Genomic DNA, 57,671 nt, shown 5'->3' with positions numbered 1-57,671 from the left:
TAAAACTAAGATCTTAAAAAGTAACCAAAAATTTAGATAACCCTTTTAACTTTATTGTTTAAAATTTTAAACGTTGAATCCAAGTCAATATTTAAAATCCCCGGCTTTTTACCCACTTCAAAACTTCCATATTGTTGCTCAATACCTAAAAACTCTGCACCATTTAAAGTTGCCCATTTTAATAAATCTGCAAAATGAACATTTTTATGGTCTTGCAGAGTTTTCATTTCAGACAAAATACTGAGTTGATGATTGCTCGCCAAACTATCTGTCCCTAAAGTAATTTTCACATTTTCTGATTTCAGCACATCCACATCTGGCAAATTATTTTCGATGTATAAATTGGCATTCGGACATAAACACCAAAATAGTTTCTGATGCTGATTTTCAGCGAAATCTACATCAGCTTTGCTACTAAAAGTATTATGCACCAACAGTGTATTCACATTTTTGGGAAGTTTTGGCAAGTGATAATTCAAAGAATTTTTACCGTTGCCATGCACTTCGGATTTTGGAATATTTAAGCGCTGATACATTAAATCGAAATCGCCAGTGCCTACTTCAAAAAACTCATTTTCAGCTGCTGTTTCCTGATTATGAATGCTCAATAAATCAATTTCCCTTGTGTGGATTGCTATACTTTTTAATAAATCAGCAGATACAGAATAAGGTGCATGAGGAACTATACTTGATTTTAGCGGCAAAAAATCATTCCTTAAATCTATTGCATCATTTATAATTGGTTCTGATGGGCGATTGAAGCCAAAAACTTCCACAAATGTGTGGTAATATAATTTACTTTTCTGTTTGATATATTTAGATATCAACTGATTAGAAATATCGCCCACGGCAACAATTCCATTTGTATACATTTGTTCATCTGCAAGTTCCATTGCTTTTAACACCACTTCATCACTTGCAGTACGCTGTGCAACAATTTCTTTTACAAATGCGGGCAAGCCTGTTCGCTCCGGAATTTTGCCATACAAATGGGATAACTCTAAATGGCAATGGGTATTTACAAAACCTGGAACTAGTGCTCCTTCAAAGAATTCAATGTTAGTTACTCCTTTACTCCTAGCTTCAATTTGAGTTAATACCTGAAGAATTTTTCCTTCGCCATCAATTTCTAATACACCATTAGGCATTGCAGGTTCAGTAACAGGAAATATCCAATTGGCAGAAATGAATTTTTGCATATACAAATTAACTGCATTCTTTTACCAAACCCAAAAGCTTAAAGTAAACTATGTTGCGTGTTGCAACAAAGTGTTGCACATCTCTACAACTATCATACTCAACAATTAAACGCAATATATTAAATATCAGTGATTTAAATGTTTTGGCATGCCTTGGCATCATTATGTACTATAGGCTAGTATAGTTTCACAAATAAAATTTAAAAATTATACATTATGAAAAAATTAATTTTATCAGCTGCGTTTTTAGCATTCGCAGGTTTCACAACAGCACAGGCTTCAGATTCTAAAATTAAAAATATCGAAATCACATCAGTTCAAGATAGCGTGGTTAAAACGCCAATCAAATTGGAAGAATTACCAAAACCAATTGCAGATATTTTAAAAGTTGGACCTTATGCTACATGGACACCAACTGCTGCATTTAGTGTTAAAGATGGAGAAAAAATGTATTATCAAGTTGACGTTAAAAAAGAAGAACAAGTAGGTTCTTTAAAATTTGACGCAGAAGGTAAACCAGTAGAATAATTAGTACACATTTCTAAAAGCTCAATCAATTAAATTTTAAAGTTGCTTTTAATGCAACACTAAAAAAATCATATTATGAAAAAGTTAATTTTATCAGCTGCATTTTTAGCATTCGCAGGATTTGCAACAGCGCAAGCTTCAGAAGTAAAAAACGTTAACCAAGTTGTTACAGTACAAGACAGTGTAGTTAAAACACCTATTAAATTAGAAGAACTACCTAAACCTATTACCGACATTTTAAAGGTTGAGCCTTATGCTACTTGGACACCAACTGCAGCGTTTAGCGTTAAAGATGGAGACAAAATGTATTACCAAGTTGATGTTAAAAAAGAAGAACAAGTAGGTTCTTTAAAATTTGACGCAGAAGGTAAACCAGTAGAATAATTTCCCAAAAATTAATTCTTATATCATAACAAAAGCCAGATTCTCTCTGGCTTTTGTTATTTTTGTATATGTCTCAAATACTAATTATTGAAGATGATGCCACTTTTGCTCAAATAATTGAAGGATTTTTAAGCAAAAACAACTATGTGGTAGAAATTGCTGCAGATTTAAATCAGGCATTTAAATTAGTTGAAAAGCAAGAATATAAATTGCTATTAATTGATTACAGATTACCAGACGGCACCGGTTTAGATTTATTGAAATACGTACGCAATAAAGGGCAACAAGTTCCAATCATTATCATGACTAGCTTTAATGATGTTCGAACAGCTGTTAAATCTATACAATTAGGCGCTTTCGATTACATTACCAAACCCATTAACCCTGATGAACTTTTAATGGTAATTAAAGGTTTACTTGAAAAAAAAGAGCCACAAAAAACCGAAAATAAAGATTTAATTAAAGGTAAAAGCGATGTCTCTGATCGCTTATATGCGCATATTGATTTAGTTGCCCAAACAGACATGTCTGTAATTATACAAGGCGAAAGCGGAACTGGAAAAGAATTTGCAGCCAGAACTTTACACAATGAGAGCAAAAGAAAGAACAAACCATTTGTGGCAATAGACTGTGGCGCTTTATCTAAAGATTTAGCAGCTAGTGAACTTTTCGGCCATGTAAAAGGCGCATTTACTGGTGCAGTAAATGATAAAAAAGGTCAGTTTGAAATGGCTAATGGGGGTACTCTTTTTTTAGATGAAATTGGAAACCTAAGCTACGAAGTACAGATTAAACTTTTAAGAGCTTTGCAAGAAAGAGTGATACAACCTTTAGGCAGCAATAAATTGATAAATGTTGATGTTAGGATAATTGTAGCTACAAACGATGAACTAAACAACACCATGAAAACTGGCGAGTTTAGAGAAGATTTATATCATCGCTTAAACGAATTTAAAATTATTATCCCGCCGCTGCGAGAAAGAGGAAAAGATTTAGAACTTTTTATACAACACTTTATAAATATAGCTAACAAGGAGCTCAATAGAAATGTAAGCGAAATTGCGGCAGATGCCAAAGCCTTACTATTAAAATATGACTGGCCAGGAAATTTACGAGAGCTGCGAAATGTAATTAAAAGAATGGTTTTGCTAAGTCCGGATGGTGTTGCTACCATACAAAGTTTACCAGAAGAAATGACGATAGCAGTTGAGCAAGTGCAGTTGCCAAATTCATCAGATTTAAAAGCGATTAACGAAGTAAACGAGAAAAACCTAATTATTGAAACGCTGAATAAAGTTAAACACAATAAATCTAAAGCAGCCAAAATACTCAATATAGATCGCAAAACATTATATAGCAAAATGGAAAAATACAGTATTGATTAGTTAGCTGTAAGCAATTGATCTATTAACTGATTTAGTTTCGCAATCAAAATCTCCATTCGTTTTTGCTCTTGCGCTTCAATTTTTTGCTTATCGGCTACCTCCTGCTCTAAAATTCTAAATGCTGTCCCTAGCTCATTTGCGCCAATTTGTGCAATTCTGCCCGCAAGGCGATGGATAATTAACCTTGCCTTTTCTACATCCTGCCCATCAACATTAAAACGCAATTCATCTATGTCGTTTAAGCAATCCTTTTTAAATTGTATTAATATTTTTGCGAGCATATCTTTATCGCCCATCGTCATTCGCTCCAACGAATTTAAATCGTAAGCTACTTGATCGGCTACTAAAGTTTCATCAAAAATGGAAAGTAGATCACTTGCTTTAAAAGGTTTTGTAATCAATCCATCTAATCCTGCAGCAATAACATGGTCTTTTTCATTCGGTAAAACTTGGGCTGTTATCGCATAAAATTTAACATCATTGGGCATTTTTTCTTTAAGCAAAGCGAATAAATCTAACCCATACATATCTGGCAAACGCATATCAAGCAATACATATTTAATGTCATCGTCAACTGATGCGTTTAAACATTGAGCTGCTGTACTAAATTTAGCAAACGGAACCTGGTGTTGTGTAAATATTAAGGCGCATAATTCTAAAATCAATAAATCATCATCAATAACCCAAACTTTAGGTTTAAACAGATGATTTTTTGGCTCATCAAGTTGTGCTTCTGATAAATTTTCTTCTGCTAAATTATATTTCAAGGAGATACTAAAAGTAGTGCCGACATTAATCGTGCTTTTCACTTCAATTCTGCCGCCCTGGTTATCTACCAATTCTTTTACAATCGCTAAGCCTAAACCAGTACCCTCTTTATTTACGATGTGATGAGCTGGTTTTTCTATTTGCTCAAACTCTTTAAAAATCACATTTACGTTGGCATCATCAAATCCAATTCCTGTATCTTCTACAATAAAATTGAAGTAAATTTCTTTAGCTGTTTGCTTAGCAGTTACTTTAAATATCACACTACCATTTACCGTAAACTTAACGGCATTACCTAAAACATTAAATAAAATCTGCTTCAGCCTAAAAGGATCTCCATTTACAAAATGATGTTCATCAATACTGATGTTTCTAATAAATTTAATCTGCTTTTTGTCGGCTAATGGAATAATTCCAGCAGTTACTTCATCCAATAACTTAGCCATATTAAAATCTTGCGGATTAAAACTAAATTTTCCAGAGATAATTCGGTTATAATCTAACACTTCATTTACAATTTGCAGCAAATGTGTGGATGAGCTGTGGATAGCTTTGATATGTTTAGGATTAGGATTTTCCTCTCGCATGATCAATTCCGAATAACCTAAAATTGATTGCAAGGGCGTTCTAATTTCATGACTCATGTTCGATAAAAAGCGTTGTTTTGCCGAACCATGATATTCTGCTTCCTCTTTAGCTTCCTCTAAAGCAATTCGATAACGGTTACTTTTACCGATATCTTTCAATATCCAATAACCCAAAATTAAGGTCATTAAAAAAAACACCACAATAATGATGGTAATTTGAATAATTCCTTCACCAACCACATCTTTTGCTTCGGTATTTCTTTCATCTATCTGAGCTACCGTTTCTGCCTCAACCTCTCTTAATAAAGTTAACATTTGCTGTGTAATGAGGTTACTGGCATTCGCTAACTCAGCTTCTTTTTTTAAAAATCGGTTACTTTTATATTGCTGTTCCTTTTCTATAGTTAGTAAAGACGATTCGATGCCCATCATAACACTATCTTCAACCGCAGCATTTAGGGTATCTCTTTTTACCTGAAATTCTTCGTCAATAATTTTATAAACTTCAGCTTTCTTTTTACCAAATAATCTATTTAAAAATCCTTTAGATCTACCATCATCTTCTGGAGCAATGGTGGTAGTTGATGTTGACGTTCTGGTAGTTAAAACAGCACTATCTGCCTCTCTTGATCTTTGCGAAACCAGTTCGTTAAGTTTTTTTACTTCGTTTGAAAAGGATTTGGTATTCACCAACGTTTCCCTCACTTTTAGGTAAGCTAAAAATTGCTTATCTCTATCTGCCAATAATTTTTTGATTGATTTTATTCTTAATAATTGTGCAGTATCTCTTTCGTATAATTGAGAAAGTGTATCTAAGCTTTTTCTTAAACGCCTAGTTTTTAAAATAAAATTATTTTTATTGGCATCGTTATTAAATGCCTGATCTTTTTGAAGTTGATCTAATCTAGCGGTTTGATGAGAAAGTTCATTAACAATGCGCAATCTATTGTTTGGCGCCGAAAGTTGTTCAACCGTGTTTAACATTTCGCCAAACACAAATTTACTGATACCCCAAGCCAATAACAGCGCAAAACAAGCCAACAAAAATCCAATGATGATTTTCCCTTTGGTAGCTTCAATAAACCTTTTCTGATTAACCATCTGTTTTTATAACTATATATAATATTTTTTATTACTAATTAGTTTTTAAAAATGCCATATCTTTAAAATATCATGAATAGAATTGACCGACTTTTTGGAATTTTAATCCTACTTCAATCTAAAAAATATGTAACTGCAGAAAAAATTGCCAACCAATATCACATCAGTTTACGTACGGTATATAGAGATATGAAAGCGCTTGGCGAGCAAGGCATTCCCTTAAGTTTTGAGCAAAATAAAGGGTATTTTATTGTACAGGGTTATTTTTTACCGCCAATATCTTTTAATTCTGACGAAGCCAATGCATTGATATTGATGGAACGCTTTATAGCAGGTTTTGCAGACAAATCTATTACCAATAATTACACTACTGCGCTAAATAAAGTTAAAGCGGTACTCAAAACTGCTCAAAAAGAAAAGTTAGAAAGTTTAAATGAAAACATTAAACTGCAATTACCAAATCGTTTAACAAATGATTTCGGGCATCTTTCTGTTTTGCAAAATGCGATATCCGCCAGATGCGTAATTGAAATAGATTACAAAAACAATAAAGAAGAAATTAGCAAAAGAGAAATTGAACCTATCGGATTAATTTTTTATGCATTTAGCTGGCATTTAATTGCCTGGTGCCATTTACGAAATGAATACCGCGACTTTAAAGTAAGCAGCATCATTCTAGTTAAATGTACAGAAATTCCTTTTAGAAAAGCAGCACACATGGCCTTAAATGATTACATGAAACTTTTGCCTGTTAACTATTAATTATTTTATTTATCTTTTTTTACACTGACATAGGGTTGTCAGTTCCGCCTGTTTTCTTTGTAGTACAAACTCAGAAAATTATGGATATTTTAAAATTATTATCAACAGAATTAGCAAGCGAAGCACAAACTACACGTAAATTTTTCGCTAGTGTACCAATGGAAAAAGCAGATTGGGCTCCCCACGAAAAAAGCATGAAAATACAAGCTTTAGCTACTCATATTGCCGAATTACCAGGTTGGATAAAATTAGCTTTAACAACCAAAGAACTTGATTTTGCCATTGCTCCTTATGAACCTGTAACGGTTAAAAGCAACGATGATCTTTTAGCCTTATTAGAAAAAAGTTTAACTGAAGCAAATGAAAGTTTAGTAAATGCAAAAGAAGAAGATTTAAATGAAAGATGGCTTTTAAGAACTGGAGAAACTATACATGTAGATGTTACAGTATATGAAATGATTAGGATTGCCTTTAGTCAAACTACGCACCATAGAGCTCAATTAGGTGTTTATTTTCGCTTACTCAACATTGCTGTTCCAGCTAGTTACGGCCCTACTGCCGATGATCATACTTTTTAGCAGTAAGCTACTTTGTCAATCTTTAAAAGATTGACAAAGTTTTTATCTAAAAAAGCTCTCCAAGCTTTATCAACCTAAAAAGGATTGATAATTTATTTACGCTCTAAATTTCATGCAGCAACAACAAATCATCCAAATGATTAGGCCATTATCTTATCAACACCTCAAGTTTATTACCATGGGGCTATGTTTCTACTTAGTTATAATGTATAGATGTGTTAAAATGTTAACTTTGTAACATTCCATACTAATTGTACCCAATGACTGATCCAACTACAAGGTTAAACAAATACATAAGCGAAAGCGGTTTATGCTCGAGAAGAGCGGCAGATAGATTTATAGAACTTGGTCAGGTTTTTATTAATGGCCGTAAAGCTAAAGTTGGCGATAAAGTGTTTTTTGGAGACATTGTAAACGTAAATGGAAATACAATTGAACCTAAACAAGCAGAAAACTCTATCCTTTTAGCGTATAACAAACCTGTAGGCATTACCAGTACTACAGAAGCAAACGTAAAAGGCAATATTGTAGATCACGTAAACCACAGCGAGCGTGTTTTTCCTATCGGGAGATTAGATAAAGATTCATCAGGTTTAATTTTCTTAACTAATAATGGCGATTTAGTTAATAAAATTCTTCGTGCGGGTAATAACCACGAAAAAGAATATATCGTAACAGTAAACAAACCGCTAACCGATCAGTTTATTGAAGGAATGAGTAAGGGCGTACCTGTTTTAGGTGTAATGACAAAAAAATGTAAAGTAACTAAAGAAAGTCCTTTCGTTTTTAAAATTACTTTAATACAAGGTTTAAACAGACAAATACGACGAATGTGCGAGCATTTTGGCTTTGAGGTAACCAAGCTAGAACGTACCCGCATCATGAACATTACTTTAAAAGGTTTGCCTGTTGGCGATTGGAGGGAATTAACAGAAGAAGAACAGGCAGAAATTTTTAAAATGGTGGCTAAATCTAGTTCAGAGAAACCCGCCGCCCCAAAAAGAGTAAATAAAAAATCTGCTGAAGAAAAATTAGAGAAACCTGCACAACGTTTCGCCAAATCTAAAGGAAGAGCTGCTGCTGCTAAATCAAATCCAGATAACAGATCAAGTGGCGGTGCACCAAGAGGAAATAGCAATGCTGCTTCAAACGATTGGTTTAAAAGTAACGGCCCGAGCAAAAGGCCAACACGCCCATCTAATGGCAAACAAGGTGCTCCTGGTGCAAAAATAAAAAGCCCGAAGAGGAAGTAGAAGCTAGCACAGTTAATCAATTAGTTATACAGGCTAAATGAAAAAAGTATTCACGATAATAATTTCATTATTCCTTTTGATAAGTTGCTCAGACAACAGCAAAACAACAGATAAAATGACAAATGAAAACCCAAAAGACACAATCAGCAGTGACTTATGGCCGTCAATAAACTTAAAAGCTTGGGCCGAAACACCAGCAATAAACGGCAGACTTGCAACCGAAACTGATGTAAAAAATGGTTTAGCAGTTTATTACATCAATAACAATGGTGTTGCACATAAACCATACGAAATACAATTGCCTAAATTGGCTTACCTGACAGATTTCGACACAAAAAAAGAAGAATTAATTGTTGTTATCCAAATCGAAGAAACAGCCAGTGATATAGTTGTTGGTTACAGAAATATCGAAGGGGGAAATGGTGCTTGCTTGCTAAATGAGATAAAATTCCTCGAAAAGGAAACAATTAAGAAAGTTGTTGGCCGGTAATTGTGTTCGGATGGAAACTGATTTATCCCCAACAAATAGTAGCTGGAATGCACAAATAGTGTATACAGATATTTTGTTGTTTCAAGCTGCCAACTTCGAATAGTCATAAAGTAATGTGTATCGAGTATCAAGATAAATTCATCTTATTACTTGTAGCTTTTATGCCTCAAGCTTTTTAATTACCTTTGCATGAATAGTTTATTAAACCTTATACCTATGGAAACTTTAATCATGCATCCTGAAAGCAAAGAGCAATTAGCCGCTTTAAAAGCATTTGCTAAAGCTTTGAAAGTTCCCTTTGAGAAAAAATCAACAAAAGATTTATCTGAAAGAGAAAAAACAATCGCTTTATACGGTAAAGATTTGGTAGAAACTGTAGAGCGTGCGGAGAAATCTATCAAAGCTGGAAATGTTAAAATATTAGACCCGTCGAAATCTTTATGGGAGAATATATTATAGTTTTAGAAGCTAGGGCTGAAAAAGATCTTAAACGTCATCATAAAGCTGGCAACAAAACGACCATTAATAGGATAGGCCAGATTTATGAAGAGCTAAAAGTCCATCCAAAAACAGGCATAGGAAATCCAGAAGCATTAAAACACGAATTTACTGGATATTGGTCAAGAAGAATAAATCAAAAAGATAGATAATTTATAAAATTGATGAAAATATTGTAACCGTTTTCATCATTTCAGCTTTAGGGCATTACAGCGACAAATAATATGATCAACACCAAAAAAATAGATATCCGTTCATTAGATTTGTCTCAATTGCAGCAACATTTTAGCGAAATGAAGGAACCTGCATATAGAGCAAAACAAGTTTATCAATGGCTTTGGGAAAAATCTGCCCGCAGTTTTGAGGAGATGAGTAATCTATCTAAAGATTTGCGTAAAAAATTAGATGAAAACTATACCATCAACGTTGTTGAAATTAATAGTGCTCAATTTAGTAACGATCATACCATCAAAAATGCTTTCCGCTTACATGATGGCAATATTGTAGAAGGTGTTTTAATACCTACTGAAGAACGCATGACAGCTTGTGTAAGTTCGCAAGTGGGTTGCAGCTTAACCTGCAAATTTTGTGCTACGGGCTACATGGATCGTAAACGTAACTTAAATGCCGATGAAATTTACGATCAAGTTGTTTTAATTGATCAGCAAGCCAAAAAAAATTACAATATTCCGCTTACAAATATAGTTTACATGGGCATGGGCGAACCTTTGCTTAACTATGCAAACATGATGAAGTCTATCGAAAGAATTACAGCTCCAGATGGGTTAAACATGTCGTACAAACGCATTACCGTTTCTACAGCCGGTATTGCTAAAATGATCAAAAAGCTAGGCGATGATGGCGCAAAGTTTAATTTAGCACTGTCGTTACATGCTGCTAATGACACCAAACGCCACGAAATTATGCCAATAACCGAGCACAACTCTTTAAAGGCATTGGCCGAAGCTTTAAAATACTATTTCCAAAAAACCAAAAACCCAGTAACCTACGAATACATTGTATTTAATGGCTTTAATGATGAAATTGAAGACGCCATGGATTTGGTTAAATTTAGCAAACACGTACCTTGCAAAGTAAACCTAATCGAATACAACCCCATACAATTTGCTGATTTTATTAATGCCGAAGGAGATAAAATTGATGCTTTTGCAACATACTTACGTAACCATGGTGTAAATACCAACATCAGGCGAAGCCGAGGAAAAGATATTGATGCAGCTTGTGGTCAGTTAGCGGTTAAAGAATCTGCTGATAACTAATTTGCCAGCGTAATCTTCCAGCACACCGCAGGGCAATTATTAAGCTAAGAATGATTAAAATGTTGGCGAGGACGCCAAAATGAGAAAAACTCCTGAGTTGGCGTCCCCGCCAACGCTAAGTTTAACCATTGACCGTAGAAAGGAAGCTTTTTGTTTTTAAGCGTTACAACTTTCTTTCTAATACGCTACTAAAGTGGTAAAAGCTAAAGAAAAAACAAAAAGAATTTTCATTCCCATCCCGCCTGCTTGCTGGGCAGGCAGGTTTAGCAACGCAGTTGTTTGCTACTATTTAGTGCTGCAAACCGCCAAGAACCACACACTTTGTAATATAAACCCGACAGCAGCGGAAAATTTTGTGACGTGTCAGTCTGAGCGCCTGCCTGCGGATAATGTCCTTAAGTTAAGAAAAATTAACACGTTGGCGGGGACGCCAACATAAGAAACTTCCAGCGTTGGCGTCCCCGCCAACGCTTAACTTAATGATTGTGCCTGCGGTAGGCAGGTAGTCGAAGACCAGTAAACAAAATTTGTAGCGTATGGCGGGGCTACATTCGCCAAAAACCATTTACATTGTTTTTCTAAAAACCAATACACCAAGCGTCTAAAACAATCATAAAATTGTATAGTTAAACATAATCTTCTCTTTTCTTAAGAATTTTGTTAAATTGGAACATGTTTACCATCAATCGATTAGCTTTAGATGTAGTTGCGCTGCTTTTTCCAGAGCTTTGCAATGCTTGTGGTACACATTTATATTATGGCGAAAAAGAAATCTGTATCAAATGCCTGAGAGATTTGCCTTTTACAGATTTCCATTTGCACGAGGAAAACAGGGTTGCGAAACAACTTTGGGGCAGATTGCCAAACACCAATGCAATGGCAATGTTGTATTTTAGAAAGGGAACTAAAGTGCAAAATTTGATGCATAGTTTAAAATATAAAGGAAAAACAGCTGTTGGTGTTAAACTTGGTAACTTATTAGGCGACAAATTGCAGCTTAGTAATGATTATAAGGATATTGATTTAATTATCCCAGTACCTTTACACTACAGTAAAGAGCGATTACGTGGTTACAACCAAAGTAAAACCATTGCCGATGGAATTGCTGAAACCTTAAGTAAAACTGTAAGTATTAAACATTTAATCAGATCGAAATCTACAGAAACACAAACAAAAAAAACCAGGTATACGCGTTACGAAAACATGCAGTCGGTTTTTGATGTTAAACATACAGAAGATTTACAAAACCTTCATGTTTTATTGGTTGATGATGTGATTACAACTGGCGCTACACTAGAGGCATGTGGAAACGCGTTATTAAATAGTGGTATTAAAAAATTAAGTATTGCCGCAGTGGCTTTTGCAGAATAATTATGCGTTTAAAACTACTCATCTTAAGCTTATTTACTAGCTTTCTTTTTGCAGCTTGCAATAAGGATGAGGAGATTACTTTTGATGCAAATGCCAAACTTGCATTTTCAACAGATAGCGTTTTATTTGATACTGTTTTCACTTCAATTGGCTCAAGCAGTAGAAGGTTAAAAATATCAAACCCTAATGAAGCTGCAATTATATTAAGCAACATCAAACTAAGCGGGGGCAATACATCTGCATTCAGCTTAAATATTAACGGGCAACCCCTTGCAGAAATCAATAATCTTAAATTAAACGGAACCGATTCTATCAATGTTTTTGTAAAAGTTAACATCAACCCAACTACAGAAAGCTTACCTTTTGTGGTTCAAGACTCTATTCTTTTTTATTTTAATGGGCAAAAAAGAAGTATCCCTTTAGTTGCTTATGGTCAAAATGCAAACTTCATCAAAAACAGTACAATAGTTAGCGATATGGTTTGGGATAGTAAACTTCCTTATATTATTTACAACTCTTTAACCGTTGCAGAAAACACAACATTAACCGTAAATCCGGGCACTAAAATATTGTTTCATGGCAATAGCACCATGAGTGTAAGAGGTACATTAAATGTAAACGGCACAAAAGCAGATACGGTTTTGTTTACCAGTGATCGTTTAGAAAGAGTTTATGCAAATGAAACTGGACAATGGAATGGTATTCATCTCTATCCAGAAAGCAAAAATTCTACCATCAATTATGCGGTAATTAAAAATGCAACCGCCGGACTTACCATTGATGGAAGATCTACAGGCTCTGAACCCAAATTATTATTAACAAATACCGTTATTAAAAATATGGAGGTTGTTGGACTATTAGGATATGAAACCGATATTACTGCTTTTAACAACCTTTTTTTTAATTGCGGTCAGTATCTGTTGTATGGTGCTGGCGGCGGCAGTTATAACTTAAAACAAAACACTTTTGCTGGCTACCAAGACAATAAATTTGCTCGAAAAACTGCTGCGGTTTACCTATCAGATTTTATAAGCACTACACAGGCTAGTAATTTATCCTTACAATTATCGAATAATATTATTTATGGGGCATTGGCCGATGAATTTTCAATCGACAAAAAATCACCTACAACAGTTTTAACCACTGTGCTAAGAAACAACTTAATTAAAACAAGCAAAGTTATTTATGCTGATAATTTAATGAATGTTGATCCATCCTTTTTAAGTAGCGAAAACTACAATTTTGAGATTGCTACAAATAGTGCAATTGTAAAAAAAGGTTTTAATCTTAGTTCAGATAATTACTTTTCTACTTTTCTGAAAAAAGATTTAAAAAATAAATCTAGAATATTTCCTTCAACACCAGGTTGTTACGAAGCGAATTAAAAAATTAAACTTTTTTTAAAACAAATCATACTGCATATCGTTTATATAATCGAGAGCGTTAATTTAGATGGTAAGGGTCGGTATTTCTTCTGAAATATCGGCCCTTTACTTTTAAGGCTATTTATAATGATGAGTTAGCAATGGAGCAGCAACTAATATCTAGTCTTTTTTACTAAGAAAATCTGCAAGCACCTTTTTTATTTCCTCTGGATTAAATGGCTTTAAAATATGCCCATTCATCCCCGACTCTTTAAACTTGGTAGTTTCGTCATTTAATGTAGATGCTGTTAAAGCAATAATAGGTATTTGCTGATAATAATCTCCAGGTATTTCACGAATTATTTTTGTGGCATCAAAACCATCTATACCAGGCATTCTAATGTCCATAAACACCAAATCGTAAGTATGATTAACAATTTTATTGATTGCTTCTTCACCATTATAGGCAAAGTCTAATTCAAGACCCCATTTACTTAAAAACCTTCTCGCAATTAAAATATTAACTTCATTATCATCAACAACCAAAATTCTTTTCCCTGTAAAAAATTCTGGTAGTGGCATTTTTTCAGAGGCGATGTAAGAACTCTGAAGCTTGTTGAAATGAATTGCGAATGAAAAGGATGTTCCTTCGCCTTCAATACTATCAACCAAAATTTCAGATTGGTAAAGTTTCAATAGTTTTTTTGTAATGGCTAAGCCTAAACCTGTGCCACCATATTTACGAGAAATGTCTGATCGGGCCTGTGTAAATGTTTCAAAAATATAAGATAATTTATCTTTTGGAATGCCTATGCCATTATCCCGAATTTCAAAAAACACTACAGAGCCATCATTGTTACTTTTATCAAGCTTTACAATTAAATTAATTAAGCCATCATTGGTAAATTTAATCGCGTTGCCTAACAAATTAACAATAATTTGATACAACCTAGTTTTATCCCCTATTAGTTTGGATGGAATTTCGCTATCATAGGCTAATACAAGCTGATTGCCTCGCTTATTAGCATTTACTTGAAGTGAATTGATAATGTCTATACATAAAGAATGAAGGTCAAAAGGAACCGCCTCCAATTGTAAATTTCCAGTCTCAATTTTAGTAAAATCTAAAATATCGTTAATAATGTTTAATAAATTCTCCCCAGAAAACTTGAGAATGTTTAAATCATCAATTTGAGAATCTTTAGGGTCATTTTCTAATAGCAAATGCGTCATCCCTATAACCGCATTTAAGGGTGTTCTTATTTCATGGCTCATTACCGATAGAAACATTTCTTTAGCCTCGCTTAACTGCAAAGCTTGTTCTCGTGCCTCTATCATTTCTCTCTCAACCTGTTTACGCTGAGTGATATCATAAATTAATTCAACTTGGCGCTCTAAATTTCCATCTTTATCAATAATTGGAGTATTAGCTACAGACAACCATACTCTAGTTTTATCTTTTTTAAATGCCAATACTTCAATTTGGTAAGCTTGCTTGTTTTTGGCACTTTCTCTAGCTTTTGCAATTAATTCTTTATCTGTTTCTATGTTCGATAAAACGTTACCCAGCATATTACCCTGCAATTCTGCCAAAGAATAACCAACTAATTCTTCCAATGCGGCATTTACCCAAGTGATTTCGCCATTTTTATTGGTAATAGCCACGCCTGTATTTGTTTTGCTCGCAACTAACGATAAAACATTTAATTCTTCTTCGGCGTTTTTCTTTTCTGTAATATCGATGATAATTTCAACCTCAGTTTCTACTTTACCATCCTTATCTAAAACAACTGTATTGTAAATAGAAAGCCAAATTGGTTGTTTGTCTTTTCTGTAGGCTAATATGTCTACCGTAAAAGATTGCTTTTGTTGTGTAAGTTTTCTAGCATTTTCTATTTTAGCCCAATCTGTTTTGGGGCCACTAATTAAATCGCCTAATGGTTTACCTTTAACATCTGCTAAATTAAAACCAGTTATTTTTTCAAAGGCATCATTAACCCATGTTACATTATTGTTAGCGTCGTTTATAACCACGCCATTGTTTACTTTACTCGCTACAAAAGAGAGTTTAGTGAGCTCATTTTCAACTAATTTTTTTTCAGTAATGTCTCTACCATAGCAGTACCATTTACCTTCTTTAGCAACCATTCCCCAGCTCACCCACTTAACCTGCCCTTCTTTACTTACTAATCTAAAATCTACGTTAAAGTGTTTATTTTTACTCTTAAGCCCCTGCTCAATACCATTCACAATCCTATTAATATCATCGCGATAGCAATAATTCCAGATACTTTCGCCAATCAGCTCATCAACACTATAGCCTAGCATCGGAGTTACCGCTTCATTGATAAATAGTATTGCTCCACTTCTATCTAAAATACCATGGATCTCAGGCGATACCTTAAAAATATCAATAAATTCTTCGAATTTTTTAGTTTGAGAAACGAGCTGACTATTTTTTCGTCTTAAGGCCAACTGCGCAACAACCTGAACAGCTAAGGTAGCTAGTGCTTCTAACTGATTTTCATTTAATTGTTTAGGTTCTTTTGCTAATAAACTCAAACAACCTAAAGCAAATCCATCAGCATCTTTTAATGGTGCACTAGCATAAAAACGTATACCCAATCCTAAAGAAAAGATTTTGTTGTTCGATAAATAGGGGTCTTTCTCAACATCAGGAACTACAAAAAGCTCATCGAAATACATAGCCTGTTCACAAACTGTGATGTTGCGAGGCAATTCTCTTTTTTCGGTATTTAAACCAAAAGCCGATTTTAAAAAAACATGCTCTTTATCTACAAATGAGATATAGGCCATTGGTACGTTGGCAATTTGAGCTGCCAACTTTACCAAATTATCCAATTCATGCTCTAACCCCTCCCCTAAAATATCATAGGAGTATAGTGCTTTTAAACGTAATTCTTCTTGTTCTGGGGTAACCTGATGGTTTTTAAACATGGTTCATATGGCGTACGATCACTTATTTATAAAGAGGAAACCGACTTACCATTTTTTGCACTTTTAATTTTACACTTTCTAAATTTGAAGTATCTTCCGGATTTGTTAAAACCTCATCAATTAAATCTACAATTGCTTGCATTTCAGTCTCTTTAAACCCTCTCGAAGTTATTGCAGCCGTTCCAACTCTCATGCCTGAAGTAACAAATGGAGACTTATCATCAAACGGAACCATATTTTTGTTCACTGTTATGTCTGCCTTTTCTAAAGCTGCTTCAGCTAATTTTCCGGTAATGTTTTTATTGCGTAAATCAATTAACATCAAGTGGTTATCTGTACCACCAGAAATAATACCGTAACCTTTAGCAACAAATGCCTTAGCCATTGCTTGTGCATTAGCCCCCACTTGTTTAATGTAATCACCATATTCATCGGTTAAAGCTTCTCCAAAAGCAATTGCTTTAGCCGCAATAATATGTTCTAATGGGCCACCTTGAGTACCCGGAAAAACTGCCATATCTAACAATGCCGACATCATTTTCACTTCTCCTTTTGGCGTTTTTAATCCCCAAGGGTTTTCAAAATCTTGTCCCATCATAATCATCCCACCACGTGGACCACGTAATGTTTTATGTGTTGTAGTAGTTACAATATGGCAATGTGGCAACGGATTAGCCAATAAACCTTTTGCAATAAATCCAGCCGGATGAGAAATATCAGCTAACACTAGTGCTCCTATTTTGTCTGCAACTTTACGAATAAATGCATAATCCCATTCTCTCGAATAAGCCGATGCACCACAAATAATCAATTTTGGCTTTTCTGCCAAGGCAACTTCTTCTAATTTCGCATAATCGATTAAACCATCTTCTTTTTTAACTCCATAAAAATGTGGCTGATATAATTTGCCAGAAAAATTAACTGGCGAACCGTGTGTTAAGTGACCACCATGAGATAAATCGAAACCTAAAATTTTATCACCAGGCTGTATTACGGCAAGCATAACCGCAGCATTTGCTTGTGCGCCAGAATGTGGCTGTACATTTACCCAAGCAGCACCAAATAATTTTTTGGCTCTTTCAATCGCTAGATTTTCAATTTTATCAACCACTTGGCAACCGCCATAATAACGCTTACCGGGCAAACCCTCTGCATATTTATTGGTTAATACAGAACCCGCAGCCTCCATTACCTGTTTGCTTACAAAATTTTCTGAAGCAATCAGTTCAAGTCCATGTTCCTGTCTATCTAATTCGTTGTTAATTAAGTCAAAAATTATAGTGTCTCTGTTCATTATGGAAAAGTATTTTTGGTAAAAATAATGAATTTATCCCTTAATTCAACACCTTGAGTGCAATAGCTTTAAATATTATTGTTGTAACATATTTGGGCGTTTATTGATAGGTCATTAATTTTTAATTTGGCATCCATAAGCTCAGCAAAACTGCTGTTTGGTGCACTTAGCTTTTTATGTATGGGTAAAAAATGACACAAGAATGCCGCTTTAATTGTTTAGGCAACCAAACAATTGCCTAAACCAATAAGCAAATGCGATAGAATAAGACAATTTGTACAGAAAAAATCTTACAAATTTTGACATTAAATAATGATAAAAGTATTAAACAAAATACCGTAATTTGTAATTTAATATAATGCATGGAAGTTAAGACTGGTCCCTTATTAGCTACAATCAATTATCCTGCTGATTTAAAGCAGTATAGCGAACAAGATCTTGAACAAATTTGTCAAGAATTACGTCAATATATTATTGACGTTGTGAGTGTAAATGGTGGCCACTTTGGCGCCAGTTTAGGCGTGGTAGAACTTACCGTTGCGCTTCATTACGCACTTAATACACCTTATGATAAGTTGGTTTGGGATGTTGGTCATCAAGCCTACGGGCATAAAATCTTAACAGGAAGAAGAGCTCAATTCCATACCAATAGAATTATTAATGGCATTAGTGGCTTCCCAAAAATTAGCGAAAGTGAATATGATACTTTCGGCGTAGGTCACTCTTCTACCTCTATCTCTGCTGCATTGGGTATGGCAGTTGCCTCTCACTATAAAGGCGAAAATGACCGTCAGCATGTGGCAGTTATTGGCGATGGCGCCATGACAGCAGGTTTGGCTTTCGAAGGATTAAACCATGCAGGAATAGAAAACTCGAACGTTTTAGTGATTTTGAACGACAATTGTATGTCTATCGATCCGAACGTAGGTGCACTAAAAGAATATTTAACCAGTATTACTACATCAAAATCTTATAATCGCTTTCGCGATGATGTTTCGCATGTGCTCAGTAAACTATCAGAATTGGGCCCAAATGCACATAAATATGTTAAAAAGATAGAAAAAAGTATCAAAGGCACCTTACTCAAACAAAGCAATCTGTTCGAAGCTTTAAACTTTAGATATTTTGGCCCAGTTGATGGCCATGACGTGAAACGTTTGGCAGCTATCATTAAAGACTTAAAAGATATACCTGGCCCTAAATTGTTGCATTGTGTAACGGTTAAAGGTAAAGGTTTTGCCTTGGCAGAGAAAGATCAAACCAAATGGCATGCGCCAGGCTTGTTCGATAAAATTACAGGGGAAATTAAAAAATCTATCCAAGATAAACCTCAGCCACCAAAATACCAAGATGTTTTCGGACATACCATGGTAGAATTAGCAGAAGCAAATGCTAAAATAGTGGGTATTACGCCTGCTATGCCTTCTGGCTGCTCATTAAATATCATGATGAAAGCCATGCCCGAAAGAGCATTTGATGTAGGTATTGCAGAGCAACATGCGGTAACTTTTTCAGCTGGTTTAGCCACGCAGGGTTTGGTTCCATTTTGCAATATCTATTCGAGTTTTATGCAACGAGCATACGATCAAGTCATCCACGATGTGGCCATACAAAACCTGAATGTTGTTTTTTGTTTAGATAGGGCTGGTTTAGCAGGTGCCGATGGCGCAACTCACCATGGCGCTTATGATTTGGCTTACATGCGTTGTATCCCAAATATGGTAGTAGCATCACCAATGAATGAAGAGGAGTTGCGTAACTTAATGTATACAGCTCAGCAAGAAAATATTGGTCCTTTTACCATTCGTTATCCGCGTGGTAATGGGGTTATGCCCGATTGGAAAAGACCATTTAAAGCTTTAGAAATTGGCAAAGGCAGAAAAATATGTGATGGCGAAGATGTAGCAATTCTCTCAATTGGGCATGTTGGTAATTTTGCTGTAGAAGCTTGTCAAGAATTAAATAGCGAAGGTATTTTTCCAGCACATTTTGATATGCGCTTTGTAAAACCATTAGATGCTGCTATGCTCCACGACATTTTTACACGTTTCAAAAACATCATTACAATAGAAGATGGCTGTTTACAAGGCGGTATGGGTAGTGCAATTATAGAGTTCATGGCAGATCATCAATATCAAGCTAATGTAGTAAGATTAGGCATCCCTGATGAATTTATTGAACATGGCGAACAACCAGAACTTTGGTCTATTTGTGGTTATGATAAAAATGCAATCATTACCGAAATAAAAAAAATAGCCGTAAGCAGAACTACTAAAACCATAGCCTCTTAGCCTGCTCACGCTTTAAAAGCGTTGGGTATAAAAAAATAAACACATGGAAAAGAGTGCGAAAATTTATGTAGCTGGGCATCGTGGTATGGTCGGCTCAGCCATTTACCGTAAACTACAAAACGAAGGTTTTTTACAGATCATAACACGTACTTCAGCAGAGCTGGATTTGAGAAATCAACAAGCAGTAGAAGAATTTTTCGATACAGAAAAACCTGATTATGTTTTTTTAGCCGCTGCTAAAGTAGGTGGTATTATAGCTAACAATACCTATCGTGCAGATTTTTTATTCGAAAATTTGGCCATTCAAAATAATGTAATTCACCAATCTTATAAAACTGGTGTTAAAAAATTGATGTTTTTGGGCTCGAGCTGTATTTACCCTAAACTTGCCCCAAAGCCATTAAAAGAAGATTATTTATTAACTGGCTTGTTAGAAGAAACCAATGAACCTTATGCCATTGCTAAAATTGCTGGCATTAAAATGTGCGATGCTTATCGAGCACAATATGGATGTAACTTTATTTCTGTGATGCCAACTAATTTGTATGGCTATAACGATAATTACCATCCCCAAAACTCTCATGTATTGCCTGCTTTAATCAGAAGATTTGATGAAGCTAAAAAATCAAATGCAAATGAAGTGTTAATTTGGGGAACAGGCACACCAATGCGTGAATTTCTTTTCGCCGATGACCTAGCTGATGCCTGTTATTTTTTAATGCAAACCTACAATGAACCAAATTTGATTAACATTGGTACAGGTGAAGATTTAACGATTAAAGACTTGGCATTATTAATTCAAAAAGTTGTAGGCTTTAAAGGCAATATTACATTCGACAGCTCAAAACCAGATGGCACTCCTCGTAAATTGATGGATGTATCTAAATTACATGCGTTAGGTTGGAAACATCAAATTGAATTAGAAGAAGGGTTAAACCTAGCCTATCAGGATTACCTAAATAAACACTAAAAAGATCAATTTCAGAATATTATACCGAAGGCTACGCAGATTTGCGTAGCCTTTGTAATTTTATTTGGTTATACAGGCTATATTTTTGGAATTGATAAGCGGATGTTGCACCTTTGTATTGCTTATTAAGAAAGACGGAGGGACTAGACCCAACGAAGTCTTAGCAACCTGTGCCAACAAGGTGCTAATTTCTAATCCAGTCCCGATTTATCGGGAGCGAGAGAAGATAAGTTTAAGGAGAAAAGACAATCCAGACTTTTTTATAGGCTTTAGAGATTTGAGACATTAGATTTGAGATTTGGGACATTGTTGTCTATCCTATCTCACATCTCACATCCCACATCTCATATCTACTACAAGTATGGATATTAGAGAAGAACTAGAAAAACGTATTTTAATTATAGATGGTGCAATGGGCACCATGATACAGCGCTATACCTTAACTGAGGAAGATTTCAGGGGAGAGCGTTTTGCAGATCACCCATGTGATGTAAAAGGCAATAACGATTTGCTTAATATCACACGACCAGATATTATCAAAGCTATTCACTTGGAATATTTAAAAGCAGGTGCTGATATTATCGAAACCAATACCTTTAGTACGCAACGCATTTCCATGGCCGATTACCAAATGGAAGACATTTCTTACGAGCTGAGTTTTGAAGGGGCAAGGGTGGCTAAAGAAGCTGTTAACGAATTTATGGCTGCAAATCCCGACAGGAAATGTTTTGTAGCTGGTGCCATTGGCCCAACAAACAGAACCTTGTCTATGTCGCCAAATGTAAACGACCCAGGTTATAGAGCTGTTTATTTTGATGAATTGGAAGAAGCTTATTATGAGCAAGTACGTGGATTAGTTGATGGCGGCTCTGATGTACTGTTAATCGAAACTATTTTTGATACCTTAAATGCAAAAGTGGCTATTGTTGCCATTAAAAAATATGAAGAAGTAATTGGTAGAAAGCTAGAGATTATGATTTCTGGCACCATTACCGATGCTTCTGGAAGAACATTGTCTGGCCAAACTGCCGAAGCTTTTTTAAATTCGGTAATGCATGCAAAACCATTAAGTATTGGATTTAATTGTGCTTTGGGCGCTAAAGAAATGCGTCCTCACATTGAAGAATTGGCCGCAAAAGCAGGATGTTATGTTTCTGCCTATCCAAACGCTGGTTTACCAAATGAGTTTGGTGCTTACGATGAAATGCCTCATGAAACTGCACATTTGGTAGATGATTTTATCGCCGCTGGCTTTGTAAATATTGTAGGGGGTTGTTGTGGCACAACGCCAGAACATATTGGTTGTATTGCCGAAAAAGCAAGAAAAGCACCACCAAGAAAAATCCCAACTATTGAGCCATATATGCGTTTAAGTGGGCTGGAGCCAGTAACCATTACGCCAGAAAGTATTTTCGTAAACATTGGCGAAAGAACAAACATTACAGGTTCTCCAAAATTTTCAAAATTAATATTAGGTGGAGATTATGAAGCTGCCCTTGCTGTTGCCTTACAACAAGTAGAAGGTGGTGCACAAATCATCGATGTGAACATGGATGAAGGAATGTTAGATTCGGAAGCGGCAATGACCAAATTCTTGAACCTAATCGCATCAGAACCTGATATTTCTAAATTACCAATCATGGTCGATTCATCTAAATGGTCGGTGATAGAAAATGGCTTAAAATGTTTGCAAGGAAAAGGAATTGTTAACTCTATATCCTTAAAAGAAGGCGAAGAAAAATTTAGGGAAAGTGCCCGTAAAATTATGCAATACGGCGCTGCGGTTGTGGTGATGGCTTTTGACGAAAAAGGACAAGCCGACAACTTTGAACGTAGAAAAGAAATCTGTAAAAGAAGTTATGATATTCTAGTAGGTGAAATAGGTTTCCCTGCTCAGGATATCATCTTCGACCCAAATATATTAACTGTAGCCACTGGTTTAGAAGAGCATAACAATTACGCAGTTGACTTTATCAACGCCACAAGGTGGATAAAACAAAACTTGCCACATGCTAAAGTAAGTGGTGGTGTTTCTAATATTTCGTTCTCCTTTAGAGGAAATAATACCGTTCGTGAAGCGATGCACTCTGCATTTTTATATCATGCCATACAGGCTGGTTTAGACATGGGAATTGTTAACGCAGGGATGTTGGAAGTTTATCAAGAAATTCCGCCAGAATTGTTAGAACGTGTAGAAGATGTATTGTTAAACAGAAGAGATGATGCTACCGAGCGATTGGTAGAATACGCCGATACCATTAAAAGCAAAGGAAAGGAAATTGTTCGTGATGAAGAATGGAGAAAAGGAACGGTTGAAGCAAGATTATCTCACTCTTTGGTAAAAGGAATTGTAGAATATTTAGATGACGATGTGGAAGAAGCTCGCCAGCAATATGCCAGACCGATCCAAGTAATTGAAGGCCCGTTAATGGACGGGATGAATATTGTTGGGGATTTATTTGGTGCCGGAAAAATGTTTTTACCTCAGGTAGTAAAATCTGCTAGGGTAATGAAAAAAGCAGTTGCTTATCTTTTACCCTTTATCGAACAAGAAAAACTAGACAATCCAGACCAAGATCAAAACTCCTCGGCAGGTCGAGTGTTGATGGCCACCGTAAAAGGTGATGTTCACGATATCGGAAAAAATATTGTTGGCGTAGTTTTAGCCTGTAACAACTTCGAGATTGTTGATATGGGCGTAATGGTCCCAGCTCAGGACATCATTAAAAAAGCAAAAGAAATTAATGCAGATATTATTGGTTTAAGTGGCCTGATTACTCCATCATTAGATGAAATGGTGCATTTTGCTAAAGAAATGGAACGTGAAGGTTTTACAATTCCATTGATTATTGGTGGTGCGACTACCTCTAGAATTCACGCTGCGGTTAAGGTTGCGCCAAATTATTCTGGACCAGCAATTCACGTTTTAGATGCATCGAGAAGTGTAACGGTATGTAGCACTTTGATGAATCCTGAAACAAAGACTGAATATGTGGCAGGCATTAGGGCAGAGTATGATAAAGCTCGTGAAGCGCATTTAAACAAACGTTCTGACAAGCGGTTTAAAACTATTGAAGAAGCAAGAGCTGATAAATTCCAAATCGACCTAGATAAAGTAGTAACCGAGCCAACATTTACAGGAACTAAGGTTTTTGAAGATTACCCATTGGATGAATTGGTTCCTTATATCGATTGGACTCCATTTTTCCATACTTGGGAATTAAGAGGCAGTTACCCTAAAATATTTGATGATAAATTTGTTGGCGATGAAGCCAAAAAACTATTTGATGAAGCACAAGCCTTATTAAAAAAAGTTGTTAACGAAAAACTATTAACCGCAAAAGGCGTAATTGGTTTTTGGCCCGCAAATTCTGTTGGAGATGATATTTTACTCGAAGTTGAAGGTGGGAAGGTAGAAGGTCTCAAATCTCAAATCTCAAATCTCAAATCTAATATTGCTATCCACACCCTTCGCCAACAGGCGGAAAAAATGGCTGGCGAACCTTACTATGCTTTGTCAGATTTTGTAGCTCCAAAAGAAAGTGGCGTCCAAGATTATTTTGGCGGATTTGCTGTTACTACAGGAATTGGTATTGATGCCTTAGTGGAAGAATTCGAAAAAAACCACGATGATTACAATAGCATCATGATTAAAGCATTGGCCGATCGATTAGCTGAAGCTTTTGCCGAACGGATGCATGAGTTAGTTCGTAAAGAATATTGGGGTTATGCAAAAGATGAAAATTTGAGCAATCAAGAATTAATCAAGGAAGAATATGCAGGTATTCGCCCTGCGCCAGGTTATCCAGCTTGTCCGGAGCATACCGAAAAAGGAACTTTGTTTAACTTGCTCGATGCCGAAAATAAAATTGGATTACGCTTAACCGAAAGTTATGCCATGTACCCAACTGCAGCAGTTAGTGGTTTTTATTTTGCGCACCCTCAATCTCGTTATTTCGGATTAGGGAAAATTACAAAAGACCAAGTAGAAGATTATGCAGTAAGAAAAGGAATGAGTTTGGAAGAGGCGGAGAAATGGCTGAGCCCGAATTTGGCTTATTAACCCCCGACCCCCTAAAGGGGGAGGGCGAAATATAAACATTAAAATTACAGCCTCGGTTGGTGTCTCCACCAACCGAAATAAAGATAAGATATACAAAGCAAGCTAATCTCAATACGCAAACTCACTACGCTAAAATGAAGATCACAGAACACATTAAAAACGCAAACGGTAAAACCTTATTCTCATTTGAACTTTTGCCTCCAATAAAAGGACAAAGTATTCAATGGATCTACGATGCGATTGATCCGCTATTAGAGTTCAATCCGCCGTTTATTGATGTAACTTCATTGAGAGAAGATTATATTTATAAAGAACAAGACAATGGATTGCTGCAAAAAGTGGCCTATCGCAAACGCCCAGGCACCATTGCAATTTGCGCAGCAATTATCCATAAATATAAAATTGATGCGGTACCGCATTTAATTTGTGGTGGCTTTACCAAAGAAGAAACGGAGAATGCCTTAATCGATTTACAGTTTTTAGGTATTGATAATGTGCTCGCTTTAAGGGGCGATGCTCGTGCTGCAGACAATTCGTTTATCCCTACCAAAGGCGGTCACTGTTACGCAACCGACCTTATAGCTCACATCAAAAACCATAACGATGGTAAGTTTTTGCATGAAGATGTGGAGACTTTTAAAAGTGATTTTTGCATCGGTGTTGCCGGATACCCTGAAAAACATTTTGAAGCCCCTAACTTAAATGCCGACTTTAAATTTTTAAAGAAAAAAGTAGACATGGGTGCAGAATTTATCGTAACCCAAATGTTTTTCGATAACCAGAAATATTTCGACTTTGTAAAAAAATGTAGAGAGAATGACATCAATGTACCCATCATTCCAGGCTTAAAACCTATCAGCACACTTACTCAACTAAATGTGCTGCCTAAAATCTTTCACATTGATTTACCGGATGATTTAGTTGATGACTTATCACAGGCAAAAAGTAATGCCGAAGCAAAGGAAATTGGCACTGCTGCTATGATCAAGCAGTGCAACGAATTAATTGAGTTCGGCGCACCAGTATTGCACTTTTACACCATGGGTAAGCCAGCACAAACAAAGGAAATAGCAAGAGCGATATTTTAAATGAATATAAGACTCTATCAAAAACAAAATAATGCCGTCCTTTCGAACGAGGAACGAGGAGAAATCTGCTTCAGAACCAATCTGGGACAGATCTCTCTCCTGCGTTCGAGATGACGAATGGTCTTCCGCCTATCGGCTGGTGTCTCAACTGCCGAAACTATCAAAAAGTAACTACCATATATCCGATAATAAATTTTGAAAGTTAAAAATACATATAGTATTTTTTAATTAAAGTCTGTCATGCAGAGCCTGCGAAGCATCTCCATTTGTCTATCGGCTGGTGTCTCACCTGCCGAAACTAAAAATTAAATAATCGAATGTCCGAAGATGTATATCGAAATCTTCTAAACCCTAAACTCTACCCCCTAAACTTTAAAAATCCTGATACAAATTTCGCTTATCGGCTGGTGTCTCACCATTAGTGTTCGGAAGATTAAAAATTAAACAATAGGCACATAGTTAATATAGGAAAAAATGCGCTAGCCTATGTCTTCACTGTCTATTTATGGTTAGAAAATTAAACGAAGGGTTAAATTATCCCAGCGGGATAACATCTGTATAGCAATTGCAAGATATACATTCGACCCCAGCTGGGGTCGCACACCATAAATTGCATATTAGCTATAGATACAAGACCTCTCTGAGGTCTAAAAATAACTTCTAATAAATCTTAATTGCACCCGAAGTCCGTGTTTTTATCAATTTTTCTAATTCTCTATATGATAAATAATCATTAAAAAATTTGCTCCGAAAAGTTATGGTGTCTCACCCGCCGAAATAAACAAATTAACTCATCGAATATCAGAATTCGTATATCGAAATCTTCTAAACCATAAAAATTCCCCTTTAGAGTTAGCTCCGATTTTGAATCGGAGGGATTAGGGGTTTAAAAATCCTGATACAAATTGCGGAAGCTACTGCGCAAACCAAAAGTAATTAAACCCGTATTGTTTTGTAAAAGCACATTGCTTTCTCTTCTCAACAACACACCCAACTCCAGTTTCAAATTGTATTTAGGATTTAGCATATAAGCTGCCTTTGCATTGGCGATATATAAATTAGTGGCTAAGCCTTGTCCGATAAAATTACCATAATTAGCCTCTCTAGTATCATAATCTTTAAAAATGTCCTTGCCAAAATTTGTCCCAGTTGCATCTAAACCATATTTAGCATATACCAACTGCCCTTGAAAATCAAAACGACCTAGGCTATAATTTAATAGACCTAAAAACTCTCTAAAATTTGCACCGTAAGGATGGGCCAATGCTTGGTTAGACGCTGAATAATTGGATAAGCGATTGAAATGTGCATAAGTATATGGCCGTGCTGTATTAAACTCCGCCAAATAATTTAAACGTTTAACTTTAAAAAGATCCGAGCCTCTAAAGCCGAGCTGTACAGCCCACTTATTTGCCCAATAGCCATTTTTACTAAAAAACTCTTTGGCGGTAAATTCATCAAACATAAATTGACCATAAAGGGCAGTATTTTTTAAAATTTCATATTTAGCATTAAAACCTAATCTCATCTTATCAGGAGAGGTGGTATTGTTGTTTTCTATCGGTCTTAAAAATACAAAAGGATGGACATAATTAAAATCAAAACCTCTTTTACCTTCTATCTCAGCATCAGCCCAAGTTACTGCCTGAAAAAAACCAAAAGAGAATTTTTTAGTAAAATTGATATCTAAATAATGAGCCGCCATCCATTTACCTCGATCACCCAATCTACGATCGGTTGCCAATTTTGGTGCGCCAGGATCTAACATATAGGCGAAAATGGTTTGATATTGAACACTCCCAACCGTTGCCCTTGCTCTTAAAAAAGAATAATTACTCGTATTGTCTGATAGTAAAACCGAGCGATAACCATCACCAATAAAGTTTTTATCATAACCTAAAGCCAAATTTAAATATTTGCTGGGCGTGTAAGATAGCAAAGCGGTAACATAAGTCCAATCTTGTGTTTCTGTGCCCAACTTGCCAAAACCTTGCCCAGGAACAACTCGATTCTGAACTACAAAATCATTGTAATACTTGGCAAATTTCCCCTGATTTTCAAATCCATTTAAATAGAATGAAAATTCCTTCCCAATGTTACCCCCAACTTGAAAGCCTCTCGTATTTAGCCAAGTGTTTTTTCCTTCCTCAAATTCTCTTCCAATAGAAAAATCACCCAAAAAATCAGCATATACAAAATAATCATCGCTTCTAAACTCTAATAAATGCTCCTTGAACAATTTACGATGTACCCATGAGCGCTTGTTTAAGCTATCCACTCCTACGTTCATCAGCGAATCATACCGCACTTGTAACCTAGTATCATCAGCATAAAAACCTCTAATTGAACTGTGAAATTTTTGATCCTGACTATAAACAGATTTGTTAAGCTTTTGATAGAACTGAAAATCTTGAGGAATGATTTGATTGGGCGTTGTTACTTGTGCTTTACTGTAAATAACAGACAAAGCAATCAAAAAAAGTAGACTTAATTTCTTCATGAATTAATCTTTTGTGAGCTCATCTAATTCCTCAAATATGGAATTTTTAGATTTGTATTCTTTTACCAAGGCCTTCATGGCCATTACCACTTGGCGGTCATCATTTTGTTTGGCATGTTTAAGCAGCGTGTAAATTTGAGTTTCAATTTCCTCAAAGATGTAAGTTCTAACTTTACCAATCATGATTTTTTCATGATGGGTTGGCATGGTATTCTCATTGTCGTTCAACAATTCTTCAAATAGTTTTTCGCCAGGCCTTAATCCAGAGTAAGAAATTTTAATATCCTGATTAGGTTCTAAACCAGCTAAACGAATCATCTTTTTAGCTAATTCTACAATTTTCACTGACTTACCCATATCAAAGATAAAAATCTCACCACCATTACCCATGCACCCCGCTTCTAATACCAAACGACAAGCTTCTGGTATCGTCATAAAATAGCGGGTAATTTCAGGATGCGTTACCGTAACAGGGCCGCCCTTTTCTATTTGCTGTTTAAAACGAGGAATTACAGAACCATTAGAACCCAAAACATTCCCAAATCTTGTAGTGATGAATTTTGTGATGGGCTTTACATTTAAATCATTAATGTAGCTTAATCCATTGCTAAAAATAAAATTATTGGTGCTCAATGAATTATTTAACGACTGCACGTAAATTTCTGCAATACGCTTTGATGCGCCCATTACATTGGTAGGGTTTACCGCTTTATCGGTAGAGATCATCACAAATTTTTGGACACCATGTTTTACCGCCATGTCGGCAATGGTTTTGGTACCCATTACATTGGTTTTAATCGCCTCTGCTGGATTATCCTCCATTAAAGGAACATGTTTATACGCAGCAGCATGGTACACATAGTGAGGCTTGTAAGTTTCAAAAAGATAGTCCATCCTCACCTCGTCTCTTACATCACCTACGAAAGCATGAAAATTTGTAGTTTGATGAGTTTCCTCTAATTCGAGATAGATGTTATGTAATGCTGTTTCAGACTGATCACATAAAATGATCAATCCAGTCTCAAATTTCATCAATTGCCTAACAATTTCACTACCAATAGAGCCAGCAGCACCAGTAATTAAAATTCGTTTATCTTTTAGTTCACTTTGTATTCCATCAATATTAATCTGTATAGGCTTTCTATTCAATAAATCTTCAATATTGATATTTTGAATTTGGGCGGTACTAATTTTCCCTTTTGCCCAAACATCAGCAGGCGGAATATTCAGCACGGTTACCTCATTCTCCAAACACACATCTACAATCTCATTCTTCCGTTCTAAAGGAATGGTATAAGAGGCAAAAATAATCTCGTCTACCTCATGCTCCGTAATTAAGCTTTCTAACTTACTAGCTGCTAAAATTTTAATACCATCAATCGTTTTACCCACTTTCCTATCGTCATCATCAACAAAAGCAATAATGGTTTTATTTACCTTGGCATCATGATCAAAGGTTCTTTTGGTGGCTAAACCAGCTTCTCCTGCACCATAAATAATCACTTTCCTTTTATCAAGATGTAAGTTTTTGATGTACAAGAAAAAATATTTAATCATTACGCGATAGGTAATGAGCAACAAAAAGCTGGTTAGCCCATTAATGATGAGAATGGTATTCGAAATTAGTGGATTAATGCCTAAGGCAATTACGCCTAAATTCACAAAGAAAAAGATTCCATTGCTAATTAATACGGCAAATAAAATTCTAAAAGTATCTTGCGCAGAGGTATAGCGAATAATCCCTGCATAAGTTTTCACATTAAAGAAAACCACAATATTAATTAGCGTAAGAATGAGGATATTACGACTAAAATCAACAAAATCTAAGTTAGAAAAATCAAAGTTAAATTTTAAAAAATAACCAATTATCAGGGAAGCCAAACAAACGCCCAGATCTAAAAGGAAGATAATCCAACGAGGTACAATATTTATTTTTGTAAACAAAATACAATTTCTTAGGTAAATGTAAAGTTAAGATAATAATTTATATCCAACCAAAATTTTTAATAAGGTAAATGTTAACACAACATTTATACCAATTATTTGGTATGCATCAGAGTCGTCATTGCCAGCTTTCCGAAGTAAATTCGGAACACGCGACTGGCAATGGTAATGCTATGGGTGGGTAGATAAAATTCTCGGCCCAGCTACCGCAATAAGATCCCGATTGTATCGGGATGACGCGGAAGAATAGAGAGTCGTCATGCCCAGCTTCCCGAAGTAAATTCGGGACAAGCTTTCTGGGCATCCTAATGCTTGAGTAGGAAAGTGAAATTCTACAGCCCCGCTACCATATTAGAAACCTAATCTTCATCGGTATGAATCAGAAAATTAACCCTCTCCTTTTAACAATCGTTCCTTACCTTCTACCATAAACCTAATCCACAAAAATAAAATAGCGCTTACAAAAGTTAATAGCAGAGCAGCAAAAATAGAATCACTGACCACAAAAACAACCAAGGCATTAATTAAGAGTTGAACCAACATGTATAATCCAGATACCACCAAATGATTCCATTTCAAATGATTGGCCAAATATTGGTAAAAATGACTTCTATGTGCCTCAAAAATATTTTCCTTTCTAATTTTTCTAAAAAATACAGTTGTTGCCGTGTCCAACCCATAAAACAGCAGCAATAAGATATAGGCAAAATTCTCCGTTTTTAAAATCAACTGACCTAGCAAAAATATAAGGATAAAAGCAATACTTACACTTCCCACATCCCCAGCAAAACACTTGGCCTTTTTCCTGAAATTAAAAAAATTGAAGACCAATAAAGCCAAACCTACAATGAGCAATAAATCATTTGAAGTTAATTCAATAACTTGATTATTAATGTAAAACAAACAACCAATGGTAATTAGACTATATCCCCCTGTTATGCCATTGATTCCATCCATAAAGTTATAGGCATTGATGGTTCCTATAACAAAAACAGCAGCAAAAATCAACCAATACCAGTTTAAGCCAAATAATTCCCATTGATAAAAAAGCAATAAAACCGATAATAAATGTACTGCTAGCCTAACTTTATTGTTTAAGGTTAGAATATCATCCAAAAAGCTGACGGTTCCAATAGCTACCAATCCAAAGATGAAAAAGGAGTATTGAAATCCGCTATAGCAGTAGAAAATTAAACCAGCAATGATAAATATAATGCCACCCCCACGTAAAGTAATCGCAGTATGTGAACTTCGGGCATTGGGTTTATCAATAATATTGAAATGATCAGCTATTTTGAAATACAGCAGCTCTAGGGCAAAAAGAGAAATTAATATAAACGAGATAGGTAGCAGTGACATCATAGATCAATAAAAATCCAAAGATAGGGAAATAATTAAATTAGCGCTGTGTAAGGAAGCATCGTTCTTTTCCCTCACCCGTCATCTCGAACGAGTTTTTCACGAGGAGAGATCTGTTATATCATTAACTAATGCTGGTGGTATCATAATTTTAATAAATCCTGCTATCGTTGATTTGCAATCGCAAACAAAATCCTTCTACTGATAATCTACTCCAAAATCAGCTACCATTTTACCCGCCACCGCTTTAATCTCCTGTTCATCAGATTTTGGATAGATCAACAATACTTTCCCATCATCTACCACAATATAATCAGACAAACCTTTAATCACAGCAGCTTTACCTGCTGGTAACTGAATCAAGCAGTCATTTGTATTTTGGAGATGGATGTGTTGGCAACTACTAGCATTTCCATCCTCGTCTTTATCTACCACGTGGTGTAAAGATGCCCAAGTACCTAAATCAGACCAGCCAATATCAGCTGGGATGGTGTAAACATTGTCTGCCTTTTCTAATATAGCGTAATCAATAGAGATATTTTGTGAAGAAGGATAATTTGAGTTGATAAAATCAGTTTCCTTTTCCGTATTGTAGTATGAAATTCCCTTTTCAAATAAATCAGAAATTTCTGGCACATACTTTTGAAAGGCCTTAATAATCGAATTAGCAGACCAGATGAAAATACCAGCATTCCATACATAATCGCTACTCACTACATATTTTTGCGCATTTTCGAGAGATGGTTTCTCCATAAAAGCTGTCACTTTTTTAACCTCACTATCCTCGCTATTCTTTTCTAGATATTTGATACTTCCATCTTGATACTTAATATACCCATAACCTGTATCTGGTCTGGTTGGAGTAATCCCTAACGTTAACAAAGCATCATGTTGACTACTAAATGTGAGCGCTTCATTGATCTTTGCCAAAAACACCTCCTCCTTTAATATCAAGTGATCTGATGGTGCAACCACAATATTTGCAGCTGGATTAATCTTCGCAATTTTATAACTTGCATAAGCAATACAAGGCGCAGTATTATTTCTGCTAGGTTCTAATAAAATATTACTTGTTAAAATGTCTGGCAACTGCTCTTTTACCAGATCCGCATAACTTTCATTGGTTAAAATATAAATCTGTTCATTAGGGCAAATTTGTAGAAACCGTTCGTAGGTGAGTTGTAAAAGCGATTTACCTAAACCTAAAATATCAATAAATTGTTTAGGGAAATGGTTGCGGCTTTTTGGCCAAAAGCGAGAGCCAACGCCCCCTGCCATAATTAGAATATGCGTGTTGTTAGTTCCAGTCATTATTTTTTACTTCATCGAAAACTTTGCTAATTCCTTCTTCCAAAGTAGTTTTAGCCTTCCAACCCAAAGCATTCAATTTGTCTACATTCATTAATTTTCTGGGTGTACCATCTGGCTTGCTCATATCTGTTAAAATATCACCCTCAAAACCAACTATTTTTTTAACCAATTTCGCTAAATCTAAAATAGAAATATCATCTCCTACACCAATATTTACTAAGCCAGCTTCATTGTAAGTTTGCATTAGAAATATACAAGCTGCCGCCAAATCATCTGCATGTAAAAACTCCCGCTTTGGTGTACCCGTTCCCCAAATCGTTACACTAGGTTCTCCTTTTTGCTTAGCTACAATAAACTTACGCAACATGGCTGGCAATACATGAGAATTGTTTAAATCATAATTGTCATTAGGCCCATACAAATTGGTCGGCATTACCGAAATAAAATTACAGCCGTATTGCGCACGGTAGGCATCACACATTTTAATGCCTGCAATTTTTGCAATGGCATAAGGCTCATTGGTTTCTTCTAACAATCCTGTTAGCAAATATTCTTCTTTTAAGGGTTGTGGTGCTAACTTTGGATAGATACAAGATGAACCTAAAAACATCAATTTACTGACCTGATTTAAGTAGGCCTGATGGATCACATTATTCTGAATCATCAAGTTCTCGTAAATAAAATCAGCACGATAAGTATTGTTGGCTACAATGCCCCCTACTTTAGCAGCAGCCAGAAAAACATAAGCTGGTTTTTCTTTCGCAAAAAAATCAGCCACGGCTATTGTATCTCTCAAATCCAATTCGGCAGAGGTTCTGGTGATGATATTATTAAAACCAGCTGCTTGTAAATTTCTTAAAATTGCAGATCCTACCATCCCTCGGTGCCCTGCAATATATATTTTATCCGTTTTATTCATTTTCTATTCTAATCATTGGAAGGATTAATTTTAGCTTGCTTTGTCATCTAGATCCGCCGCCGCGGAGAAGGATTTCTATCAACGAATTCAATAATGAAACTCCCTACCTGCGGTAGGCGGGCTCGCAATGTCATTAAGTTAACAAGAAATAAAAAATAATTGTCATCCTGAGCGAAGTCGAAGGACAAATTATTTTTTATTTACAACCATTGAAAAGTCTTCGACTACCTGCCTACCGCAGGCAGGCGCTCAGACTGACAGCGTTTGCACTTAACTTAATCGCATTTGTCAGGCTAATACCTAGGAATGACAAACCTACGTAAACTTGTCATCCAAACGTGTGCCGATTTACATCGCTAGTGCAACGAAAGACCCCTACCAAACAAACCTTGCCTACTATTTATTACTCAAATTGGTTTTTAACACTGTAACCAGCGGCTTTTAGCATCAATTCCTTTTTAAAATGATCCACATCAGCCGCCATCATGTCTTCCACTAGGCCTGCTAAATCATACTTTGGTTTCCAGCCCAATTGCGTTTTCGATTTGGTTGGATCACCTATTAACAAATCAACTTCTGTAGGCCTGAAATAAGTTGCATCAACAGCTACTACTTCTCTTCCTATTTCTAATTGATAAGCAGGATTAGCACAAGAAACTACATAAGCTTTCTCTTCTACCCCTTCTCCCTTAAATGCTAACTCAATACCTACATGTTTGAATGACAATTTAACAAAATCTCTTACCGTAGTGGTTACGCCTGTCGCAATCACATAATCTTCAGGTACATCTTGTTGTAAAATCAACCACATCGCCTCTACGTAATCTTTAGCATGGCCCCAATCGCGTAGGGCATTTAGGTTACCCAAAAACAATTTATCTTGTAAACCTAAAGCAATTTTAGCTGTTGCTCTGGTTATTTTACGCGTCACAAAGGTTTCACCTCTTAGCGGACTTTCGTGGTTAAACAAAATCCCATTACATGCAAACATGTGATACGCTTCACGGTAATTTTTTGTGATCCAAAACCCATAAATCTTTGCCACTCCATAAGGTGAACGAGGGTAAAACGGTGAATTCTCATCATAAAAACCTCTTTCGTTTTTATTTTCGGGCATTCCCCCATACAATTCGGAAGTTGAAGCCTGATAAATTCTTGTTTTCTTTTCCATCCCTAAGATCCTTACCGCTTCCAAAATCCTCAAAGTTCCAATCCCATCTACATTGGCTACATATTCTGGCGAATCAAAAGATACTTTTACATGGCTCATGGCACCCAAATTGTATATTTCATCTGGTTGTACTTCTTGCACAATACGAATTAGATTGGTAGAATCTGTTAAATCACCATAGTGTAATTTAAACTTGATATTGCTCTCATGTGGATCTTGGTATAAATGGTCAATCCTGTCTGTATTAAATAAAGAACTACGGCGTTTGATACCATGAACTTCATATCCCTTTTTTAATAATAAATCTGCGAGGTAGGCGCCGTCTTGACCTGTTATGCCTGTGATTAATGCTATTTTCATTTTTATTACTTTATCTTAAATTCTTCAAGAACAGAATTTGGTTTCCAATTTAATATTTTTCTAGCTTTTGAATCATCAAAAGTTAAATCTGATGTTATTTTTACTACTTTATTTTGGTTAATTGGCGATTTATTACCTAATAAGTTGCCAGCTTTACCTAACACATTAGCAAGCCAATAAGGCATGTTTTTGATCCTCGCTTTACCCAATTGTTTTCCCATTAATTGGGCAAGTTTGCCAAATGAGGGATGGTAACCGTCAGTTAGGTTATAAGTACCACCAATTTTGGCTAACTCAGGGATTATTTTCGCTACATCACTAGTCAATACCATGCTTTTTTTTGCTTTACCACCTGCAATGTTGAAATAATAACCTTTCTGTATGCCTTTGATCATTGCTCCTAAATTGCCCGGAGGATTTTTACCCACTAATAATGGCAATCTCAAAATACTACAAATAATGTTATGTTTTGCACACCACTCTTTTACCAGTTGCTCTGCTTGTATCTTACTCACCCCATAAGCATCTGTAGCATTAAGTGGATAACCTTCATTAATTAGCGTACCCGTTTCACAACCATATACCGCAACCGTACTGATCAATACAAAGGATTGAGGTAGGATTGGCGTCGCTTCCAAACCTTTGAGCAAATTGGCTGTTCCATTTACGTTAACATCAAAAAAAGCTTGTTTTTCTACTTCTGTTTTTGGTACTGAATGCGCTTTACCAGCACAATGAATAACCAAATCTACTTGTGGAAGTTTAGGTGTTCCATCAACTAAATCAGCAATAATGTTTGCATTTTTTCTGGAAAGGGATATTACATCTGCATGATTTGACAGCACATCTAAAATTACAGAACCTAAAAATCCGGAAGAACCTGTTAAGAGTATTTTCATGATTTAAATTCCCAAATAGAAGTTTCTTGTACAAATAATTCTTTTAACCAACCAGTTAAAGACATTGCAAAATAAATGTCTTTTTCAATGCTGTTAAATTCACCGTTAAAAAACTCAATGTTCAATTGAGGATTTTTTCTATCAATAATAAATATGTTTTTAGGGTCATAAAATGGATACCTTTGCACATCCGGATTGGTTGTAATCAATTTCCTACCAGCACCTAGCGTTTCAAAAGTTCGCATTGTTAGCCCGTTTTGACCAGGATGATTGATATCCAATATCGCTTTTGATTTTTGATATAATGTTATAATTTCAGTGTGAGTTAAACTATCAAAAGAGATTTTTTTTCTATCAAACATTAAAAAATTTTTATCAGCTATTTTTTTTATATTAAAAAGGATTTTGCTTGGTGAAAAATAAAAATTAAACATATTAAGACCAACATTTTTACACCAACTCGCAATGTTTTGTGAGATATAATAACGATCTGAATGCGCTGTACCTATAAAGGAAAGGTCATATTGATAATCTGTTGTATTTTCATTGATATTTGCATATTCGTTTGCAAAAAAAAGTGGACGAAAACCTAAGTTGTAAATTCTAGCATCAAGGTGATCGAATGTAAATTTTCTATCGAAAAACCTCAAGTTCTCTAAACCATTTGGATTATTTTTAAAAGAATCATATGTATAATAAACAAACTGAATCTTCGGATGATTTTTTTTTAAATGTTCAAGAAAAAATACTGGTGTAGCTTCTCCTTTAATTAACAAAAAATAATCATATTGCTTATTCTTAATTTTGTTTAAGATCTTTAAAAAATGCTGATCAATTCTACGTTGATACAAGCTTTTCTTTAGCCTAATGATTGCTTTGCTATAAAAAGAATTAGATGGTCTCTCATCAAAAAGATCCACAGTTGCTCCCAATCTGATCAGCTCTTTACTTATGATGTGTTCATAATTAAAAAACTGAACAGAAATGATTAAAATATTTTTCCCTTGGAAAAAATTCATCTTATTTATATAATCCTTTTGCTTTCATCTCTTCGATAGATTGAGCATATTTATCTTCTTGAACCTCTTGCGTATTTACCCAATCAGTAAATTTTTTAAGCCCTTGCTCAAAACTGAACTTAGGTTCAAAACCTAACTTACTTTTGATCTTGTTTAAGTCTGCGTAGTTATGACGGATATCGCCTAAACGATAATTGCCACTAATTGTTATAGGAACATCTATCCCATAATTTTTAATCAAGCCTTCTGCAACCGCAATAACGTCTGTAGGAACTCCTGTGCCGACGTTAAAAACTTCATTGTTTGCTTCTTCTTTTTCTATCCCCAATATGGTTGCATCTACAACATCATCTATAAAAACAAAATCTCGGGTTTCTTTTCCATCTTCAAAAATGTTGATGCCATTCCCATTTTTAATTTGTGTTGAAAAAATAGACAATATACCTGTGTATGGATTTTTTAAAGACTGGCCAGGTCCATATACATTTTGATATCGAAAAGCAACTGGTGCTATGCCTAAAGTGGGGCAAACGGTCATGATCATTTGTTCTTGATTTTGTTTAGTTATTCCATAAACAGATGATGGGTGTATTTTTGAGTCTTCATCAGTAGCTACCAGCTTTAATTTGCTTGAATTTGAATCCTTAACTTCAAAATCACCCTTATCCATGAATTCGGCAGTACGATGTTTTGGATATACATTTTGCCCATTTTCATTGATGTATTTTCCCTCCCCATAAATAGACCTAGAAGATGCAATAACTACTTTTTTTATTTGGTGTTGCTCATTGGCCAACAAATCAAGCATAATGGCTGTTCCATTTACATTTACATCAACATACTTTTGTATTTCGTACATAGATTGACCTGTTCCAGTTTCAGCAGCATAATGCACAATCACATCCTGCCCATTTATGGCATCTTGCCAATCTGACTTAGACGTAACTGTCCCTTTAAAAAACTTAACTTTATCTTTGATACTTAAATAAAGTGGTGAAGTACGCTCAGCATCTTCTCCATGAATTTGAGGAGATAGATTATCTAAAACAGTTACTTGATGACCATTTTTGATCAATTTTAAGGCTAGGTTACTACCAATGAAGCCTGCGCCGCCAGTTATAAGTATATTTTTCATATATTTTCTTTGTAAGACCCGTCAGGATTTGTTCGTCTCCAAACTTTCCGTTCAAGGTCGTATTTCTTAATAATTTTTGCTGGAACCCCGGCTATTACACAGTAATCACTAAACTTGCCCCTTACTACTGAGTTAGCACCTACAATGCATTGATTACCTAGTATTGTACCTGCTTGAATACAAGCTCCAATTCCAATATAACAGTTATCGCCAATTTGTGTATCCTTAATTACATAATTTTGTTTTAAAATGTGCACTCCTATTTCCTCATAATCATGATCAATGTTAGTAATAAAAACATTAGCTAATATAGTCGAGGCCTTACCAATAATTAAATTTGCTCCTGAAGTTATGTGTACATTCTGAGCAATAGCAACATCATCAGAAATTGTGATTTTAGCATTTTCCCCATGAGCCTCTAATCGAACATGTGGAAAAATTCGGACATTTTTACCAACATAAATTTTTTTTATTCCGAAAATGATAATTGGCTTACCAAGATATGATATCATGTCAAATCTACCGAAGAAAGGTTTATAAAATAAAGCCCTAATTATCCAAATAATTTTAATCATAATCTGATAATTCTCATAATATATTTTAAAGTTGAAAAGACCTTGAAAAAACAAAATTCACCAAAATTGATATATTTTAGATCATACATTTCATCGATATTTTTTTGAGCACCTGTTTCCATTCCTTTAATATTAGCTGATAATCCGCTGTGTCCAATCGATGGTTTACCGCCACCTGTAATTACAAGAGACTTTACTAAAATAATCATTTGGTATTTTTTAGCAATTTTCATCCAGTAATTTGCATCTTCTGAATAACTTTGTTGCTCATCAAAAAAACCTACATCTTCTATAATTGATTTTCTAAAAACTGCTGTAGAAGTATGGCCAGCCACTCTAAATAAAAGTTTTTTTAAAGTTATAATCGCGAAATCATTATTTATAACATTATACGGAAATTTAATTAGCTCATTATTTCTGCAGGCAGCTACAAAATCGAACCTATCAAAATATTTAGTTTGAAATTCTAATTTATTAGGTAACCATTCATCATCACTGTCAAGTAACGCTATTAATTCTCCTTTGCTTTTAGCAAGCCCATTGTTTCTAGCGGATGAAACACCTCCATTTAGGGTATTTATAATTTGGATTTCAATGTCGTTCTCACTCCTACTATTCTTAAAATCATTTAAAATTTCTAGTGTAGAATCTGTAGAACCATCATTTATAACTATAATTTCGATATTCCTATACGTTTGATTATACACTGAATTTAATGCTGTTATAATCGTATCCTGGGCATTGTATGCTGGTATAATTACTGACACTTTCATATTACACTTTATTCTTTGAAAAAAGTAAAAGTTTTGAAATCCTAAAAATAAACAACAAAATCTGAAGTAATATTTTATTATTATATGATACTTGTAATTTGAATAAATCGCATATGTAAGCTAAAGAATTTACAGAACTAAAACCATCCTGAGAGTACTCTCCGAATATTGATTCTGAGTAATAAATATTTGTTGAATTTCTCTCAATATCCATTACTAATTTTTTATCGGCAACTATCGGGTACATTCTTGAATACATTCCTACAACTTTATGAATATCAGTTCTTATTACGGTTCCTACACTATGAGAAGCATTTACTGGCGATAACCATTTTTTTGTAACAAATGGAAAAATAGTTTTGTTCTTTGAAAATACACATCCAAGAATTAAATCATATTTTTTTTTACTGAGAATCGCATTTATTTTTGAGACAAAATCAAGAGAAAATGTATCATCACAACCAGCTATACAATAATATTCAGTTTCTAATTTAGCTACTGCAATATTCATTGCATGGTAAATTGAAAAATCTTCTTGAGAATATATCCTGAAATTAAATGTGGCATTTTCCTTAATTAAGTTTATCGAATTATCCGTAGACAAACTATCAATGACCAACCATTGAAAATTTGTAGACGTTTGATTGTTTAAAGAAAAAATTAAGTTTAAAATATCTTTTTCTCCATTTTTAATCGCTGTAACTATCGTTATCATTTATATTATTTATTTTTTAATCTATTGGCTAGAATTACAGATAATATTATTCCAAAAAAACTACTTACAGTCATAAATGCATCAAAGAAAACGCTTAAAAAAATACACGTGAATATTATTGCATAAGCCACCAGATAGCCAATATTTAAAGTTTTAGCTTTAAAATAATAATATGTACCAGCTGTTTGTAAAATAATACCGCCAAAAATCCCGCCAACTACTCCAAAAGAAGTTACATAACCAGCATAAAAAGAAGCAACATTTAAACTAGCATCAGTTATAAGTGGAGATGCCTTGTCACTCGAAGTAAAAAACTGTTTGAGAAAGCCAGGAACTAAATTATAGAAAATATCTATAAATGTGTATGATGGCTGAAATGTCCCAATTGTCAATAAAATATTATTAAAATTAGCTGTTATATAGATATAAATCCATGTGAAGCCACTTGGTAGGTTATTTAATGGATTACCAGGATTATCTGTAATTAAAGGAGCAAAAGGGTTTGCATATTCACCTCTAATATCTCCTATAACACCAAAAATCAATATTAATATGATAGAAAAAATTGCAATATTCCTGATTTGATTAAAGCTTATTTTTTTATCGTATATATAAATATAAAATATTTGAAGTATTGTGTAAATCAACAAGCCTCTAGCAAGCATTAGAAATGGCAATAAGATTAATATTGCTATTTTAATTTTCCAATTTTTGAATTTGTGAAATTTCAGAAGATAAACAAACACTGTAAATGTAAATAAGTATAATGTATATTGAAACCCCCTTATAGAGGGAATACCTAAATTTAAATAGCTTTTTGCAGAACCGGTAAACAACCATATCAATGGAACACCACCAGAGTATATTATATCTAGTGCTGTCAAAAACAAAAACAAGTAGAAAGACCTATTCGCAAATTTTAGAGAAATTTTATATTGAAGTGCACTTGGCGATTGATTAATAACTCTTTTCTTGTAAAAAATAAAATAGAAAACTAAATATATTATTAAACCAGTAACTATGTTGATATAAATAATTTGAAATCCAGGTGAATCTAACCTACTTATATTCTTAGTTAATTGTAAGTTAATTAGATATATAACAAATAACCACATCGCTGTGAACACAAAAAACGGATTTAGTATTCTATTCCACATTTATATAAATTTAACACAAAATTTCAAAGTTGTATAATTTAAATCTGAACCTTTTTTAGTAAGTAATATTTTATTTTAGTAAATAAATTCACTTTTACATTAATGTACTTCACCATAATTTTATACGTCATACTATCTCTTAGGTTTCTAAAATATATTTTTGCTCCAAAATCTGGTATTAATTTACGATATTCATTATTTATAAAATACCATTTAGCATATTCGTAATAAATATCTAAAGAATTTGATAAGGTTAATGATTCACTATGTGATCTAAAATATGATAAAAATTGAGGGACAACCTTAATATATTTATATTTGTTTGCAGTAATAATAAATAGAAGTAAGTCATTTCCGGCTCCATACCTTTTAAATACTAAACTTTCTGGATTTGGCACCTCTTCTAAAAATGAAGACTTAATATCTTTTGTTCTAAACAATGCACAACCTGGAGATACGGGAAATACTACCTTGTTGTATATTAGAATATTTTTTAGATATTCATCTTTATCATATACTGTTCTTTGTTGGTAATTTGATTCAAAAATAACGTTTTCAATGTTTCCATTAAAATGCTTTATTGCCGACATCACAAAAGCACAATCATCAGTAAAAAGTTTTAATGTTTCCTCAATGAAATTTTCAGTAATCAAATCATCAGACCAGAGAATTTTTACAAAATCACCTGAAACATGATCAATACAATTTTTCCAATTTAGTACTGGACCTAAATTTTCGCTATTTTGAAGGATTTTAATTCTATTATCTGCTAGCGCTAAGTCTTTAATGATAGCTAAAGTATTGTCAGTACTACAATTATCTGAGACGATGATTTCTATATTCTTATACGTTTGATTAATTGCACAGTTTATAGTTTCAGTTATAATATTTTCTCTATTATAAACAGGTATTACTATCGACACTAATACATCTTTATTCATTATTGTGTTTTTTAAAGAAGTTATACGTTTCTATCGGACCAAATACTGAAAATATGGAGAGACTAATACACATAGACAAAACTACTCCAGGTAATCCAAAATCAAAATATTTAACAAACAGAATTGCTAATGGTACATTTATTAGTGCGCCGATGATTGAAGTTCTAACCTGCATTTTAACTACACTCACACCGTTTAAGAAGAAAGAGTAGATGTTATTCCAGATAGATAGCAAAATGAATAATGAAAATGACAAGATTAAGCCAAAACTTGGTGAGATACGTGTATCTTTTGGAAGCCAAAAATCTAAAATGGGTTGATAAATAAACAACATAACGAACAAGCCTATCGCAATCAGAATCATTAATTTATTTAGTTTTTTAATTATCCCTTTCATCCATATGTAATCGTTTTTTTCTTTTGCCTCTGTAAATGCTGACCAAAGTGGGGATATGATGATGCCGAAACCAAGTGTAAAAATAGAAAATAGCTTAAATACAACGTTATACAAAGAAACACTCTGAGTACCTAATAACTGTAAAATGATAAAATTGTCTACTGTAAATATCAATAACACTGCAATTTGAATTACAAAAAAGCTACCCCCTAAATTTAGTATCTCCTTAATTTTTTCTTTTGAATAAAAACGATAATGCGGCGTTACATGCTGATTTTGATAAAAAAAAATTAAAGAGACAATGATATTGCTTACAATTAAGCAAATGCTATAAAGGGATATTATTTTAATGAGACCACTTAAAAAATAAGATTTAAAAATTACTAAGAGAATCACAAACAAAGCATTGGTAATTATTGTGCCAATGTTGGTAAGCGAACTTTTTTGATAAGCATTAAGTATTGAATTGATTAAAGAAAGTACAAAAGAAACAACAATACCACCAATAAATATAATCATCATAAAATGATAATCTTCACGGGTCAGTAACCTACTATTAAATATATCTTGCCAGCTAACAAAATATGATGCTATGATAAATGTGCCAAAAATAACAATTGCAATAAAAGCCAAAATTATGTAGGCAGTAGAAACATAACTTCTAGCTAAATTGGTATCATTTTTTGCTAAGGCTATTGTAAGTTTATTTCTAAGCCCATTACCCACACCTATATCACACAATGATATCCAAGATATTATTGATAATAAAACAATCCATATACCATACAAATCTTTACCTAAATATCCTAATGTTATTCTGATGACATAGAAACTTAAAATAATAGAGATTCCTCTTAGCAATAATGTTAAGTAAATTTGAATTTTAATATTATTGTTTCTTTGCTTACTATCAATGTTAGGCAAACTATACATTTATTTTATTGTTTGTACCCAATTGATCATTTTTTTCAGGCCATCTTCAGAATTAATTTTTGGCGTCCAATTAAATACTTCGTTTGCCTTGGCAATATCAGCAACATAAACTTTTTGATCACTTTGCCTAACAGGAAGTCTGTCAAAATTCATCGAAATATTTAAGTGATTTTCTAAAAACTGAAAAAGTTCTAATAACGACAAACTATTATCCATACCTCCCCCTATATTAAATGCTTTACCTTTAGTAGCATTTATATTGTCTACAGCCGAGAAATAACAGTCGATCAAATCATTTGCAAAAAGAACATCTCTAACTTGCTTGCCTGTACCTGAAATGGTAAAATTGCCTGTGCTTACGCCCGATTTGATATCAATTGCCTGTTTTACAAACCATCCAATCCAGCCTTGATCGGCTGTTGCGAACTGTCTTCCTCCAAATATTGAAGAATGTCTAAAAACGATGGTATTAAGATCAAACATTTTTGCATAATCAAGCATATATTGATCAGTTGTTCCCTTAGAACATCCATAAGGAGATTGAAAGTTTAGCGGAACCAATTCGTCAAAACCCTTATCATAGCCCACAGCTTTAAAACGTGTATCCGTTTCTTCGTACTCCATCCATTCCAAGTCGCCATAAACTTTATTGGTTGATGAGTAGGTTAGAATAGCGTTTGGCGCATATCTTCTTACTGCTTCCAATATGTTGTGACCTCCTAGTACATTTACCTCAAAATCAAACCTAGGGTTCTCAACAGAGGTTGTCATAGCCACTTGGCCGGCAAGGTGAAATACTACATCCGGCTTAGATTCTTTTACAGCATATTCAACATCGTTGTAAGACCTGATATCGGAATGAAAAAACTTGAATTTCCCTAGAGATTTAAGCCATTCCAAATTCTGCTCCGTTCCTGTTCTGTAGAGATTATCAAATACAAATAACTCATCACCCTTTTTTAAAATTTCTGCAGCTAAATTGGATCCTAAAAATCCACATCCACCTGTAATTAAATATCTCATCTTATGAATTTATATAGTCTCTAATAACTTTTGCAATATAATCATAGTGTTCTTCATCCAAACCTGGCCAAACACCCAACCAAAAAGATTGGTTCATAATAATATCGGTATTGGTTAAATCGCAAACAACACGATGTGCTACATCTGTATAAGCTGGCTGTCTTAATAAATTACCAGCAAACAATAAACGTGTGCCAATTTTTTTCTCCTCTAAATGCTGAACTAGCATATGTCGATCATTTGAGTCACCCTCTCTTAACGTCATTAAAAAGCCGAACCATGAAGGATCTGTATTGGGAGTTGCTTCTGGGAGAATAAAGATATCCTCAAACTCTTTCATACGGTTGTACAATAAAGCAAAATTCTCTCTTCGTTTGGCGATGAAACGGTCAATTTTTTTCATTTGCGACACCCCTAAAGCTGCTTGCATATCTGTAACCTTTAAGTTAAAGCCCACATGTGAATAGGTATATTTATGGTCATAGCCATATGGTAAAGAACCCAATTGTTGGCCAAAGCGACAACCGCAGGTATTGTCTTTACCCGGCTCGCAATAACAATCTCTACCCCAATCTCTGAAACTTTCTGCTAGTTTAGCTAATTCTGGATTGTTGATAATTACCGCTCCACCTTCACCCATGGTGATATGATGTGCTGGATAAAATGAAAAGGTAGAGATGTCGCCAAAAGTGCCTGTTTTTTTACCTTTATAAGTAGCGCCTAATGAATCGCAATCGTCTTCAATTACCCACAAATTATATTTTTTAGCTACACGCATTACTTCATCTAAATCGAAAGGATTGCCTAAAGAGTGTGCAATCATGATGGCTTTCGTTTTTGACGAAACTGCTGCTTCAATCATTTCTGGCTTCACATTATGTGTTGCAATGTCTACATCAATAAATACAGGGATAGCTCCTGCCTGTACAATCGGATTAACTGTGGTAGGGAAACCGGCAGCTACCGTAATCACTTCATCTCCTGGTTTAATTGCTCTATCTCCTAATTTTGGTGATGTTAATGTATAAAATGCCACTAAATTAGCTGAGGAGCCAGAGTTAACTAAAAGGCACTTAGCTGCTCCAAAATATTTTGCAAATTCAGATTCAAACTCATTGGCAAATCTACCTGCGGTTAACCAACCATCAGCAACAGACTCCATGCAAAGCAATAAGTCATCTTCTTCTATAATTTTACCAGTTACAGGTATGTAATCTTGGCCTGGAATTGCCCTTTTAAAAGTTTTTAATGCAACTTCTTTATTATTTATCTTTATCATCGTATTTTATTTTTGTATGGTTTTCAAAATACCTTCTTCAAAAGAATATTCTGGGCTCCACCCTAAGTTTTTTAAATAAGTTATATCAGCACAAGATTTTTCTATTTCGTTTGGTCTCATTGGTATGGCGCCAAAATTTAAATTAACATCTTTTCGATTTACCAATTCTCTAATTTTAATTATAATCTTTCTTAATTGAATGGCATTACCAGATCCAATTTGAATTGTTTGAAGACCGCTAAAGTTGTTAATTTTCCTAACAATCAATAAGTATGCCTTTACCACATCATCAATAAATATAAAATCTCTTAAAGAGGTAGCCTCTGTAAAATCAATCTCCGTTTTACCTGATTGAAGTTCTTTTAAAACGAAGGTGATGAACTTAGATTCATCATCGTTTGGACCAAAAAAATATTCCAATTGTAAATTTATCACATTTATCTTGGATGAGCTTTCCTCTAACCATTCTAAAAATTGTTTTTTAGATCTAGCATACCAATTTAAGGTTTTCGGCAAAGCTGTATCGGTATTGATGAAATATTTAACATCATTCTTTATTGCTGCAGTTAATAAGTCAATTGGGAATGTTAAATTAGCATCTATTACGTGCTTTAGCGTTTCATCTTTACGACCATAAGATGCAGCCGTATGTATGACAATATCTATATTATTGTCTCTAAAAATTTCATCAAAAGTCTGTGAACCTATATAATAAACTTTTATTGGTTGCGTATAATTTCGTAAAAAAATCATATCGGAGCTTTTCCTTACCAAAAGAACCAACTCATGATTTGCATCTACAAAGCCTTGGATAAGATTTTTCCCAAGATATCCACTCGCTCCAGTTAAAAGAATTTTACTCATAAAGCCCAACTTAATTTTTTCTGGCGTCCTTTAGTTGTATATTCGTTGATTTGCGCTATCCTACTTTGGTAAACATTTTTTTCTAACTTCAAATCATTTAAATAACCTTTTAATGTAAACTCAACCGTTTCATTAAAGGACAATACTGGTTTCCATTTTAAAAAGTTTACAGCTTTTGAAATGTCTAACTTTAAGAGCACAGCTTCATGTAATTTTACCGCGTTTTCTGGAATATGATAACCTCCCCTGCTATCCAAGACTAATATTTCATCAATCAATTCCTTCACAGAATAATTCGCCATGTCTTCTGGGCCAAAATTCCATCCACCGCTAAACTCTTTTCCTTTTAAGTATAATTCTGCACCTAAGTTCAGGTAACCACTCAAAGGCTCTAAAACATGCTGCCAGGGTCTGGTAGCATGCGGGTTTCTGATTTCTAATTTTTCATTTTTCTGATAGGCTCTAAAATAATCTGGAATGATCCTATCTAAAGCCCAATCACCCCCACCGATCACATTACCCGCTCTTGCTGAGGCAATGTTGCAAGTACCTTCTTTTTTAAAAAATGATTCAAGATAAGAAGCTGTAATTAACTCTGAACAGCCTTTAGATGCACTATAAGGATCTTTACCTCCCATAGGATCATTTTCACGGTAGCCCCATACCCATTCTCTATTGTCGTAACACTTATCAGTAGTTACATTCACCGCAGCTTTAACTGAAGGTGTAGCCCTTACGGCTTCCCAGAAGTTTACCGTTCCCATTAAATTGGTATCAAAGGTACCAACAGGGTCTTGATAAGATAACAACACCAAAGGTTGTGCTGCCAAATGAAATGCAAAATCTGGTTGCACTTCTTGAAAATAATTTTTCAACTTTACACGATCACGTACATCGCCTTCTTGATGATTGATTATTTCGCTTAACCCACAGGTTACAAAGTTGTCCATGTTAGACGTAGGTGGCAAGGCATAACCATAAACCTCCGCACCCAATTCTTTCAACCAAATGGCTAGCCAAGAGCCTTTAAAACCAGTATGACCAGTAACTAATACTTTCTTTCCTCGATATATATTAAAAAAACTCATCTTACCAAATTTTCCATTTTGCTTCACCACTGCTCCATAAGGCTTCTAATTCTATGCGATCTCTTAAGGCATCCATCGGTTTCCAAAAGCCTGTATGCTTAAACGCTGCCAATTGACCATCATTGGCAATTTCTTTGAGCGGCTTATTCTCCCATTGTACATTTTCTACATCACCAGCCAGATAATCAAAAATACCTGCATCCAACACAAAAAAACCACCATTGATCCACATGCCATCACCTTGTGGTTTTTCTACAAAATGCTTCACTCCACCTTGCTCATCCATTTCAATGTTGCCAAATCTGCCTGGGGTTTGGATACTGGTTAAGGTAGCCATTTTATCATGACTGTGGTGGAAATCAACCAATGCTTTTATATCAATGTCGGCAACCCCATCACCATAAGTCAACATGAAAGTTTCTCCCTCCACATACTTTTGTATTTTTTTGATCCTTCCTGCGGTATTGGTGGTTAAGCCAGTATCAATTAGTGTAACCTTAAAGGATTCAGAATTAGAAAAATGAACATCCACTGCATTTTTACCTACATCTATGGAAACATCAGAATTATAGAGGTAGTAGTTTAAAAAATATTCTTTAATCATCTGTGCCTTGTAGCCTAAACACAATACAAAATCATTGTAGCCATAAGCTTCATAAATTTTCATAATGTGCCATAAAATTGGCTTTCCACCAATTTCAACCATCGGTTTTGGTCGTGCTTCCGTTTCTTCCATTAAACGGGTTCCTAATCCACCTGCCAATATCACTACTTTCATATTTAATCGATTTCTATATATACATCTTCTGATAAAGGATGTGTACAGCAGACTAGGTATTCGTCCGTCAATAAATCATCCCTATCATTAATTAATCCAATCATTTGGGCCTTGCCCTGTATTAATTTCCCTTTGCAGGTACTACAACTACCTGTTTGACAAGAGTATGGTAATTCAATTCCAGCATCTAAAGCACTCTCTAAAATACTTTTTCCTTTGGTTACTTCCAAATCATATTCTCTTTGCTCAAATTTTATTTTGATGGTTTGGGTGTGGATCGATTCGAAGTCTTTTGGATCTTTCATCAACTCAAAATCTTCTGCATAAATATTGAAAGCAGGGACTTGATTTAAGGCTAAAGCTGCCTTTACAGATTCTTTTAAACCAGCAGGCCCACAAATAAAATGTTTAGATTCGTTTTCACAATTCAATTGCGCTAAAATTTGAGCTGCTTTTTCTTGATCAATCCTACCTTCAATTAAATCTGGTATGTCATGATTGATCTGCATCCGGGTATGAAAATGTTTAACTACAAACTGATTCTTATACTTCAGTTGCAATTCTTGTATTTGATCAAAGAAGATAGTCTCCATATGGTTTCTATTGCCGTAGATCAGATTAACTTTACAAGTTGGATTGGTTGCTATAATTTGTTTGGCCAAAGAAATCAACGGGGTAATGCCACTACCCACTCCCCATAAAAAAATTTGAGTTGATGGGGTTTCGCATACAAAATCTCCCATGGGCTGCATCACTTCAATGCTGTCATCTATTTTAATCACATCATGGATATGATTGGAAACTATTCCATTTGCTACTCTTTTAATGGTGATTTCTAACAATGAGTCTGTAGCAGGAGCGGAGGAAAATGAATAGGGCCTAATGTATCGGCGTCCATTTATTCGGAAAATTAAAGTTAAATATTGCCCGGCCTGATATTTAATTTTGCGTAATCCTGGTTGTTTGAAACACAAAGTAATCGTATCCGCGGTTTCTTTTCTAATGGCAATAACTTTTAGCGTAAAAGTATTCATTAGGCCATGATATTTTTAAAGACTTTATTAATTAAAAGAAAGATAATAGCAAAAAATCCAATTAATAGACTTCCGATGAGAATTCCTTTAACTTTAGTAAACTTTTCTGAGGACAAAGGGTAAACTGGTTGATCAATAATCTCAAGTAATGGAGTTTCTTTCATCAACGCCAGTTTTGACATTTCTAAATTTTGAACTAAGGTACCAAGGATCGCTTTATTAGTCTCAGCAGAAAACTGTGCTCTTTGGACTGGAGCAACCCTTTGTACTTGCCTTGTAGGATTCAAATTCGGTGTTGCATCAGCAACAGCAGCAGCCGAATATATTGCACCATTCATTACAGTTCTAACAGAATCTACTTTATGTTGCATAATTTGTACATTTTGCATTGATTTTTTGGTTTTAGTTTGCAGGTAAAAATCATTTACGTTTTTTACTATTGCATCATTAAAACATTTCGAAAATTTTTCGTCACGAGACTTAACATCAACTTGTACTTTACTCAATTTTTTATCTGGCTTCTGAACAGTCAAATAATTTTTATTGATATCTTCAACTGCTTTGGATATAATACTGTCACGTAACCTTGAGCGTTTTGGGTCAATGCTTTTATTTGAAGAATTTGATTCTGAAATTTTGAAATCTATATTTAACAGTTCAGGATTCTTTGCCCAACTTTTCCTAAAATTATTTATTTCTATATATTTTTCCATAAGAGATTGACTTGAAGAACTTTCTACTTTCGTAAATAGAGTTTTTTCGATCATCTTTCTAGATTTATATAAATCAAAAATATTATCCCCTTGGAATATTCCACCTCCACCACCACCTAAATCTAGACCTGCCATCGAGGCTAATCCGCCTAAGCTTCCTACACCTCCACTTTGTTCTTCTTCTAAAACAAAAGTTGTGGTAGCTATGTAGACAGCTTTTTTTGAATGGGCATATATAAAACCTAAAACGCCACCAACAATGGCGCAGATTAAAATGATCATCCATTTAGATAAAAGATATCTCCACCATTCTCTTATTTTAAGGATGAGATCTTTTAATGAAATCTCCTCGTCTTGGGTGTTTATATTTTGCTGACTTTCTGTTGTCATGTTTTAAATTAGTATGTATTATTTAGAAATGTCAATTAACATAGCATCATTAATCATCTCTTCTCTCCTTCGACGAGCTCAGGATGACATCTTATTTATTTAACGTAGTAAACTCACTATAATCGCCCCTAACGATGCCAATGCTGTTCCAATTCCAATCCATGCTTGTGGACTGATTTTCTCTCGTTCTGCTCTTTTAGGCACCAATATTTCGGTTCCAGGTTTAATTTTCGGGTTGTTATTTATAAATAAGAACTTTCCGACAGCTGCTGAAGCTCCATTTGCATATTTTACATAAACACCTGATTTTCTTGCGTTCGCAGTAAAACCACCCGAGCCATTGATATACTGCCTTAAACTTTTACCTGGTAAAAATACAATGCTGTTTGGATTGAGCACTTCACCTGTTACTTTAACCGTTTGCAATTGGCGTGGGATCCTGATCACATCTCCATCTTCTACAAATAAATCAACTTTAGATTGTGGATCTTTTAAAATTCGTGTTAAATCAATCCCTACCAAATCACTTTCAATCAATTTCAACTCCACATCTCTGGTTAAGGTATCTTTTACGCCAGCTTCTTGTGCTCGTTTTAAGTTCAGGAATTTTTTGTCTTCTTCTTCTTGATCGTTAATGGCATTTTTATCATTAGGATTTACCTTGTTTGCTCCTGGTCTTTTTAAGGATGCGCCATCTGTATAGGCAGAAGTGGTTAAACCACCTGCTCTTTTAATCAAATCGGAGATCCTTTCATTTTTTTGTGTAATGGTGTATAAACCCGGGTACAAAACTTCTCCTTCTAATTTCACTTGCCTTTGTATTTCATAACCTTCAGCATTACGAACAGTTACAATATCAAATGGTTGTAATACAAAACTACTGTCGGCCAATTTAAGATTTTGATCTATATTAACCACAAACACTTCTGCAGTTTTAGCATTAGTAGAGCTTACATCAGAATTTTTAACTCGTCTCGAAATTTCAATGCGGTTAGGCGTGGCGCCTTCTTTAAAACCTCCTGCCAATTGGATCGCCGCATCTAAGGTCAGGTTGTCTGCATAATCGAAAGTACTTGGTAACCTCACTGCCCCCTGTACACTAACTTTGTATTCGTCACGCAAATCAAATAACGAGTTAATCGTGATTTTATCTTCACGCTGTAAAGGAATATCTGCCGAAGTTCCAGCTAAAATTTTAGCCACATCAAAAGTGATCAGGCTTGGCGTATTGTCTGCATTTAAGCGGTTGATGTAACCTCTGTTCAAAAAGGCATCCTCGGTTACCCCATCTGCTTTTTGAATTAAGCCTTTTAAGGTTAAACCCGTTTCTAATCCATATAAACCTGGCCTGAATACTGCACCTAAAATTTCTACACGGTTTACAAAGCGGTCTAAAATTGGTTCTACTACAAATTTATCTCCATTGCTGGGGATAAAGGTGCTAAAAGCAGCTGCGTCTATGTCTGTGATTTCTCTTTCTTTGGCTGTTTTTTGGAAGGCTTTGATTTTTGCGGTATAAGCATCGCTGGTAAAACCAGAGGCAAAGTTGATCAAGGTTTCTAAGTTCTCTCCTTGTACCATTTCAAATAATGCTGGTACTTTTACCTCGCCGGTAATTTCTACGCGTTTTTGATAAGTAGGGATATTGATCACATCTTGATCTTGCAAGCGGATATCGCCTTGCTGAATACCCTTTAACAGGAAATTATATACATCAATGGTGCTAATTACCCGATTATTTCTAATCAATTGGATATTTCTGAAACTACCATTTAAATTTGGTCCGCCTGCATAATTTAAGGCATTGTAAATAGAGGATAAAGATGATATGGTAAATGTTCCCGTTTTAGTCGCTTGCCCAGTAATGGTTACTTTTATGCTTCTGATGTTGCCCAAATTAATGGCCAAATTGGTTCTTCCAGATCCTAAAGCTGGATAAGTACCTCGCATGTTGTTACGTATTTTTGAGGTCGCTTGATCTATAGTTAAACCACCCACAGCTATTCTGCCTACATAGGGTAAAGTAATCACACCTTCTGTACTCACAGTTAAATTATAATTGGCTTCATTATCGCCACTTAAATCTATCAATAATTTATCATCTGGGCCAATTACATAAGATCTTGGCGTGGCGATCCTTAAATTAGGTTCGAAAGTGATGCTCCCATTTTTAAATAATTCTGAACCAAATATTTTAGGCCCCATCTCTTCATCAGTGGTTTCTTTTTCATTGGTTAATGAACCGCCTTGCGTAGTGGTATTGTACTCGCGACCAGCATTAATAGCCGCATCAGCTTGTGTAGTTGCAGTGCCCGAACTTCTTAATTTGGTTACCCTAGCTCTTAATTTCTGCACCTCATCCGCTTTCATCCCTCTGGCTGTTGCCAACTGCTCTAATTGTGCTTCGCTGTAGCCAATTGATTCTGCTTGTTTGATCATCTGCAAAATCTGCGCATCAGACAATTGATCAACTTTTACATCCGCATAATTGGTTTGGGCATAAGTAGATAAATTAAAAAAGCAACTGGTGATGAGGAGGGTGATAATTAAATATATACGGTTTTTCATAAATTTATATATAAACTGACTTCGTTTTTCAACTGAGCCATAGGAGATTGGCGGTCTCCATTTTTTTGGATGATTTTTTAAGCGTGCTATAAAGGTAGATTAAACATTTTAATAATTAAATTTTTTAGGGTTTATTCAAAATAATTTAGCGTGGTAAAACCTCCGTTTTTTAAATGTTCGTCTTTTTTCATCAATTGTAAATCGGCCAACATCATATCTTTAACCAAAGCTGGTAAATCATATTTTGGTTGCCAGCCTAATTGTGTATTTGATTTATGTGGATCGCCCAATAACAAATCAACTTCAGTTGGTCTAAAGTATTTCGGATCAACTTTAACAACGGTAGTACCTAGGTATAAATTATCAGCGTTTAAACTCAAACTACTTAATAATTCCACATCTAACCCTACGATCACCCCTTTTTCATTTTCATCCTTGCCGCTAAACTCAATATCTATGCCAATTTCGGCAAAGCTCATTTTTACAAATTCACGAACAGTAGTGGTTACACCTGTTGCGATTACAAAATCTTCTGGTTTTTCTTGTTGTAAAATCAACCACATCGCCTCGATGTAATCTTTGGCATGGCCCCAATCTCTCTGGGCAGAAAGGTTACCCAAATACAAGCAATTTTGTAAACCTAAAGCGATTTTACAAGCAGCTCTGGTAATTTTACGGGTTACAAAAGTTTCGCCTCTAAGCGGACTTTCATGATTAAATAAAATTCCATTACAAGCAAACATTCCATAAGCTTCGCGGTAGTTTACCGTAATCCAATAGGCATACATTTTAGCCACTGCATAAGGCGAGCGGGGATAAAATGGGGTAGTCTCACTCTGAGGAACAGCTTGCACTAATCCATACAACTCAGAAGTAGATGCTTGATATACTTTAGTTTTTTTACTTAAACCTAAAATCCTTACCGCTTCTAAGATCCTTAAAGTTCCAATCCCATCTGCGTTTGCCGTGTATTCTGGCATTTCGAAACTTACTTGCACATGGCTCATTGCGGCCAAATTGTAAATTTCGTCGGGTTGGGTTTCTTGGATAATGCGGATCAGATTGGTAGAATCGGTTAAATCGCCATAATGCAATTTGAACTTTACATTATTTTCGTGCTGGTCTTGGTACAAATGATCGATGCGATCTGTGTTGAATAGCGAACTTCGTCTTTTGATGCCATGGACAAAATAACCTTTTTTGAGCAAAAACTCTGATAAATAAGCTCCATCTTGTCCAGTAACTCCAGTAATTAAGGCGACTTTCATTTAAAAACACGTTTTTCTTAAGTTTACAAATGTAAGCAAATTGTTTTGCCTTTGTGATATTAAAATTACAATTAACAGTCAAACCTATAATCCGCGTCATCCTCACGCAGGTGGGGATCTTAATGCGGTAGCTAGCCCTTTATTCCCTCTATCCTCTTAGTGCATTACGATGCCCAGTCGAGCTGAGCATGACGGAATCGACTTGGGAGTTGTGCATGACGGACTCTTCTTCCTTCGCGTCATGCCGTTATAATCGGGATCCGAATGCGGTAGCTAGACTTAGGTTCAACTTACCTACTAAGGTATTAGGATTGCCAGTCGCGTGTTCCGAATTACTTCGGGAAGCTGGCAAGGACGACTCGATTTGGAAGCTGAGCATGATGGATTCTCTTTTTATTCCGCGTCATCCCCACGCAGGTGGGGATCTTAATGCGGTAGCGAGGTCTTAGAAATACCTAAAACAAAAAAACTGTTGCAATCTTTTTGTTGCAACAGCTCTTAGCTAAATGATTTACAAATAAAGTTGCTTTCTAGCGAACCACCATATCACTACTAGTACAAATAGAATGAGAAGCAAAGGAATAAATTTAGTTGAAGCTCGATTAACGGCTAAAGTCTTGTTCACTTTCTTTTGATGCTTAAAAGTATTTGATTTCACTTGTATTTCGGCAGTGCTATAGTTTGCTTTTTTTACACTTTGATTTTTGTTCTGACGGGCTTTTACCATTAGCCAATCAGCTTCTCCTTCAAAACCAGAGGCGATATCAAACTTAAAATTCCCTTTCGGCATAACGTTAATCTCATATTCCTGAGCAATACTATCGTTGGCCTCAGTCCATTGAAACTGCCGCTCTTGCGCTACAAGTTGGTTTTCAGACTTTGATGTGGTTGTCGATTGAAATTTTTGCCTATTTTTATTTAAACTGCCACATGCCAAACAAAAAAATAGCAAAAAGCACATTATCATTTTCATGGCATCACCTCCTTTCTTTCTGGCTCAATCCAATTTGCGTATGATTTGATGTGACGCCGATGCCTTAACCTTCGATATACACCATCGCCCTCTCTGTTTCCAGCTATATTGGTATTCCCTTCAATGGTGGTAATCCAGTTGCCCTGTTGTTTTTCTACCAAACCACAATGGGCAATTCGTTTGAGCTTAGGAAAATAAATGCCAAATACATCAGCGGGTAAGGGATGAATGGCTTGCCTGGCTAAAGGAAATAAAGCAGGGCTCCAAGCGGTCCTGGGTTGTACATAGCCAGCCTTACCATAAACCCAACTCACAAAACTTGCACACCAAGGTTCGCCTTTTTTATGGCCAGTGTAGCCGAGGTAAGCTTCTACAGCAGTACCATCATTTTTACCTGTAGCCTCTCTTACACCCATTTGGGATCCGGCAATGCGTAAGATCAGTTCTCGGTTAACAGTAGACAGCCTGCGATTTCCAGAATCACTTGAATATAGCTTCGCGCCCCTGTGCGCTATCCGCTGAGCGCTAAACCCTAAACCCTCAGCCTTCACCCCCTCAACCTTCCTTCCCTCCCTCCTTAAAAAATCGCTGTTAGGCTCAATAAACTGCCCAAAAAAAGCAAGGCAAATGATGCCCAGTACAATACGAACTGTTGCCATAATTGTAAGTTTTTAACTTGTAAAACCATCGTGTGAATTGGGGTAAGTTGCCATAAGTTAATCAACCCATTAAAGAGCCAGATACAACTACTTAATAGCAACAAAAAGGATATCATAGTAAATAACAGCAACTGCCAAATTCCAGCATCTAATAAACCTGTTTGAGGGGCAATATGATGGAGGAGTTGTGGTAGAATTTGCCAAAGCAGCAACAGGATTATAGCACCTAAGGCAAAGGCGATGGTCTGTTTATTCAAAATCCCACTCGGAATTATCAATTTTAAAGTTTTCATGTTGTTAGAATTTAAGAATGCCAGCTTCAGCACTGAAGAACCATTAATGTCATTTCATCATGTGATGGCATTTTTCTTATGGGCTTAACTGGCAATCTGTGAACAAATTTTGAATTAAGGCGTATTTACCGCTACTGTTCCCAGCGCATTGAATGCTCCATTATTTAAGCTGTAGTACACGGCATTCACCTCCTGATAAAAGCTGATACCAAATACCAACATGATCGCACCCTGCGCATTTGCAGGCAGGGTATTGCTCAACACTTGGGCAGGCAATGCACTGTTTAAGGTTTGATAAGGTGAAGAAGCCATCAACAGTACACTTTCTTCTACACTTTCATCCATATTGATCAGTGCCGCCCCAGCGGTTAAGCGAAAGTGTGTGGCTCCCTTTGGCTTGGCCAAGTGTATGTCAGGCGTA

The 57,671-nt window shown here is 35.1% G+C and carries 48 protein-coding genes and 1 riboswitch (1 of these 49 cut by a window edge); of the genes, 16 read left to right on the top strand and 32 right to left on the bottom strand.

Translation table 11 applies throughout. The annotated features are described in order from the left end of the window. Window positions 1–32 precede the first annotated feature (32 nt). Window positions 33–1,199, bottom strand: coding sequence for an amidohydrolase family protein (locus FA045_RS02855; protein ID WP_136874229.1), 1,167 nt, complete (start codon window positions 1,197–1,199; stop codon window positions 33–35). Between the two features lie 216 nt (window positions 1,200–1,415). Between FA045_RS02855 and FA045_RS02850 the strand changes: the two genes are divergently transcribed. The 3 genes from FA045_RS02850 (at window position 1,416) to FA045_RS02840 (ending at window position 3,496) form a co-directional block, all read left to right on the top strand. Continuing rightward, entirely contained in the window at window positions 1,416–1,727 is a 312-nt protein-coding gene (locus tag FA045_RS02850) for a hypothetical protein (protein WP_136874227.1), read from the top strand. A 75-nt stretch (window positions 1,728–1,802) separates the two neighbouring features. Continuing rightward, window positions 1,803–2,111: a hypothetical protein gene (locus FA045_RS02845; RefSeq protein WP_136874225.1), complete on the top strand. Its 309-nt coding sequence runs from the start codon at window positions 1,803–1,805 to the stop codon at window positions 2,109–2,111. Between the two features lie 68 nt (window positions 2,112–2,179). After that, window positions 2,180–3,496: a sigma-54-dependent transcriptional regulator gene (locus tag FA045_RS02840; protein ID WP_136874223.1), complete on the top strand. Its 1,317-nt coding sequence runs from the start codon at window positions 2,180–2,182 to the stop codon at window positions 3,494–3,496. Here FA045_RS02840 and FA045_RS02835 read toward each other — a convergent pair. Next, window positions 3,493–5,952, bottom strand: a complete 2,460-nt coding sequence (locus FA045_RS02835) for a hybrid sensor histidine kinase/response regulator (RefSeq protein WP_136874221.1) — start codon at window positions 5,950–5,952, stop codon at window positions 3,493–3,495. The genes FA045_RS02840 and FA045_RS02835 overlap by 4 nt on opposite strands. A 72-nt stretch (window positions 5,953–6,024) precedes the next feature. Here FA045_RS02835 and FA045_RS02830 point away from each other — a divergent pair, with 72 nt between their 5' ends. The 9 genes from FA045_RS02830 to FA045_RS02790 all read left to right on the top strand — a co-directional run bounded on the left by FA045_RS02830 (window position 6,025) and on the right by FA045_RS02790 (window position 13,569). Then, window positions 6,025–6,714: a helix-turn-helix transcriptional regulator gene (locus tag FA045_RS02830; protein ID WP_136874219.1), complete on the top strand. Its 690-nt coding sequence runs from the start codon at window positions 6,025–6,027 to the stop codon at window positions 6,712–6,714. 80 nt (window positions 6,715–6,794) lie between these two features. Next, a complete protein-coding gene (locus FA045_RS02825; protein ID WP_136874217.1) occupies window positions 6,795–7,292 on the top strand; it encodes a DinB family protein in 498 nt (165 codons plus the stop codon). A 260-nt stretch (window positions 7,293–7,552) separates the two neighbouring features. Beyond that, window positions 7,553–8,545, top strand: coding sequence for a 23S rRNA pseudouridine(2604) synthase RluF (rluF, locus tag FA045_RS02820; RefSeq protein ID WP_136874215.1), 993 nt, complete (start codon window positions 7,553–7,555; stop codon window positions 8,543–8,545). A gap of 37 nt (window positions 8,546–8,582) precedes the next feature. Then, window positions 8,583–9,035 (top strand): hypothetical protein, encoded by a 453-nt coding sequence (locus FA045_RS02815; protein ID WP_136874213.1) that lies wholly within the window; start codon window positions 8,583–8,585, stop codon window positions 9,033–9,035. Window positions 9,036–9,224: 189 nt separating this feature from the next. Further along, complete coding sequence (locus FA045_RS02810) at window positions 9,225–9,494, top strand: DUF2683 family protein (RefSeq protein WP_136874211.1); 270 nt, start codon at window positions 9,225–9,227, stop codon at window positions 9,492–9,494. Then, entirely contained in the window at window positions 9,476–9,685 is a 210-nt protein-coding gene (locus FA045_RS02805; RefSeq protein ID WP_225871248.1) for a type II toxin-antitoxin system YoeB family toxin, read from the top strand. The genes FA045_RS02810 and FA045_RS02805 overlap by 19 nt, the downstream gene beginning before the upstream one ends. A gap of 72 nt (window positions 9,686–9,757) precedes the next feature. Continuing rightward, complete coding sequence (rlmN, locus tag FA045_RS02800; RefSeq protein WP_136874209.1) at window positions 9,758–10,813, top strand: 23S rRNA (adenine(2503)-C(2))-methyltransferase RlmN; 1,056 nt, start codon at window positions 9,758–9,760, stop codon at window positions 10,811–10,813. 672 nt (window positions 10,814–11,485) lie between these two features. Continuing rightward, window positions 11,486–12,184: a ComF family protein gene (locus FA045_RS02795; RefSeq protein WP_136874207.1), complete on the top strand. Its 699-nt coding sequence runs from the start codon at window positions 11,486–11,488 to the stop codon at window positions 12,182–12,184. 2 nt (window positions 12,185–12,186) lie between these two features. Further along, the gene (locus FA045_RS02790) at window positions 12,187–13,569 is read left to right on the top strand and encodes a hypothetical protein (protein ID WP_136874205.1); all 1,383 of its coding nucleotides are present in this window, start codon (window positions 12,187–12,189) and stop codon (window positions 13,567–13,569) included. A 159-nt stretch (window positions 13,570–13,728) separates the two neighbouring features. Here the strand turns inward: FA045_RS02790 and FA045_RS02785 are convergent, their stop codons facing one another. Further along, window positions 13,729–16,506 carry a PAS domain S-box protein gene (locus tag FA045_RS02785; protein WP_136874203.1) on the bottom strand — a complete coding sequence of 926 codons (2,778 nt, stop codon included), beginning with the start codon at window positions 16,504–16,506 and terminating at the stop codon, window positions 13,729–13,731. 22 nt (window positions 16,507–16,528) lie between these two features. Continuing rightward, entirely contained in the window at window positions 16,529–17,800 is a 1,272-nt protein-coding gene (glyA, locus tag FA045_RS02780) for a serine hydroxymethyltransferase (RefSeq protein WP_136874201.1), read from the bottom strand. Window positions 17,801–18,162: 362 nt separating this feature from the next. Between glyA and dxs the strand changes: the two genes are divergently transcribed. The 4 genes from dxs to FA045_RS02760 all read left to right on the top strand — a co-directional run bounded on the left by dxs (window position 18,163) and on the right by FA045_RS02760 (window position 26,212). Next, on the top strand, window positions 18,163–20,091 hold the full coding sequence (gene dxs, locus FA045_RS02775) for a 1-deoxy-D-xylulose-5-phosphate synthase (RefSeq protein WP_136874199.1): 1,929 nt from the start codon (window positions 18,163–18,165) through the stop codon (window positions 20,089–20,091). Window positions 20,092–20,134: 43 nt separating this feature from the next. Further along, window positions 20,135–21,061, top strand: a complete 927-nt coding sequence (fcl, locus tag FA045_RS02770; protein ID WP_136874197.1) for a GDP-L-fucose synthase — start codon at window positions 20,135–20,137, stop codon at window positions 21,059–21,061. 119 nt (window positions 21,062–21,180) lie between these two features. Further along, window positions 21,181–21,294, top strand: a riboswitch (SAM riboswitch). A 128-nt stretch (window positions 21,295–21,422) separates the two neighbouring features. Beyond that, window positions 21,423–25,124 carry a methionine synthase gene (metH, locus tag FA045_RS02765; RefSeq protein WP_136874195.1) on the top strand — a complete coding sequence of 1,234 codons (3,702 nt, stop codon included), beginning with the start codon at window positions 21,423–21,425 and terminating at the stop codon, window positions 25,122–25,124. Between the two features lie 134 nt (window positions 25,125–25,258). Beyond that, window positions 25,259–26,212, top strand: coding sequence for a methylenetetrahydrofolate reductase (locus FA045_RS02760; protein ID WP_136874193.1), 954 nt, complete (start codon window positions 25,259–25,261; stop codon window positions 26,210–26,212). Between the two features lie 886 nt (window positions 26,213–27,098). On the opposite strand, the gene FA045_RS02755 is transcribed toward FA045_RS02760, so the two are convergent. From FA045_RS02755 to FA045_RS02620, 28 genes are all read right to left on the bottom strand, one after another. Continuing rightward, window positions 27,099–28,712 carry a capsule assembly Wzi family protein gene (locus tag FA045_RS02755; RefSeq protein WP_136874191.1) on the bottom strand — a complete coding sequence of 538 codons (1,614 nt, stop codon included), beginning with the start codon at window positions 28,710–28,712 and terminating at the stop codon, window positions 27,099–27,101. A gap of 3 nt (window positions 28,713–28,715) precedes the next feature. Next, on the bottom strand, window positions 28,716–30,656 hold the full coding sequence (locus FA045_RS02750) for a polysaccharide biosynthesis protein (protein ID WP_136874189.1): 1,941 nt from the start codon (window positions 30,654–30,656) through the stop codon (window positions 28,716–28,718). A gap of 387 nt (window positions 30,657–31,043) precedes the next feature. Further along, window positions 31,044–32,018, bottom strand: a complete 975-nt coding sequence (locus tag FA045_RS02745) for an MraY family glycosyltransferase (protein WP_225871247.1) — start codon at window positions 32,016–32,018, stop codon at window positions 31,044–31,046. Window positions 32,019–32,213: 195 nt separating this feature from the next. Further along, window positions 32,214–33,326, bottom strand: a complete 1,113-nt coding sequence (locus FA045_RS02740) for a mannose-1-phosphate guanylyltransferase (protein ID WP_225871246.1) — start codon at window positions 33,324–33,326, stop codon at window positions 32,214–32,216. Beyond that, window positions 33,313–34,245 (bottom strand): GDP-L-fucose synthase family protein, encoded by a 933-nt coding sequence (locus FA045_RS02735; RefSeq protein ID WP_136874187.1) that lies wholly within the window; start codon window positions 34,243–34,245, stop codon window positions 33,313–33,315. The genes FA045_RS02740 and FA045_RS02735 overlap by 14 nt, the downstream gene beginning before the upstream one ends. 403 nt (window positions 34,246–34,648) lie before the next feature. Continuing rightward, complete coding sequence (gene gmd, locus FA045_RS02730; RefSeq protein ID WP_136874185.1) at window positions 34,649–35,776, bottom strand: GDP-mannose 4,6-dehydratase; 1,128 nt, start codon at window positions 35,774–35,776, stop codon at window positions 34,649–34,651. 5 nt (window positions 35,777–35,781) lie between these two features. Next, window positions 35,782–36,675 carry an NAD-dependent epimerase/dehydratase family protein gene (locus FA045_RS02725; RefSeq protein ID WP_136874183.1) on the bottom strand — a complete coding sequence of 298 codons (894 nt, stop codon included), beginning with the start codon at window positions 36,673–36,675 and terminating at the stop codon, window positions 35,782–35,784. Next, window positions 36,672–37,694 carry a CgeB family protein gene (locus FA045_RS02720; RefSeq protein WP_136874181.1) on the bottom strand — a complete coding sequence of 341 codons (1,023 nt, stop codon included), beginning with the start codon at window positions 37,692–37,694 and terminating at the stop codon, window positions 36,672–36,674. Before FA045_RS02720 ends, FA045_RS02725 begins: the two co-directional genes overlap by 4 nt. A gap of 1 nt (window position 37,695) precedes the next feature. Then, window positions 37,696–38,829 (bottom strand): SDR family NAD(P)-dependent oxidoreductase, encoded by a 1,134-nt coding sequence (locus tag FA045_RS02715; protein WP_136874179.1) that lies wholly within the window; start codon window positions 38,827–38,829, stop codon window positions 37,696–37,698. Beyond that, window positions 38,826–39,404 carry a DapH/DapD/GlmU-related protein gene (locus FA045_RS02710; RefSeq protein ID WP_136874177.1) on the bottom strand — a complete coding sequence of 193 codons (579 nt, stop codon included), beginning with the start codon at window positions 39,402–39,404 and terminating at the stop codon, window positions 38,826–38,828. The genes FA045_RS02715 and FA045_RS02710 overlap by 4 nt, the downstream gene beginning before the upstream one ends. Further along, window positions 39,401–40,177: a glycosyltransferase family 2 protein gene (locus FA045_RS02705; RefSeq protein WP_136874175.1), complete on the bottom strand. Its 777-nt coding sequence runs from the start codon at window positions 40,175–40,177 to the stop codon at window positions 39,401–39,403. Before FA045_RS02705 ends, FA045_RS02710 begins: the two co-directional genes overlap by 4 nt. A gap of 1 nt (window position 40,178) precedes the next feature. Beyond that, the gene (locus tag FA045_RS02700; RefSeq protein ID WP_136874173.1) at window positions 40,179–40,892 is read right to left on the bottom strand and encodes a glycosyltransferase; all 714 of its coding nucleotides are present in this window, start codon (window positions 40,890–40,892) and stop codon (window positions 40,179–40,181) included. 5 nt (window positions 40,893–40,897) lie between these two features. Continuing rightward, window positions 40,898–42,049, bottom strand: coding sequence for an O-antigen polymerase (locus FA045_RS02695; protein WP_136874171.1), 1,152 nt, complete (start codon window positions 42,047–42,049; stop codon window positions 40,898–40,900). Between the two features lie 38 nt (window positions 42,050–42,087). Beyond that, complete coding sequence (locus tag FA045_RS02690) at window positions 42,088–42,990, bottom strand: glycosyltransferase family 2 protein (protein ID WP_136874169.1); 903 nt, start codon at window positions 42,988–42,990, stop codon at window positions 42,088–42,090. Next, entirely contained in the window at window positions 42,983–44,320 is a 1,338-nt protein-coding gene (locus tag FA045_RS02685) for an oligosaccharide flippase family protein (protein ID WP_136874167.1), read from the bottom strand. The genes FA045_RS02690 and FA045_RS02685 overlap by 8 nt, the downstream gene beginning before the upstream one ends. Continuing rightward, entirely contained in the window at window positions 44,321–45,343 is a 1,023-nt protein-coding gene (locus FA045_RS02680; protein ID WP_136874165.1) for a GDP-mannose 4,6-dehydratase, read from the bottom strand. It lies immediately after the preceding gene. A gap of 1 nt (window position 45,344) precedes the next feature. Further along, window positions 45,345–46,622: a lipopolysaccharide biosynthesis protein RfbH gene (gene rfbH, locus FA045_RS02675; protein WP_136874163.1), complete on the bottom strand. Its 1,278-nt coding sequence runs from the start codon at window positions 46,620–46,622 to the stop codon at window positions 45,345–45,347. 6 nt (window positions 46,623–46,628) lie between these two features. Next, complete coding sequence (locus FA045_RS02670; RefSeq protein ID WP_136874161.1) at window positions 46,629–47,486, bottom strand: NAD-dependent epimerase/dehydratase family protein; 858 nt, start codon at window positions 47,484–47,486, stop codon at window positions 46,629–46,631. Beyond that, a complete protein-coding gene (gene rfbG, locus FA045_RS02665) occupies window positions 47,483–48,574 on the bottom strand; it encodes a CDP-glucose 4,6-dehydratase (protein WP_136874159.1) in 1,092 nt (363 codons plus the stop codon). The genes FA045_RS02670 and rfbG overlap by 4 nt, the downstream gene beginning before the upstream one ends. 1 nt (window position 48,575) lies before the next feature. After that, window positions 48,576–49,352, bottom strand: coding sequence for a glucose-1-phosphate cytidylyltransferase (gene rfbF, locus FA045_RS02660; protein ID WP_136874157.1), 777 nt, complete (start codon window positions 49,350–49,352; stop codon window positions 48,576–48,578). Window positions 49,353–49,354: 2 nt separating this feature from the next. Beyond that, on the bottom strand, window positions 49,355–50,386 hold the full coding sequence (locus FA045_RS02655) for a ferredoxin--NADP reductase (protein WP_136874155.1): 1,032 nt from the start codon (window positions 50,384–50,386) through the stop codon (window positions 49,355–49,357). After that, window positions 50,386–51,489, bottom strand: a complete 1,104-nt coding sequence (locus tag FA045_RS02650; RefSeq protein ID WP_136874153.1) for a GumC domain-containing protein — start codon at window positions 51,487–51,489, stop codon at window positions 50,386–50,388. The genes FA045_RS02655 and FA045_RS02650 overlap by 1 nt, the downstream gene beginning before the upstream one ends. Window positions 51,490–51,588: 99 nt before the next feature. Further along, on the bottom strand, window positions 51,589–54,057 hold the full coding sequence (locus FA045_RS02645; protein WP_136874151.1) for an SLBB domain-containing protein: 2,469 nt from the start codon (window positions 54,055–54,057) through the stop codon (window positions 51,589–51,591). Between the two features lie 131 nt (window positions 54,058–54,188). Further along, on the bottom strand, window positions 54,189–55,325 hold the full coding sequence (gene gmd, locus FA045_RS02640; protein ID WP_136874149.1) for a GDP-mannose 4,6-dehydratase: 1,137 nt from the start codon (window positions 55,323–55,325) through the stop codon (window positions 54,189–54,191). A gap of 511 nt (window positions 55,326–55,836) precedes the next feature. Next, the gene (locus tag FA045_RS02635; RefSeq protein ID WP_205943082.1) at window positions 55,837–56,277 is read right to left on the bottom strand and encodes a hypothetical protein; all 441 of its coding nucleotides are present in this window, start codon (window positions 56,275–56,277) and stop codon (window positions 55,837–55,839) included. 17 nt (window positions 56,278–56,294) lie between these two features. After that, the gene (locus tag FA045_RS02630; RefSeq protein WP_136874145.1) at window positions 56,295–56,714 is read right to left on the bottom strand and encodes a C40 family peptidase; all 420 of its coding nucleotides are present in this window, start codon (window positions 56,712–56,714) and stop codon (window positions 56,295–56,297) included. 161 nt (window positions 56,715–56,875) lie between these two features. Further along, entirely contained in the window at window positions 56,876–57,250 is a 375-nt protein-coding gene (locus FA045_RS02625; RefSeq protein WP_136874143.1) for a hypothetical protein, read from the bottom strand. A gap of 114 nt (window positions 57,251–57,364) precedes the next feature. Further along, window positions 57,365–57,671, bottom strand: the final stretch of a protein-coding gene (locus tag FA045_RS02620; RefSeq protein WP_136874141.1) for a hypothetical protein. Its footprint extends 452 nt past the window's final position; only the last 307 of its 759 coding nucleotides appear in the window; the start codon falls outside the window, past its right edge; the stop codon is at window positions 57,365–57,367.

This window comes from Pedobacter cryotolerans, from assembly GCF_005116475.1.
GTDB lineage: Bacteria > Bacteroidota > Bacteroidia > Sphingobacteriales > Sphingobacteriaceae > Pedobacter > Pedobacter cryotolerans.
This window is presented reverse-complemented; position numbering and strand designations above follow the sequence as displayed.

Coding starts and splice junctions, on each gene's coding strand:
- rfbG (WP_136874159.1), bottom strand. CDS start 48,574: ATGAGTTTTTTTAATATATATCGAGGAAAGAAAGTATTAGTTACTGGT.
- FA045_RS02825 (WP_136874217.1), top strand. CDS start 6,795: ATGGATATTTTAAAATTATTATCAACAGAATTAGCAAGCGAAGCACAA.
- FA045_RS02715 (WP_136874179.1), bottom strand. CDS start 38,829: ATGAAAAATATACTTATAACTGGCGGCGCAGGCTTCATTGGTAGTAAC.
- rlmN (WP_136874209.1), top strand. CDS start 9,758: ATGATCAACACCAAAAAAATAGATATCCGTTCATTAGATTTGTCTCAA.
- FA045_RS02850 (WP_136874227.1), top strand. CDS start 1,416: ATGAAAAAATTAATTTTATCAGCTGCGTTTTTAGCATTCGCAGGTTTC.
- FA045_RS02630 (WP_136874145.1), bottom strand. CDS start 56,714: ATGGGTGTAAGAGAGGCTACAGGTAAAAATGATGGTACTGCTGTAGAA.
- FA045_RS02725 (WP_136874183.1), bottom strand. CDS start 36,675: ATGAAAATACTCTTAACAGGTTCTTCCGGATTTTTAGGTTCTGTAATT.
- FA045_RS02795 (WP_136874207.1), top strand. CDS start 11,486: ATGTTTACCATCAATCGATTAGCTTTAGATGTAGTTGCGCTGCTTTTT.
- dxs (WP_136874199.1), top strand. CDS start 18,163: ATGGAAGTTAAGACTGGTCCCTTATTAGCTACAATCAATTATCCTGCT.
- FA045_RS02735 (WP_136874187.1), bottom strand. CDS start 34,245: ATGAATAAAACGGATAAAATATATATTGCAGGGCACCGAGGGATGGTA.
- FA045_RS02690 (WP_136874169.1), bottom strand. CDS start 42,990: ATGAATAAAGATGTATTAGTGTCGATAGTAATACCTGTTTATAATAGA.
- FA045_RS02805 (WP_225871248.1), top strand. CDS start 9,476: ATGGGAGAATATATTATAGTTTTAGAAGCTAGGGCTGAAAAAGATCTT.
- rfbF (WP_136874157.1), bottom strand. CDS start 49,352: ATGAAAGTAGTGATATTGGCAGGTGGATTAGGAACCCGTTTAATGGAA.
- FA045_RS02670 (WP_136874161.1), bottom strand. CDS start 47,486: ATGAGTAAAATTCTTTTAACTGGAGCGAGTGGATATCTTGGGAAAAAT.
- FA045_RS02645 (WP_136874151.1), bottom strand. CDS start 54,057: ATGAAAAACCGTATATATTTAATTATCACCCTCCTCATCACCAGTTGC.
- FA045_RS02755 (WP_136874191.1), bottom strand. CDS start 28,712: ATGAAGAAATTAAGTCTACTTTTTTTGATTGCTTTGTCTGTTATTTAC.
- metH (WP_136874195.1), top strand. CDS start 21,423: ATGGATATTAGAGAAGAACTAGAAAAACGTATTTTAATTATAGATGGT.
- FA045_RS02695 (WP_136874171.1), bottom strand. CDS start 42,049: ATGTGGAATAGAATACTAAATCCGTTTTTTGTGTTCACAGCGATGTGG.
- rluF (WP_136874215.1), top strand. CDS start 7,553: ATGACTGATCCAACTACAAGGTTAAACAAATACATAAGCGAAAGCGGT.
- FA045_RS02790 (WP_136874205.1), top strand. CDS start 12,187: ATGCGTTTAAAACTACTCATCTTAAGCTTATTTACTAGCTTTCTTTTT.
- FA045_RS02815 (WP_136874213.1), top strand. CDS start 8,583: ATGAAAAAAGTATTCACGATAATAATTTCATTATTCCTTTTGATAAGT.
- FA045_RS02835 (WP_136874221.1), bottom strand. CDS start 5,952: ATGGTTAATCAGAAAAGGTTTATTGAAGCTACCAAAGGGAAAATCATC.
- FA045_RS02685 (WP_136874167.1), bottom strand. CDS start 44,320: ATGTATAGTTTGCCTAACATTGATAGTAAGCAAAGAAACAATAATATT.
- gmd (WP_136874149.1), bottom strand. CDS start 55,325: ATGAAAGTCGCCTTAATTACTGGAGTTACTGGACAAGATGGAGCTTAT.
- FA045_RS02655 (WP_136874155.1), bottom strand. CDS start 50,386: ATGAATACTTTTACGCTAAAAGTTATTGCCATTAGAAAAGAAACCGCG.
- FA045_RS02720 (WP_136874181.1), bottom strand. CDS start 37,694: ATGAATTTTTTCCAAGGGAAAAATATTTTAATCATTTCTGTTCAGTTT.
- FA045_RS02830 (WP_136874219.1), top strand. CDS start 6,025: ATGAATAGAATTGACCGACTTTTTGGAATTTTAATCCTACTTCAATCT.
- glyA (WP_136874201.1), bottom strand. CDS start 17,800: ATGAACAGAGACACTATAATTTTTGACTTAATTAACAACGAATTAGAT.
- FA045_RS02810 (WP_136874211.1), top strand. CDS start 9,225: ATGAATAGTTTATTAAACCTTATACCTATGGAAACTTTAATCATGCAT.
- FA045_RS02845 (WP_136874225.1), top strand. CDS start 1,803: ATGAAAAAGTTAATTTTATCAGCTGCATTTTTAGCATTCGCAGGATTT.
- FA045_RS02785 (WP_136874203.1), bottom strand. CDS start 16,506: ATGTTTAAAAACCATCAGGTTACCCCAGAACAAGAAGAATTACGTTTA.
- fcl (WP_136874197.1), top strand. CDS start 20,135: ATGGAAAAGAGTGCGAAAATTTATGTAGCTGGGCATCGTGGTATGGTC.
- rfbH (WP_136874163.1), bottom strand. CDS start 46,622: ATGATAAAGATAAATAATAAAGAAGTTGCATTAAAAACTTTTAAAAGG.
- FA045_RS02745 (WP_225871247.1), bottom strand. CDS start 32,018: ATGATGTCACTGCTACCTATCTCGTTTATATTAATTTCTCTTTTTGCC.
- FA045_RS02855 (WP_136874229.1), bottom strand. CDS start 1,199: ATGCAAAAATTCATTTCTGCCAATTGGATATTTCCTGTTACTGAACCT.
- FA045_RS02700 (WP_136874173.1), bottom strand. CDS start 40,892: ATGATAACGATAGTTACAGCGATTAAAAATGGAGAAAAAGATATTTTA.
- FA045_RS02760 (WP_136874193.1), top strand. CDS start 25,259: ATGAAGATCACAGAACACATTAAAAACGCAAACGGTAAAACCTTATTC.
- FA045_RS02740 (WP_225871246.1), bottom strand. CDS start 33,326: ATGACTGGAACTAACAACACGCATATTCTAATTATGGCAGGGGGCGTT.
- FA045_RS02625 (WP_136874143.1), bottom strand. CDS start 57,250: ATGAAAACTTTAAAATTGATAATTCCGAGTGGGATTTTGAATAAACAG.
- FA045_RS02680 (WP_136874165.1), bottom strand. CDS start 45,343: ATGAGATATTTAATTACAGGTGGATGTGGATTTTTAGGATCCAATTTA.
- FA045_RS02705 (WP_136874175.1), bottom strand. CDS start 40,177: ATGAAAGTGTCAGTAATTATACCAGCATACAATGCCCAGGATACGATT.
- FA045_RS02710 (WP_136874177.1), bottom strand. CDS start 39,404: ATGATTAAAATTATTTGGATAATTAGGGCTTTATTTTATAAACCTTTC.
- FA045_RS02840 (WP_136874223.1), top strand. CDS start 2,180: ATGTCTCAAATACTAATTATTGAAGATGATGCCACTTTTGCTCAAATA.
- gmd (WP_136874185.1), bottom strand. CDS start 35,776: ATGAAAATAGCATTAATCACAGGCATAACAGGTCAAGACGGCGCCTAC.
- FA045_RS02650 (WP_136874153.1), bottom strand. CDS start 51,489: ATGACAACAGAAAGTCAGCAAAATATAAACACCCAAGACGAGGAGATT.